Source organism: Pedobacter cryoconitis, assembly GCF_014200605.1.
GTDB classification, from domain to species: domain Bacteria; phylum Bacteroidota; class Bacteroidia; order Sphingobacteriales; family Sphingobacteriaceae; genus Pedobacter; species Pedobacter cryoconitis_B.
On the sequence record NZ_JACHCE010000002.1, the window covers coordinates 976,043 to 1,033,713 of the forward strand.

Annotated in this window: 54 protein-coding genes (2 of these 54 running past the window's edge); 24 read left to right on the forward strand and 30 right to left on the reverse strand. The window is 38.2% G+C overall.

The features are described 5' to 3' along the window. Positions 1-3,108: the 3' portion of a DNA-directed RNA polymerase subunit beta' gene (gene rpoC / locus HDE68_RS10325; RefSeq protein ID WP_183881484.1), read on the forward strand. Its footprint begins 1,185 nt before the window's first position; only the last 3,108 of its 4,293 coding nucleotides appear in the window; its start codon lies beyond the left edge, outside the window; the stop codon is at positions 3,106-3,108. Between the two features lie 158 nt (positions 3,109-3,266). Then, positions 3,267-3,581, forward strand: coding sequence for a DUF3467 domain-containing protein (locus HDE68_RS10330; protein WP_183881485.1), 315 nt, complete (start codon positions 3,267-3,269; stop codon positions 3,579-3,581). Positions 3,582-3,735: 154 nt separating this feature from the next. Here HDE68_RS10330 and miaA read toward each other — a convergent pair whose 3' ends face one another. The 6 genes from miaA to HDE68_RS10360 all read right to left on the reverse strand — a co-directional run bounded on the left by miaA (position 3,736) and on the right by HDE68_RS10360 (position 9,481). Continuing rightward, positions 3,736-4,662 carry a tRNA (adenosine(37)-N6)-dimethylallyltransferase MiaA gene (miaA, locus tag HDE68_RS10335; RefSeq protein ID WP_183881487.1) on the reverse strand — a complete coding sequence of 309 codons (927 nt, stop codon included), beginning with the start codon at positions 4,660-4,662 and terminating at the stop codon, positions 3,736-3,738. Positions 4,663-4,670: 8 nt separating this feature from the next. Continuing rightward, on the reverse strand, positions 4,671-5,321 hold the full coding sequence (locus tag HDE68_RS10340; protein WP_183881489.1) for an IS1096 element passenger TnpR family protein: 651 nt from the start codon (positions 5,319-5,321) through the stop codon (positions 4,671-4,673). A 132-nt stretch (positions 5,322-5,453) separates the two neighbouring features. After that, complete coding sequence (locus tag HDE68_RS10345) at positions 5,454-6,869, reverse strand: CCA tRNA nucleotidyltransferase (RefSeq protein ID WP_183881491.1); 1,416 nt, start codon at positions 6,867-6,869, stop codon at positions 5,454-5,456. Between the two features lie 67 nt (positions 6,870-6,936). After that, positions 6,937-7,503 (reverse strand): L-threonylcarbamoyladenylate synthase, encoded by a 567-nt coding sequence (locus HDE68_RS10350; protein ID WP_183881493.1) that lies wholly within the window; start codon positions 7,501-7,503, stop codon positions 6,937-6,939. Between the two features lie 41 nt (positions 7,504-7,544). Continuing rightward, on the reverse strand, positions 7,545-8,663 hold the full coding sequence (locus HDE68_RS10355; RefSeq protein WP_183881495.1) for a glycosyltransferase family 4 protein: 1,119 nt from the start codon (positions 8,661-8,663) through the stop codon (positions 7,545-7,547). After that, positions 8,663-9,481 (reverse strand): 2,3,4,5-tetrahydropyridine-2,6-dicarboxylate N-succinyltransferase, encoded by an 819-nt coding sequence (locus HDE68_RS10360; RefSeq protein ID WP_183881498.1) that lies wholly within the window; start codon positions 9,479-9,481, stop codon positions 8,663-8,665. Before HDE68_RS10360 ends, HDE68_RS10355 begins: the two co-directional genes overlap by 1 nt. 77 nt (positions 9,482-9,558) lie before the next feature. On the opposite strand from HDE68_RS10360, the gene HDE68_RS10365 reads away from it, so the two are divergent. Further along, positions 9,559-9,969 carry an RNA-binding S4 domain-containing protein gene (locus tag HDE68_RS10365; RefSeq protein ID WP_183881500.1) on the forward strand — a complete coding sequence of 137 codons (411 nt, stop codon included), beginning with the start codon at positions 9,559-9,561 and terminating at the stop codon, positions 9,967-9,969. Between the two features lie 78 nt (positions 9,970-10,047). Here HDE68_RS10365 and HDE68_RS10370 read toward each other — a convergent pair whose 3' ends face one another. Next, entirely contained in the window at positions 10,048-10,659 is a 612-nt protein-coding gene (locus HDE68_RS10370) for an OmpH family outer membrane protein (RefSeq protein WP_183881502.1), read from the reverse strand. Between the two features lie 230 nt (positions 10,660-10,889). Here HDE68_RS10370 and gyrB point away from each other — a divergent pair, with 230 nt between their 5' ends. Next, positions 10,890-12,848: a DNA topoisomerase (ATP-hydrolyzing) subunit B gene (gene gyrB, locus HDE68_RS10375; protein ID WP_183881504.1), complete on the forward strand. Its 1,959-nt coding sequence runs from the start codon at positions 10,890-10,892 to the stop codon at positions 12,846-12,848. Positions 12,849-12,937: 89 nt separating this feature from the next. Here gyrB and HDE68_RS10380 read toward each other — a convergent pair whose 3' ends face one another. From HDE68_RS10380 to mdh, 6 genes are all read right to left on the reverse strand, one after another. Beyond that, positions 12,938-13,867: a bestrophin family protein gene (locus tag HDE68_RS10380; protein ID WP_183881506.1), complete on the reverse strand. Its 930-nt coding sequence runs from the start codon at positions 13,865-13,867 to the stop codon at positions 12,938-12,940. A gap of 23 nt (positions 13,868-13,890) precedes the next feature. Then, on the reverse strand, positions 13,891-14,379 hold the full coding sequence (locus HDE68_RS10385) for a hypothetical protein (RefSeq protein WP_183881508.1): 489 nt from the start codon (positions 14,377-14,379) through the stop codon (positions 13,891-13,893). A gap of 143 nt (positions 14,380-14,522) precedes the next feature. Continuing rightward, positions 14,523-15,887 carry a sensor histidine kinase gene (locus HDE68_RS10390; RefSeq protein ID WP_183881510.1) on the reverse strand — a complete coding sequence of 455 codons (1,365 nt, stop codon included), beginning with the start codon at positions 15,885-15,887 and terminating at the stop codon, positions 14,523-14,525. Further along, positions 15,887-16,570: a response regulator transcription factor gene (locus HDE68_RS10395; protein WP_183881512.1), complete on the reverse strand. Its 684-nt coding sequence runs from the start codon at positions 16,568-16,570 to the stop codon at positions 15,887-15,889. Before HDE68_RS10395 ends, HDE68_RS10390 begins: the two co-directional genes overlap by 1 nt. A gap of 46 nt (positions 16,571-16,616) precedes the next feature. Then, positions 16,617-17,048 carry a retropepsin-like aspartic protease gene (locus HDE68_RS10400; protein WP_183881514.1) on the reverse strand — a complete coding sequence of 144 codons (432 nt, stop codon included), beginning with the start codon at positions 17,046-17,048 and terminating at the stop codon, positions 16,617-16,619. Then, positions 17,048-17,986 carry a malate dehydrogenase gene (gene mdh, locus HDE68_RS10405; protein WP_183881516.1) on the reverse strand — a complete coding sequence of 313 codons (939 nt, stop codon included), beginning with the start codon at positions 17,984-17,986 and terminating at the stop codon, positions 17,048-17,050. Before mdh ends, HDE68_RS10400 begins: the two co-directional genes overlap by 1 nt. Before the next feature lie 251 nt (positions 17,987-18,237). Between mdh and HDE68_RS10410 the strand changes: the two genes are divergently transcribed. The 3 genes from HDE68_RS10410 to trxA all read left to right on the forward strand — a co-directional run bounded on the left by HDE68_RS10410 (position 18,238) and on the right by trxA (position 23,666). Then, complete coding sequence (locus tag HDE68_RS10410) at positions 18,238-18,726, forward strand: lipocalin family protein (protein WP_183881518.1); 489 nt, start codon at positions 18,238-18,240, stop codon at positions 18,724-18,726. A gap of 116 nt (positions 18,727-18,842) precedes the next feature. Continuing rightward, the gene (gene dnaE, locus HDE68_RS10415) at positions 18,843-23,276 is read left to right on the forward strand and encodes a DNA polymerase III subunit alpha (RefSeq protein WP_183881520.1); all 4,434 of its coding nucleotides are present in this window, start codon (positions 18,843-18,845) and stop codon (positions 23,274-23,276) included. A gap of 72 nt (positions 23,277-23,348) precedes the next feature. Further along, positions 23,349-23,666 carry a thioredoxin gene (trxA, locus tag HDE68_RS10420; protein WP_183881522.1) on the forward strand — a complete coding sequence of 106 codons (318 nt, stop codon included), beginning with the start codon at positions 23,349-23,351 and terminating at the stop codon, positions 23,664-23,666. A gap of 81 nt (positions 23,667-23,747) precedes the next feature. Here trxA and HDE68_RS10425 read toward each other — a convergent pair whose 3' ends face one another. Next, positions 23,748-24,239, reverse strand: a complete 492-nt coding sequence (locus tag HDE68_RS10425; protein WP_183881524.1) for a hypothetical protein — start codon at positions 24,237-24,239, stop codon at positions 23,748-23,750. A gap of 48 nt (positions 24,240-24,287) precedes the next feature. Between HDE68_RS10425 and HDE68_RS10430 the strand changes: the two genes are divergently transcribed. Then, positions 24,288-25,208, forward strand: coding sequence for a DUF58 domain-containing protein (locus tag HDE68_RS10430; protein WP_183881526.1), 921 nt, complete (start codon positions 24,288-24,290; stop codon positions 25,206-25,208). A 5-nt stretch (positions 25,209-25,213) separates the two neighbouring features. Here the strand turns inward: HDE68_RS10430 and HDE68_RS10435 are convergent, their stop codons facing one another. From HDE68_RS10435 to HDE68_RS10480, 10 genes are all read right to left on the reverse strand, one after another. Next, positions 25,214-25,657 (reverse strand): hypothetical protein, encoded by a 444-nt coding sequence (locus HDE68_RS10435; RefSeq protein ID WP_183881528.1) that lies wholly within the window; start codon positions 25,655-25,657, stop codon positions 25,214-25,216. Between the two features lie 11 nt (positions 25,658-25,668). Beyond that, positions 25,669-26,367 (reverse strand): hypothetical protein, encoded by a 699-nt coding sequence (locus tag HDE68_RS10440; protein WP_183881530.1) that lies wholly within the window; start codon positions 26,365-26,367, stop codon positions 25,669-25,671. Positions 26,368-26,453: 86 nt separating this feature from the next. Then, positions 26,454-27,014 carry an RNA polymerase sigma factor gene (locus HDE68_RS10445; RefSeq protein ID WP_183881532.1) on the reverse strand — a complete coding sequence of 187 codons (561 nt, stop codon included), beginning with the start codon at positions 27,012-27,014 and terminating at the stop codon, positions 26,454-26,456. A gap of 3 nt (positions 27,015-27,017) precedes the next feature. After that, entirely contained in the window at positions 27,018-27,974 is a 957-nt protein-coding gene (locus tag HDE68_RS10450; protein ID WP_183881534.1) for a transketolase family protein, read from the reverse strand. Positions 27,975-28,032: 58 nt separating this feature from the next. After that, positions 28,033-28,878 (reverse strand): transketolase, encoded by an 846-nt coding sequence (locus HDE68_RS10455; protein ID WP_183881536.1) that lies wholly within the window; start codon positions 28,876-28,878, stop codon positions 28,033-28,035. Positions 28,879-29,085: 207 nt separating this feature from the next. After that, positions 29,086-29,550 carry a thioredoxin-dependent thiol peroxidase gene (gene bcp, locus HDE68_RS10460; RefSeq protein ID WP_183881538.1) on the reverse strand — a complete coding sequence of 155 codons (465 nt, stop codon included), beginning with the start codon at positions 29,548-29,550 and terminating at the stop codon, positions 29,086-29,088. A gap of 2 nt (positions 29,551-29,552) precedes the next feature. Beyond that, positions 29,553-31,274: a M23 family metallopeptidase gene (locus tag HDE68_RS10465; RefSeq protein ID WP_183881540.1), complete on the reverse strand. Its 1,722-nt coding sequence runs from the start codon at positions 31,272-31,274 to the stop codon at positions 29,553-29,555. A 5-nt stretch (positions 31,275-31,279) separates the two neighbouring features. Further along, complete coding sequence (locus HDE68_RS10470) at positions 31,280-31,891, reverse strand: fumarylacetoacetate hydrolase family protein (protein WP_183881542.1); 612 nt, start codon at positions 31,889-31,891, stop codon at positions 31,280-31,282. Between the two features lie 111 nt (positions 31,892-32,002). Continuing rightward, the gene (locus HDE68_RS10475; protein ID WP_221300707.1) at positions 32,003-32,521 is read right to left on the reverse strand and encodes a T9SS type A sorting domain-containing protein; all 519 of its coding nucleotides are present in this window, start codon (positions 32,519-32,521) and stop codon (positions 32,003-32,005) included. 150 nt (positions 32,522-32,671) lie between these two features. Further along, complete coding sequence (locus HDE68_RS10480) at positions 32,672-33,616, reverse strand: hypothetical protein (protein ID WP_183881544.1); 945 nt, start codon at positions 33,614-33,616, stop codon at positions 32,672-32,674. A gap of 315 nt (positions 33,617-33,931) precedes the next feature. On the opposite strand from HDE68_RS10480, the gene HDE68_RS10485 reads away from it, so the two are divergent. From HDE68_RS10485 to HDE68_RS10510, 6 genes are all read left to right on the forward strand, one after another. Then, positions 33,932-34,657 (forward strand): porin family protein, encoded by a 726-nt coding sequence (locus HDE68_RS10485; protein ID WP_183881546.1) that lies wholly within the window; start codon positions 33,932-33,934, stop codon positions 34,655-34,657. A 61-nt stretch (positions 34,658-34,718) separates the two neighbouring features. Beyond that, positions 34,719-35,933 (forward strand): S41 family peptidase, encoded by a 1,215-nt coding sequence (locus HDE68_RS10490; RefSeq protein WP_183881547.1) that lies wholly within the window; start codon positions 34,719-34,721, stop codon positions 35,931-35,933. A gap of 642 nt (positions 35,934-36,575) precedes the next feature. Beyond that, positions 36,576-38,966 carry an outer membrane beta-barrel family protein gene (locus tag HDE68_RS10495; protein WP_183881549.1) on the forward strand — a complete coding sequence of 797 codons (2,391 nt, stop codon included), beginning with the start codon at positions 36,576-36,578 and terminating at the stop codon, positions 38,964-38,966. Positions 38,967-39,058: 92 nt separating this feature from the next. After that, positions 39,059-39,199 carry a hypothetical protein gene (locus HDE68_RS10500; RefSeq protein ID WP_183881551.1) on the forward strand — a complete coding sequence of 47 codons (141 nt, stop codon included), beginning with the start codon at positions 39,059-39,061 and terminating at the stop codon, positions 39,197-39,199. A gap of 185 nt (positions 39,200-39,384) precedes the next feature. After that, positions 39,385-40,692, forward strand: coding sequence for a hypothetical protein (locus HDE68_RS10505; protein ID WP_183881553.1), 1,308 nt, complete (start codon positions 39,385-39,387; stop codon positions 40,690-40,692). A 49-nt stretch (positions 40,693-40,741) separates the two neighbouring features. Next, positions 40,742-42,952 carry a peptidase domain-containing ABC transporter gene (locus HDE68_RS10510; RefSeq protein WP_183881555.1) on the forward strand — a complete coding sequence of 737 codons (2,211 nt, stop codon included), beginning with the start codon at positions 40,742-40,744 and terminating at the stop codon, positions 42,950-42,952. A 74-nt stretch (positions 42,953-43,026) separates the two neighbouring features. Here the strand turns inward: HDE68_RS10510 and HDE68_RS10515 are convergent, their stop codons facing one another. The 6 genes from HDE68_RS10515 to yihA form a co-directional block, all read right to left on the reverse strand. Further along, positions 43,027-43,269, reverse strand: coding sequence for a hypothetical protein (locus tag HDE68_RS10515; protein ID WP_183881557.1), 243 nt, complete (start codon positions 43,267-43,269; stop codon positions 43,027-43,029). Positions 43,270-43,279: 10 nt separating this feature from the next. Then, positions 43,280-43,795, reverse strand: coding sequence for a hypothetical protein (locus tag HDE68_RS10520; protein ID WP_183881559.1), 516 nt, complete (start codon positions 43,793-43,795; stop codon positions 43,280-43,282). 221 nt (positions 43,796-44,016) lie between these two features. Continuing rightward, the gene (locus HDE68_RS10525) at positions 44,017-45,972 is read right to left on the reverse strand and encodes an amino acid permease (RefSeq protein ID WP_183881561.1); all 1,956 of its coding nucleotides are present in this window, start codon (positions 45,970-45,972) and stop codon (positions 44,017-44,019) included. Positions 45,973-46,026: 54 nt separating this feature from the next. Then, positions 46,027-47,742 (reverse strand): M3 family oligoendopeptidase, encoded by a 1,716-nt coding sequence (locus HDE68_RS10530; RefSeq protein ID WP_183881563.1) that lies wholly within the window; start codon positions 47,740-47,742, stop codon positions 46,027-46,029. A gap of 4 nt (positions 47,743-47,746) precedes the next feature. After that, positions 47,747-48,613, reverse strand: coding sequence for a UbiA-like polyprenyltransferase (locus tag HDE68_RS10535; RefSeq protein ID WP_183881565.1), 867 nt, complete (start codon positions 48,611-48,613; stop codon positions 47,747-47,749). A 15-nt stretch (positions 48,614-48,628) separates the two neighbouring features. Next, a complete protein-coding gene (yihA, locus tag HDE68_RS10540) occupies positions 48,629-49,255 on the reverse strand; it encodes a ribosome biogenesis GTP-binding protein YihA/YsxC (RefSeq protein WP_183881567.1) in 627 nt (208 codons plus the stop codon). 52 nt (positions 49,256-49,307) lie between these two features. On the opposite strand from yihA, the gene ubiE reads away from it, so the two are divergent. The 10 genes from ubiE to bamA all read left to right on the forward strand — a co-directional run. Further along, complete coding sequence (gene ubiE, locus HDE68_RS10545) at positions 49,308-50,042, forward strand: bifunctional demethylmenaquinone methyltransferase/2-methoxy-6-polyprenyl-1,4-benzoquinol methylase UbiE (RefSeq protein WP_183881569.1); 735 nt, start codon at positions 49,308-49,310, stop codon at positions 50,040-50,042. Between the two features lie 9 nt (positions 50,043-50,051). Further along, the gene (locus HDE68_RS10550) at positions 50,052-50,810 is read left to right on the forward strand and encodes an outer membrane beta-barrel protein (RefSeq protein WP_183881571.1); all 759 of its coding nucleotides are present in this window, start codon (positions 50,052-50,054) and stop codon (positions 50,808-50,810) included. Between the two features lie 52 nt (positions 50,811-50,862). After that, positions 50,863-51,618, forward strand: coding sequence for an SDR family NAD(P)-dependent oxidoreductase (locus tag HDE68_RS10555; protein ID WP_183881573.1), 756 nt, complete (start codon positions 50,863-50,865; stop codon positions 51,616-51,618). A 15-nt stretch (positions 51,619-51,633) separates the two neighbouring features. Beyond that, on the forward strand, positions 51,634-52,080 hold the full coding sequence (locus HDE68_RS10560) for a GatB/YqeY domain-containing protein (protein ID WP_183881575.1): 447 nt from the start codon (positions 51,634-51,636) through the stop codon (positions 52,078-52,080). Between the two features lie 174 nt (positions 52,081-52,254). Further along, positions 52,255-53,019, forward strand: a complete 765-nt coding sequence (locus tag HDE68_RS10565; protein ID WP_183881577.1) for an alpha/beta fold hydrolase — start codon at positions 52,255-52,257, stop codon at positions 53,017-53,019. A 2-nt stretch (positions 53,020-53,021) separates the two neighbouring features. Continuing rightward, complete coding sequence (locus HDE68_RS10570) at positions 53,022-53,684, forward strand: CBS domain-containing protein (protein WP_183881579.1); 663 nt, start codon at positions 53,022-53,024, stop codon at positions 53,682-53,684. A gap of 38 nt (positions 53,685-53,722) precedes the next feature. Further along, positions 53,723-54,604 carry an NAD kinase gene (locus HDE68_RS10575; protein ID WP_183881581.1) on the forward strand — a complete coding sequence of 294 codons (882 nt, stop codon included), beginning with the start codon at positions 53,723-53,725 and terminating at the stop codon, positions 54,602-54,604. A 1-nt stretch (position 54,605) separates the two neighbouring features. Then, complete coding sequence (locus HDE68_RS10580; protein WP_183881584.1) at positions 54,606-55,397, forward strand: DUF6089 family protein; 792 nt, start codon at positions 54,606-54,608, stop codon at positions 55,395-55,397. 154 nt (positions 55,398-55,551) lie between these two features. Then, the gene (locus tag HDE68_RS10585) at positions 55,552-56,292 is read left to right on the forward strand and encodes an isoprenyl transferase (protein WP_183881586.1); all 741 of its coding nucleotides are present in this window, start codon (positions 55,552-55,554) and stop codon (positions 56,290-56,292) included. A gap of 63 nt (positions 56,293-56,355) precedes the next feature. Further along, on the forward strand, positions 56,356-57,671 hold the 5' portion of the coding sequence (gene bamA, locus HDE68_RS10590; protein ID WP_260171742.1) for an outer membrane protein assembly factor BamA. Its footprint extends 1,246 nt past the window's final position; 1,316 of the gene's 2,562 nt are visible here — the first part of the coding sequence; the start codon lies at positions 56,356-56,358; its stop codon lies off the right edge, out of view.

Genomic DNA, 57,671 nt, shown 5'->3' on the forward strand with positions numbered 1-57,671 from the left:
ATTCGTAAGATGATCGAACGTGGAATTGTGAAAACAGTTAAATCTGCAAAGAAAATTGTTGACAGAAAAGATCCGTTAGTTTGGGATATTCTTGAAAACGTTTTAAAAGGACACCCTGTATTACTGAATCGTGCACCTACGCTGCACAGATTGGGTATCCAGTCTTTCCAGCCTAAATTGGTGGAAGGAAAAGCAATCCAGTTACACCCGTTAGTGTGTACTGCATTCAACGCCGATTTTGACGGTGACCAGATGGCTGTGCATTTACCTTTAGGTCATGCTGCGATTTTGGAAGCCCAGGTATTGATGTTAGCTGCACACAACATTCTGAATCCTGCAAACGGTACTCCGATTACTGTACCTTCTCAGGATATGGTTTTGGGTCTTTATTATATTACTAAAGGCCGTAGAACTGATGCTCAGCGTGTTGTTAACGGACAGGATTTCTCATTCTATTCTCCGGAAGAAGTTATCATTGCTTACAATGAGAAACGTATCGATCTTCACGCATTTATCAAAGTAAAGGTAAATGTTAAAGACGCTGATGGAAATATCGTTAATAAATTAACTGAAACTACAGTTGGTCGTGTACTGTTTAATCAAATGGTTCCGGCAGAAGTAGGATATATCAATGAATTGCTGACTAAAAAATCACTGAGAGATATTATCGGTGATGTAGTTAAGGTTACTGGTATGGCTCGTGCATCAAGATTCCTTGATGATATTAAAGAGTTAGGTTTCCAAATGGCATTCAGAGGTGGACTATCGTTTAACTTACAGGATGTGAACATCCCTGCAGAAAAACAAGTTCTTTTAGAACAGGCTTCTGCTGAAGTTGAAGAGGTAAGGAATAACTATAACATGGGATTCATTACCAACAACGAGCGTTACAATCAGATTATCGATATCTGGACTCGTATCAACAACCGTTTAACATCATTCGTGATGACTCAGTTATCCAGCGATAACCAAGGATTTAACTCGGTATATATGATGCTTGACTCTGGAGCACGTGGATCTAAAGAGCAGATTCGTCAGCTTTGCGGAATGCGTGGTCTGATGGCAAAACCTCAGAAATCAGGTTCAGGTGGTGAAATTATTGAGAATCCGATTCTTTCGAACTTTAAAGAAGGACTATCAGTATTAGAATACTTTATCTCTACCCACGGTGCGCGTAAAGGTTTGGCGGATACAGCGTTAAAAACTGCAGATGCTGGTTACCTGACCCGTCGTTTACATGACGTTGCTCAGGATATGATCGTGAACGCTGCTGATTGTGGTACTTTAAGAGGTATGTATACTACTGCGTTGAAAGATAACGAAGATATCGTTGAACCATTATATGACAGAATTTTAGGTCGTATTTCACTTCATGATGTATTTAATCCTCTGGATGGTGCATTATTGGTAAGTGCTGGTCAGGATATTGACGAAGATATCGCAAAAGCAATCGATGAGTCTCCTTTAGAAGGCGTGGAAATACGTTCAGTATTGACATGTGAAAATAAAAGAGGTGTTTGTGCGCTTTGTTACGGACGTAACCTTGCAACTGGTAAACGTGTTCAACGTGGTGAAGCTGTCGGCGTAATTGCTGCACAGTCTATCGGTGAGCCGGGTACACAGTTAACATTACGTACGTTTCACGTGGGTGGTACCGCATCGAACATTGCTGCTGAATCTCAGATCAATGCGAAGTTTGATGGTATCATAGAATTCGAAAACGTTCGTACTGTAGCAAATGATACAGGTGAGCAAGGTGTGAAACAAATTGTTTTAGGCCGTTCAGGTGAATTCAAAATCGTAGAAAAAGGTACTGGTAAAGTTATCATGACTAATAATATCCCTTACGGTTCATTCTTATATGTTGAAGAAGGAGCTGAAATTAAAAAAGGAGATAAGATTTGTTCATGGGATCCGTATAACGCGGTTATTATCTCAGAGTTTGCCGGTAAAATCGAATTTGACGCAATTATTGAAGGTGTTACCTTCCGTGAAGAGTCAGATGAGCAAACCGGTCACCGTGAGAAAGTAATTATCGATACACGTGATAAAACTAAAAATCCATCAGTAAGAGTATTAGATAAAAAAGGTGAATTAATCAGACAGTATAACATTCCTGTTGGTGCTCACGTTTCTATCGATGATGGAGAAGCAGTTAAAACTGGTCAGATCTTAGTTAAAATCCCTCGTGCTACAGGAAAAACAAGAGATATTACGGGTGGTTTACCACGTGTAACTGAATTGTTCGAAGCACGTAACCCTTCTAACCCGGCTGTAGTAACCGAGATTGATGGTGTTGTAACTTTAGGTGGTGTGAAACGTGGTAATCGTGAGATGACTATCGAATCAAAAGATGGTGAGATCAAGAAATATCTGGTACCATTATCTAAACACATCCTGGTTCAGGACAATGACTTCGTGAAAGCTGGTATGCCATTATCGGACGGATCGATTTCTCCTGCGGATATTTTAGCAATTAAAGGTCCTGCGGCTGTACAAGAATACTTAGTGAATGGTATCCAGGAGGTTTACCGTTTACAAGGTGTAAAAATCAATGATAAACACTTTGAGGTTATTGTACACCAGATGATGCAGAAAGTTCATATTGAAGATCCGGGAGATACTACATTCTTAGAAAATAACTCTGTAGATCGTTGGGACTTCATGATTGAAAACGATGATATCTATGACAAGAAAGTTGTTATTGATGCTGGTGATTCAAATACTGTTAAACCAGGTCAGATTCTTTCTCTGCGTAAATTAAGAGACGAAAATTCTCAGTTAAAACGTAAAGATTTGAAACAGATCGAAGTTCGTGATGCAAGATCAGCAACTGCTAGTTCTGTATTACAAGGTATTACACGTGCATCATTAGGTACGAAATCATTCATCTCTGCAGCTTCCTTCCAGGAAACTACAAAAGTATTAAACGAAGCTGCAATTGCGGGTAAACGTGATAACATGCTTGGATTGAAAGAAAACGTAATCGTTGGTCACTTGATTCCTTCAGGTACTGGTGTACGCGGATACGAACGTATTATCGTTGGTTCACAAGATGAGTATGACAAATTATTAGCTTCGAAACAAGAAGAAGAAATTGAAGCGTAATTTAAATAGTTAATTTTTTTTAATCCCTCCTGAGCAATCAGGGGGGATTTTTTTTGCTTGTTTTTTAGCTGTACAGATCTGATATTACCAGGGACCCGGTAATAAAATATATTTGATTAGGCTACCACCCTAATCATTTAAAAAAGTAGTTTTGTGTTATGGAAAACGAAAACAACGACAATCAAATTAATATTGAACTTTCTGAAGAAGTAGCAGAAGGTATATTTTCAAACCTTGCAATTATTACCCATTCCAATACGGAGTTTGTACTGGATTTTATCAGAGTAATGCCAGGAGTGCCAAAGGCGAAGGTAAAATCAAGAATTATCCTGACCCCGGAGCATGCTAAAAGATTAATGATAGCTATGCAGGATAATATAGAAAAGTTTGAAGCAATTAATGGCAGAATTAAAACTCAGGAAGAACCATCAGGGTTCCCAATGAATTTTGGCGGGCCAACAGCGCAGGCTTAATCTTTTATAACATCTATCCAAAGAATCCCCATATAAATTTTGTCCGGAGCCGGATACAATTTATATGGTCGATTCTGAATGACAAAGATCAGCCGGACTGATTAGAAGTCTTATTGGACTGATGAAGCTATCCTCCTATGCTGCCCAATTCTGTTTATTTCGATTGGTGTGCTGCTGCAACGCTCGTTTCGAGAAAATTAATGACCTCGATAGATTGATCAGGAGTGAACCAATGGATTTGTTCATCTCTTCTAAACCAGGTTAACTGACGTTTTGCAAAACGGCGTGTATTCTGTTTAATCTTTTCAACTGCTTCCTCATAAGTGATTGTACCATCCATATAGTCAAAAAGCTCTGCATAACCGACAGTTTTCAAGGCATTGAGTGCTCTGTAATCCTGCAGCGATTTTACCTCTTCTAATAAACCTTCCTGTAACATGAGGTCTACTCTGTGATTAATCCGCCCATAAAGCAGCGGTCTCTCCATGTTCAACCCAATTTTTATAATATCAAAGGGCCTTTGTTTTTTACTGTTTGTGAGGAAAGAAGAAACCTTTTTTCCTGTAGACAGGAAAAACTCCAGTCCGCGGATAAGGCGTTGTGTATTTGCCTGGTCTACTTTGGCATAATACTCCGGATCTGCAGCTTCAAGCTGCCTTTTAATTGGTTCCAGTCCTTCTGCCTCAAATAAAGCATTCAGCTGATTTCTGATCTCCATATCCGTATCAGGTAATTCATCAAGGCCTTTGGTTACAGCATCCAGGTATAAACCAGATCCGCCAACCATAATAGCCAGGTCATTCCTTGTAAATATTTCATCTAGAATCTCAAGGGCTTGTTTCTCGAAATCTCCGGTACTAAAAAAAGTATGAATAGAATGGGAATCAATAAAATGATGCTTAGCTGCAGCAAGTTCATGCGCGTGAGGCTTCGCTGTCCCGATAGACATCTCTTTGAAAAACTGTCTGGAATCGGCAGAGATGATTTCTGTTTTGAAATGCCGGGCCAGCGTAATAGCTAAAGCTGTTTTACCTATCGCCGTTGGCCCCGCAATTACAATTAATGTTTTATTTTTTGCCATTATATGGCTTAATAGTCTTCTTTGCTATCATATTCGTCTTCATGGTAATCCTCATCCTCAGAGAAATCATCTGCATCTGAGTCATCGTCATCAGCATCTTCACTTTTTTCTGATGTCGTGATACCTCTGCCATCCATAGCTTCAATTTCTTCCGTATCCTCAGGTACAAAATCCATTTCGTTCAGGAAGTCGAAATCATTTGAAATCGGGTTATTTGTTACTACTTCGGTTGGAATATTGTTTGCATCAAAAATCTTAGGTGCTTCACCAATACTTTTGAAAAGCACAGGATATTCTATATTAGGATCTGTCTGCAAAATAATCTTGATCAGCTCTACATGGAATTCATAGGGACGGTCAAAATTGTATATATAGTAGAATTTTTGGTGTGGATCTTCAATAAAAGCACTCAGTTTTGCCTTCTCCATTAAAGCTACGCCACGATCAACCTTCTTTTGAGTAGGTAAATAGGCGATTTCATCCCCTTTGATCCAGTGATCAGAGCTTACATAAAAAGAAGAAGATTTTTCAGCGTTATAACCTGTTGTGCGGTGCAGTGCTTTATGTAAATCTTCAAAAGTTTGTGTTGATTTGATATCGATCTCTCTGATTACTTCATCGTAATCGTCAAAACTAAGTCTGAATCTGTAAATTGCCATTTGAGCTTTATTTCTAATAGTATAAAATTATAAAATAAAATATAGTTTTCATTTGAATATATTTTATTTTACGAGATATGACGACACTATGAACTGTAATCCTGATAATTACAGCTATAGTGGTAACATTATTTATTTGGTTTTTTCTGTAACAGGTGTAAGTCCAAATTCTTTTCCTTTACGCAGCATAAATGCTAACGCTTCATCGGGTGAATTTGTTATTTCGCCTTCCAGAATTGCTTCACGAATTGCATTTTTTATCATGCCCACTTCTTTACCGGCAGCAAGGCCGAATACTTCCATGATGTCATTTCCTGAAACAGGAGGTTGCCAGTTTCTAATTTTGTCCCGCTCTTCAACATCTTTCAGCTTTTGTTTAACCAGCTCAAAGTTATTGCGGTATTTTTTTATTTTATATTCGTTTTTCGTAGTGACATCTGCATTGCAAAGTAACATCAGGCTTTCAATATCTTCGCCCGCATCAAACAGAACACGTCTTACCGCCGAATCTGTAACTACTTCCTGGGCAAGAACAATAGGTCGTAAATGCAGCTGAACAAGCTTCTGAACAAATTTCATCTTCTCATTCAATGGAAGTTTCAGCTGTGCAAAAATATGAGGAACCATTCTTGCCCCTTTATCCTCATGTCCATGAAAAGTCCAGCCATGATTTTCTTCAAAACGTTTGGTTGGTGGTTTCGCTATGTCATGAAGAATTGCTGCCCAGCGCAGCCAGAGATCCTCTGTAACTTCACAAATATTGTCCAGTACCTGTAAGGTATGATAAAAATTGTCTTTATGTCCTTTTCCATTGATCACCTCTACACCAAACAGATTAGCCATCTGCGGGAAGATGATATGAAGCAGACCAGTATCAAAAAGATATTTGAACCCTATAGAAGGAACAGGCGAAAGAATAATTTTATTCAGTTCATCTGTAATTCTTTCTTTAGAAACAATGCTGATTCTTTCTTTTTGTTTGGCTATTGCAGCCAATGCCTGAGCGTCAATGCTGAAATTCAGCTGAGTCGCAAAGCGGATGGCACGCATCATGCGCAAAGGGTCATCAGAAAAAGTAATTTCGGCATCCAGTGGCGTGCGGATCAATTTATTATTTAAATCTTCTACACCACCAAAAGGATCAACCAACTGACCAAAATTCTCTTTATTAAGTGAAATTGCCAAAGCGTTGATCGTAAAATCCCTTCTGAGCTGATCATCTTTAATAGTCCCGTTTTCTACGATAGGCTTGCGGGAATCGGCACGGTAAGACTCTTTTCTTGCCCCAACGAATTCAAGCTCAAGATCACGGTACTTTAACATAGCCGTACCAAAATTCTTAAAAACAGCAACTTTGCTCTTTAAATGTTTTCCGGCAAGTTCAGCAAATTCAATCCCATTCCCTAAAACGACTACATCAATATCCTTTGATGGTCTTTTCAGAAAAATATCCCGTACGTATCCACCAATCACATAGGCTTCGATATGATTTTCATCGGCAATGCCAGCCAGCACCTTAAAGACAGGATGTTCTAGATTTTTTTTCAAAATTATATATTGTTTTGAGCCTATAGGCCCAATGTTGATTTCAATGAGACTGCAAAAATAGCAAAACTTACTTTCTAATGAAGGAAAATTGACCAGATGGACTTAATTTCATGATGGTCGATGACTTCTTTTTGATTTTAAGTTCTTGCTCCCAGTCCACTACATAGTCTACTGCTGACTTAATCTCTTCGTCGATTTCGTCAAAAAAAGCAGGAGTCGGCTGTCCGGAAATGTTTGCGGAAGTAGAGACAACCGGTTTTCTGAAACGTTGTAGTAATTGCTGGACGAAATCATGTTTAATGACCCTTATGCCCACACTACCATCTGCATTGATTACATTTTTAGCCAGGTTTTTTGCTCCTGAAAAAATGATGGTTAAAGGATGCTCAGCATATTCAATCAAATCGTAAGCTACCTCAGGTACTTCATCAATATAACTTTGTATTTTCGAATCATTATCTAGCAGAATAATAAAACTTTTGTCAGATGAGCGGCCTTTGATTGCGTTAATTTTTTCGACTGCTTCTTCGTTTGTAGCGTCACAACCAATACCCCAGACTGTATCAGTAGGATAAAGAATTACACCCCCATTTTTCAAGACCGTTAAAGCCTTGTCAATTTCCGTTTTTAGCATGGTGTAAATTTATTAAATAATCTTGTTATTCAAGCAGGATCTTAAGCCGGCAGGATCATGTTCCTGTAAGAATTCATCAGTTGACTGGCTAATACCGGGGTATTGAATTTTTGCGCAAAGCTTAATCCTCCCTCTTTCATCCGTTCAGCCAGGTCGGGATCCGCTAAAATAGTATTCACTGCTTTGGCCAGTGCAGTAAAATCATGAGGATCTACATACAGGCTATAAGGGCCGCCAGCCTCTTCCAGGCAGGAACCTGTGGCAGAAACAACTGGTATTTTACCATAAAGTGCTTCAATTACCGGGATACCAAATCCTTCGTAAAAAGAAGGATAAACAAATACTGTGGCTAACTGATAAATAGAAGGGAGGTCGGAGAATGGAATATCTTTCAGAAAGATTACCCTTTCTTCGAGGCCCAGGCGCTGAATTTCGGCCATTACTTTTTGTGCATAGGGCTGCTTTTTACCTACTACAACCAGTTTATAGGCAGGATCGATAGCAGGCAGCGCCCGCACCACAGCCAACAGATTTTTTCGGGGTTCAATAGTCCCTACATTAAGCAGGTACTTCTGTGGCAAACTGTACTTTTCACGTATCTTCTCTTTAAAATCCTGTGGGATCAGCTGTTTAAATGAATCATCACAGGTCTGATAGAGCACTTCTATTTTTGAAGGGTCAATATGATAATATTTAATAATATCATTTTTTGTCTGTTCGCTGATTGCGATAATATGATCTGCATGCCGACAGGCATATTTACTTTTAAAATTGTAAATCGTACGGTCTATGAATTTATAGTACTGCGGGTAACGCAAAAAAATAAGATCATGCATAGTAACCATAGTCTGAATAGAAGAAGGCATCCCTATTGGGATTTCGTTACTCAAACCGTGATAGATAGTAATATTGTCTTGCTTTAACTGCTTTTTGATACCGAAACTTCTCCATAACAAAGAAGATTTCCGGGGAAGCATAAGATGGATATTCTCCTTTTTGAAAAAAGAAGAAATCTGCCCGTGACTTTTGACCTTCGGGCTGTAAACAAAGTATTGGTTTTGAGGAAAAAATTCTGATAACTGTAAAACAAGAGATCTGCTGTAATTACCTAAACCAGTCAGGTTATTGGCAGCCCTTTTTCCGTCAAAACCAATATTCATTAAACTGCTACGTTATTTTCTCTTAATGCATCATTAAGTGAAGTCTTTTTATCTGTAGACTCTTTACGTTTTCCGATGATCAGTGCACATGGAACCTGGTAATCACCTGCAGGGAATTTTTTAGTATAACTTCCTGGGATCACTACTGATCTTGCAGGCACGATACCCTTATATTCAACAGGAGTACTTCCCGTAACGTCAATAATTTTAGTAGAAGCAGTCAATACAACGTTTGCGCCTAAAACAGCCTCACGTTCTACGCGTACACCTTCCACAACAATAGCTCTTGAACCTAAGAAACAATTGTCTTCAATGATAACCGGAGCAGCTTGAATCGGCTCTAAAACGCCACCAATACCAACACCACCACTTAAATGTACATGTTTTCCGATTTGTGCACATGAACCTACAGTAGCCCAGGTATCCACCATTGTACCTTCATCAATATAAGCACCGATGTTCACATAAGAAGGCATTAAGATTACCCCTTTAGATAAGTATGCTCCATAACGTGCACTTGCACCAGGAACAACTCTTACACCCAGTTCTTTATAATTGGTCTTCAATTTCATTTTATCATGAAATACAAAAGGGCCAACTTCAATTTCTTTCATTTCTCTGATAGGGAAGTAAAGAATAACAGCTTTCTTTATCCACTCATTGATTCCCCAAGAATTTAGAATTGGTTCAGCAACACGGATTTCTCCTTTATCAAGCTGCATGACTACAGTCTCGATCGCTTCACAATATTCAGTATATTCTAATAAAGTTCTGTCTTCCCAGGCAGCCTCTATTAACTTTTTCAACTCTTTAATCATTATCAATTTTATTTTTTCACAAAATAAATCAATTTTATGTATTGCGCGATCTTTTACTTGTGTATTTTTGATTTTTTATGGCAGAGCAGGAAAAATTAAGGATAGATAAATACTTGTGGGCAATAAGATTGTTTAAAACAAGAACTTTAGCAACTGAAGCGTGTAAAGCCGGCCGTGTTAAATTTAACGGTCAGAATGTGAAAGCTTCTGTAGTAGTAAAACCCGGAGATGTTTACCAGGTTTCCAAAGGGATCGAGAAAAAAGTAATCGAAGTAGTTGAGCTTTTGTATACCAGGGTAGAATCTAAGATTGCGGTTACAAAATATAAAGATATTACCCCGCTGGAAGAAACCCAGGGCTATAAATCAATGTTCCATTCTCCGGTATTGATCCGGGACAGAGGAGCCGGCAGGCCTACTAAAAGAGACCGCAGGGAGATTGACGATTTAACAGGCAGTCTGTTTGATGACGATAAAAAAGAAGAATAAGCATAAAAAAGCCCCCAAATAGTGTCTAACTTTTTGGGGGCAGTGCAATTCCGGGGCTTTTTTATGAGCTGTAGCAGCTTATTTTTTGTCAGCTTTGTAACCGTCATTAAGACCGGTAATTACTTCACTTGTCACATCCAGAGAAGGATCAGCGAATAAAATTGCACTGTTACCTTTCTGGTAAGTCAATACCATTTTATAGCCTTTACCTTTAGCATAGATTTTCAGGTAGTCAGCAATTTTGTTGTACAATTTTTCTTGTTCAGCACCTTGCTCATTTTGCAATGCTGCACCAGCATTTTGCTGATAAGCCTGTAATTCCTGTTGTTTACGTGCTAATCTTTGTTCAGTAGTCGCTCTCTGGTCAGCAGGTAAAGTATTTTGAGTTTGCTGATATTGAGCAACCTCACGCTGGAAAGCTTGTTGTTTAGCAGCAAGATCAGTTTGAGCAGCTTTAGATTTAGCATCTAATTTAACCTTAAGATCTTTGAAGTACTGGTACTTGGTTAATAAAGAATCCGAATTTACATAAACGATAGGCTCGTTAGCTTTAACTGGAGTTGCAGCAGCGTCAGTTTTTACCGCAGTATCAGTCGCAGCTTTATTGTCTTTATTCTGGCAGGATGCCATTACTGAAACTAATGCTACAGCGGTAGCCAGTGTGCTTAGTTTGAAGGATGTTCTGTTCATTTATGCGCTTATTATTTTTTGTGGGTTTTAATTCTTTTTCAGTTATCGTACCCTTTTCTGCTTTAAAAGAATGGGAGAAATTTTAGCAAATATAAAATTTCCAATTTAGTATCCTAAATAACTTGTTTTTTTTGGGTCACTAATGCACTTTTTTGCTCAAATAGTTATCCACATTTGCCTTTAATTGGCCATAATTGGTTATTTTTGAATCTTATTTTTTATTAACATTTATGAGCGAAGAAAAAGATTCAAAGTCAAATTATTCGGCAGATAATATACAGGTATTAGAAGGTTTAGAAGCGGTGCGTAAGCGCCCTTCAATGTATATAGGTGATACGGGTGTTAAAGGATTACACCATTTGGTTTATGAAGTCGTGGATAACTCCATTGACGAGGCTTTAGCCGGACATGCCAATACGATTACGGTAAATATCCTTAAAGATAATTCAATCAGGGTTGAAGATAACGGTCGTGGTATTCCTACCGGGATCATGCAAAAAGAACAAAAATCGGCACTTGAGGTTGTAATGACCGTACTGCATGCCGGTGGTAAGTTCGATAAAGATACTTATAAAGTTTCCGGAGGATTGCACGGGGTAGGGGTAAGTTGCGTGAACGCACTATCTACACACCTGAAAGCAGAAGTTCACCGTGAAGGTAAAATCTGGGTACAGGAGTACCGTGAAGGTAAACCACAGTATGATGTGAAAACTGTTGGGGAAACTGAAAAAAGAGGTACTGTGATCACTTTTACCCCTGATGACAAGATCTTTACCCAGACTACAGAATATCGTTACGATACATTGGCTTCCCGTCTAAGAGAGTTATCTTTCTTAAATAAAGGAATCAGTCTGACCCTTACAGACGAACGTGAAGTAGATGATCAGGGCAATTTCCTGACTGAGCTTTTCCTTTCTGAAGGTGGTTTAAAAGAGTTTGTTCAGTTTTTAGATGGAGGTCGTCCTTCGTTAATTGCTGAGCCTATTTATGTAGAGGGAATCAAAAATGGTATTCCGGTAGAGCTTGCTTTGCAATACAATGACAGTTATGCTGAAAATGTACACTCTTATGTAAATAATATCAATACACATGAAGGTGGTACACACATTGCCGGTTTCAGAAGAGGTTTAACCCGTACTTTGAAAGCTTATGCTGATAAATCAGGTTTACTTAAAAACGTTAAATTTGAAATTACAGGTGATGACTTTCGTGAAGGTCTTACTGCAGTAATTTCAGTAAAAGTACAGGAGCCGCAATTTGAAGGGCAGACCAAAACCAAATTAGGTAATACTGAGGTTATGGGAGCTGTAGATATTGCTGTTGGTGAAGCATTAGGTATTTATCTGGAAGAATATCCAAGAGAAGCCAAAATGATTGTCAACAAGGTTATTCTTGCGGCAACAGCACGTGCAGCAGCACGTAAAGCACGTGAGATGGTTCAGCGTAAGAGTGTAATGGGCGGATCTGGCTTGCCAGGTAAATTAGCCGATTGCTCGGACAGTGATCCTGAAAAATGTGAATTATACCTTGTCGAGGGAGATTCGGCGGGTGGAACGGCAAAACAAGGCCGTGACCGTAATTTCCAGGCTATTCTTCCGCTTAAAGGTAAAATCCTGAACGTGGAAAAAGCAATGGAGCATAAAATCTACGAAAACGACGAGATCAAGAATATGTTTACTGCCCTTGGGGTAAGTATTGGTACTCCTGAAGATGATAAAGCATTAAACCTGACTAAACTTCGCTACCATAAGATTGTCATCATGACGGATGCGGATATTGACGGATCACACATTACTACGCTGATCCTTACCTTCTTCTTCAGATACATGAAAGCATTAATCGAAGCTGGTTACGTTTATATTGCAGCGCCGCCACTTTACCTGGTTAAAAAAGGAAAAGAGCAGGAATATTGCTGGAATGATATTCAGCGTGATGCAGCAGTACAGCGCTTAAAAGGACAAGGTAAAGAAGAAAGTGTTCACATTCAACGTTACAAAGGTTTGGGTGAGATGAACGCAGAACAACTTTGGGATACTACTTTAAATCCGGCTAACCGTACGTTAATGCAGGCTACAATTGAAAACGCTGCTGAGTGTGATCATACTTTCTCTATGTTAATGGGAGATGAAGTAGCACCAAGAAGAGAGTTTATAGAAAGAAACGCGAAATACGCGAAGATTGACGCTTAAGCATTAAGCTTTAATCGCATAAAAAAGGAGATGTCTGTAAAAAGACACCTCCTTTTTTCATAAAATATAAGCCAATCAATTCCCTTATACTATAAGATATAATAGGTTTTGGAATTATGCACAGGCTCCATTGCCATTTTGTCTTCCTGGTAATGTGCATCATTTAACATCTGAGATAAATCACGTTCTATTGTTCTCGAAATGGTCGTTGTAGGCGTATCAGTAGGTTTATTCTCAAAAGGGTCTTGCAGATGAATAGCCATTTTCTCAATTAACAGGAATGCAGCTGCAATAGCAATTACTACAGGCACTTCGATATAACCAAAAAACTCAATCAGTCCGAAAGGCAGCATAATAATAAACAGGTAAATCGTCATATTAATATACTTACTATAAGTCACCGGGAACACCGTATTTTTAATCCTTTCAGAACCACCCATACGGTCACACAGATTAGACAAAGTTCTATCGATTTCTACCTGCTGATAAGTATTAATCCAGCCTTCTTTAACCGCCATTTTGATATCCCTTGCATGTAATTCTAAAATAGACATCGGGATGTTTTTATAACGGCTGATAAAATCAAGTTCCTCAGGTTTCATAAACTTATCCAGTCCGAGTACCGGGCTGGTATTTCTCAGCGACTGACTTAAACCATGGGCCCAGGCAATCTGTCTTTTTACAAAACGCTCTTTAAATAACTGGATCTCTGCAGAATAATAAGGGTCATCAATAAAATACAGGATCTGTCTGGTCAGAGATCTTGAATCATTGACAATTGCACCCCATAGGATACGTGCTTCCCACCAGCGGTCATAAGCCTGGTTAGAGCGGAACGCTAATAAAAGGGAGATCACAGTTCCTAAAAGTGCAGGAACAGCAATTGGAATAGAAATTCTGGTAAAATGAAAGTTTTCATAAAGGACTACGATACCAACGGCATACACAGAAACTAAAATCAGATCTTTATAGATTTTGCCAAATATATAACTAAGCGGGACATTCTTCTTTAATAACATAATAGATGTTTTAAAATTAATAACTAGACAAGCTGGGCTGTTTCCTGCTCCAGAGCGATCTTTTTGTTGGTTTTAACCGATGGTTCATCCTGAACGACATCAATTACCGGGATACCCGATTTATTCAAAAAAACATCAGGGTTGATGCTGTATTTAGAGATTGGGCGGAAACTATAAGTAACAGGACAGTAAATGAAATCCACCTCATTCGCTTCAGCGAAATTTCTGAAGGCAGCCATTGTACTCCCATAGAAATATTCAATTCCTACAGCACTTACTTTTTCTGCATACTTTTTTTTGAAGTCGTAACATGCCTTATGAAAAGATTCTGGAATCTGTCCATACTCGGTACTTCGGCGGGAGAGCATTAATAAATCAGAGATAGAATCAGTTAGCTTATAAGCATGAAAGAAAATAATCTTAACCGGTTCGCTTTTAAAATTCTTTAAAATATCCTCTGTTAGATAGACCGATGTTTCGTTGAAATCTGTAGGAATTAAAATGGTTTTCATATTGTATCTTGATTAGTTAATGATACAATAGTACAGGCCGTACATTACAGCCACATAAGAGTGAGATTAGAGCGGGATTAGAATTGTAAGTAAGCCCGATAAATGGGGCTTAAAAGCTGAATTATTGAAAACCAGTGGCTTAATTAAAGAGCGCGGGGCAGTAGAATACTCATTTCAGTTCCTGATTCCTGAACTGTTTTAATTGCAATACTGCCTTTGTGCAGTCGGATAATATTTAAAGATAAAGGAAGACCTACCCCATAGCCATTATAGCGTGTTGTATTCGACGCACGGAAAAAAGGTTCAAACACATGCTGTAATTCATCCTCAGGAATTCCGATACCCTGATCTTTCACACTAATTACAATATTTGTTCTTGTCACTGACAAACCCAGGTCAACAACCCTGTTGTCAGAATATTTACACGCATTGTTAACAATGTTGGTTACAGCCAATTTAATCAGGTTTAAATTACCATGCAGATTAATGCTTTCCGGATTATCAGGAAGTTTAGAAAGGTCTATCCGGATCTGGTTTTCCGGGTTAACCAGGTCAATAGACTCTTTGACATCCCAGATCAGCTCATCCAGACGGATATCTTCCCAGCGCTGTTTTTCTCCGTCAAAGCCCGATTGTGCTAAACTCAGCAAACTGGTCAGAATGTTTTCAAGTCTTTCCGCCTCCGCTTGAATTGTGGCCAGTGATTTTTGAAATTCGGGGTCCAGATGTCCGGCCCTAAACACTGCCAGTTCAGCTTCCCCGCTGATAATCGTTAAAGGCGTCCTTAATTCATGCGAAGCATTACTGATAAAATTATTCTGCGTTTCAAATGCAGTCTGCAGCCTGTCCAGCATATCATTAAAAGTCTGTGTAATTTCCGCAATCTCATCACTGCCTTTAATTAGCGGCAGGCGCTGATGTAAATTTTCTGCACTGATCCCTTTCGCCTTCTTAATCAATTCCCTGATTGGTTTAAAAGTAAAATCAGAAAACTTTCTTCCCACAAAATAGGATAGGGCTACCGAAAGGAAAAAACCTGCAAACAAGATCTTCTGCAGATCCTTTAGCTCCCTGTAACCATAAGGATCTTTAGCCGAAATAATAACTATATAGCCATTTGGGCCCTGTTTTAAGTATTTACCTGCATAAAATACATTCTCATTTCTATAACGGGCCATCTGACCGGATTCTATGGTTTTATAAAAACTGGAAGGCAGGTGTACCCTTTTATCAAAAGCTATTTTGCTTGCCTTGTCGGCTAAAAAAACCTGTTCCTCCTCTTGTGGAAGACGTTCCAGATATTTTTGACGTGCCTCTCTGTATTCAACTGTGTTTGCTCCGGTAGCCAGTTTAATCTGGCTCGCTATATTTACCCTGGCTTCCAGTCTTTTGTAGAAATCTTCAAAAGCAAACTCATTGGCAAAATACCAGACAAAACCACTTAATAAAGAGATGATAACGGCTGATAGAATAGCAAATAAGAAAGTGATGCGGGTATTTAAATTCATTACATTGATTTTTCTTTTAACAGATAGCCAAGACCAACTACCGTATGGATCAGATTGGTACTAAAACCCTTGTCTATTTTCTTTCTGAGGTAATTGACATAAACATCAACCACATTGGTTCCCATATTAAAATCAATATCCCATACATTCTCAAGGATATCAATTCTGGATAAAGTCTTATTTTTATTCCTGGCAAAAAACTGAAGCAGGCGGTATTCGGTAGCTGTAAGTGTGATTTCCTGATCAGCTCTGGTTACCGTTTTACCAGAAATATTGATTTGTAAATCACCTATGGTAATAATCTCGTCAGCCTGTTGAAAACCAGCATACCTTCTTAACAGAGTACGTATGCGGGCACTAAGCTCAGCAATTTTGAAAGGTTTGACCAGGTAATCATCAGCACCATTGTCCAGTCCGGTCACTATATTTTCAGTACTTCCAAGTGCAGTAAGCATGATAATAGGTGTCTGCGGGTAATTTTTCTTGATTTGTTTACACAAGTCAAGCCCGTTAATTCCCGGAAGCATAATATCAAGAATAATCAGGGCAAAAGAATGTGCGCCAACCATTTCTAAAGCAATAAATCCGTCGGGGGCTATACTTAACTCAAATCCCTCATTGCTTAAACCTCTTTTCAAAACAGACACCACATTCGGCTCGTCCTCAACAATAAGAAGTTTCATAAGCAAATATTTTATTTGAACACAAATTTAAGCAGAATAAGCAAAATTAGCCCGGTTTGGACGAAAATAGAATCTTTAGCTTCTTATAATTGATTTTTGCATGATATTTATGGAATATATCACTCCCTAAAATAGCTACAATCCGCGGGTGCCCCATTAATACATAAGCATCATTTACTGTTTCCAGATCCAGTGCAACCGCAGGATAAGATTTAATAATCAGCTTACCGATTTTTAGTTTTGGGATTACAGCCTGTATCGTGCTCGAAGTGGTAAACAGCGTAGTCGCATTTGCATCTTCGGGAATCATGATATCGTCGCTGTTCTGCTCAATAAAAGTTTTATTAAATACAGATCTCGAAGCTCCTGTATCTACAACCGCCCAGTGTTTAGTGCCAAAAACAACGATTTCCACCAATAAGTGGAAACCGTCATCATTTAAATTTATTAAAGTAAGAGGTACTGTGATTGTCCGCATTAAATCAGCTTCATATCTTTCAGTACATTATTCATTGCCCTTACTGCATCAGCGCTCTTATTGAAAGCCGCTTGCTCCTGTTCATTCAATTTATAATCTATAATTTGTTCCCAGCCATTACGGCCTACAATTACAGGAACACCCAGGCAGATATCCGACTGGCCATATTCGCCATCAAGGGCTACACAGCAGGTAAATAATTTTTTCTCATCGCGTACAATGCTCTCCACTAAAGCGGCGCCGGCAGCACCAGGTGCATACCATGCCGAAGTACCCAGTAAACCAGTTAAGGTCGCTCCACCCACCATGGTATCAGCAGCAACTTTAGCCAGTACCTCAGCAGATAAAAGGTTCGTCACAGGTAAACTCTGGTAAGTTGCGTAACGTGTTAATGGAATCATCGTTGTATCGCCATGTCCGCCAATAACGAATCCCTGTAAATCATTTGAATTACAATTTAATGCAACGCTCAGGTAATATTTAAATCTTGCGCTGTCCAATGTACCACCCATACCAATGATTCTGTTTTTAGGCAGTCCCAGTGATTTAAGCGACAAATAAGTCATCGTATCCATTGGATTACTGATCACGATAATAATCGCATCAGGAGAGAACTTCAATATATTTTCGGCAACACCTTTAACAATACCAGCATTGATACCAATCAGCTCTTCGCGGGTCATTCCCGGTTTACGCGGAAGGCCAGAGGTAATTACAGCTACTGCAGAGCCTGCAGTCTGGCTGTAGTCATTAGTCACACCAGTAATTTTAGTATTAAAACCCAATAATGCGGCAGTCTGCATCATATCAATAGCTTTACCTTCAGCAAAACCTTCTTTAATATCTAATAAAACTAACTCTTCTGCTAATTCTTTTCTAGCAATATTATCTGCACAAGTAGCACCAACTGCTCCTGCACCAACAACTGTTATCTTCATGGATTCAATTTTTAAATTGTAATAAAATCTTCATTAGATCTTCCTGCCCAAGTTATAAAATTTAAGGCATTATTAGAAAATTTCGACATATTCTTAGCTAAAGTTTAAAATTGCTTTTTAAAACTTTATCAGACCTTCGTGGTTTTATGAGAAAGAATTTACATTTGCTTAACGTCTGCTTAGGTTTGTAAATTGACTTTGATCAATATACCTGAACAGATATTCTTACCATATTAAAATGAGGGAGCGCTATGTTAGAGAATAAACCTGTTGAAAAAGTTGATATAATGTCTTACGCAGGTAAATGGTATTCACTATATTCCATACCCACCTTTATGGACAAACACTGGGTGGAAACCACAGAAACCTATGTGATACATCCTGATGGTTATTATGCGGTTTTCACTACTTATAAATTACCTGCAGAAGAGGAGACCAAATACGTAAGATCAAAACTTATTGTGGTTCGCGGTACCAGTAATGCACAGCTTAAAGCACAGTTTGTCTGGCCCTTAAAAGTCGATTACTGGGTAATAGAGCTGGCCGAAGATTACTCTTATGTAGTAGTTGGGCATCCTAAGCATAAACATCTTTCCATTATGTCGCGCAAGCCTGTGTTACCGGAAACTCTGCTTGAAGAAATTCTGGGCCGCTGTGAAGAAAAAGGTTATGATATCTCAAAGCTTGTCTCACAGGAACATAAAGCTACAGTTCAAAAAGGAGAGATACATTCTTCCTGAAATTTATGATTTCTTAGCGGTAAGAATTTAGAAAGCTTCTTAAAAATCCGTAATTTTGTACCTCCCTTTGTCTGAGGAATTAAATTGGCAGCACAGGGCTTCATAATTACCCTTCTATGTATTTAATTTTTGATACCGAAACTACAGGTTTACCTGGCAATTACAATGCACCCGTATCCGATACGAACAATTGGCCAAGGTGTATTCAGATTGCCTGGCAGTTACATGATGCAATGGGAAATCTGGTTGAACATCAGGACTATCTGGTCAAACCGGATGGATTTAACATCCCATATGATGCAGAGCGTATACACGGTATTTCAACAGAATTAGCTACAGAGCAAGGTATTGAACTTGGGGAAGTTCTGGAGAAATTTAATATAGCCCTTTCCAAAGCAAAATTTGTAGTAGGACAGAATATTGGCTTCGACGTCAATATTATGGGATCTGAGTTTTACCGGATGGGTGTAGAAAGCCCTATGGCTCAAATGCCCGTTCTGGACACCTGTACAGAAGTCACTGCTAATTTATTAAAGATTCCGGGCGGCAGAGGGGGCAGGTTTAAATTGCCAACACTGACCGAATTACATAATTATCTGTTTGGAGTACCTTTTGCCGAAGCGCACAATGCAACGGCCGATGTTGAAGCAACCACTCGCTGTTTCCTTCAATTGGTTAAAATGGAGGTTTTTACGCCCGAGCAGCTTCAGGCCGATCAGGATTATATCCGTTCATTTATTGCCGTTCAGCCAGCCGTTATTCCAAGTGCTGGTATTCAGCATATTAACCTTAAAGCAGCTTCTGATGAAATCAGGAAAAGACAGGAAAAGGCTGAGGGGCCGGGAGTATCCAGACAAACTTTAAAAGACAACCAGCAAGAACTTAAGGACGCCACTTTTGTCCATCTGCATAACCATACGCAGTTTTCAGTCTTGCAGTCTACCATTAATATTCCGGGTTTAATTGCTGCGGCAGCGGCCGATAAAATGCCTGCGGTAGCGATGACAGACCATGCCAATATGATGGGGGCCTTTCATTTTGTGAACCAGGTACTCAACCATAACAAAGGCGTTGAAGCAAAAAATGCGGCTGCTATAGAGAAAGGCGAAGTGCCCACAGAAGTTCCGATCACCCCAATTGTAGGCTGTGAATTTTTTGTCTGTGAAAACCACCTGGATAAATCCCGTAAAGACAACGGTTATCAGATGGTACTGCTGGCCAAAAATAAAACAGGTTATCATAACCTGGCAAAAATGTCTTCAGTTGCCTATACCAAAGGATTTTATTACGTTCCAAGGATTGACCGGAATGTGATTGAGCAATACAAAGAAGATATTATTGTCCTTTCCGGAAACCTTTATGGTGAAATAGCCAGTAAGATTCTGAATATGGGTGAAAACCAGGCAGAAGAGGCGCTGATCTGGTGGAAATCATTATTCGGTTCTGATTTCTATATGGAGATTATGCGTCACAGTCAGGACGACGAAAACGTAGTCAATAAGACACTTGTTTCTTTAGCTCAAAAGCATGAAATTAAGCTGATTGCGACAAATAATACCTATTATATCAATAAAAAAGACGCCAATGCACATGATATTTTATTATGTGTAAAAGATGCTGAAAAGCAGGCGACACCAATAGGTCGTGGCCGTGGATACCGTTATGGTTTACCAAACCAGGAATACTATTTCAAATCTTCGGAAGAGATGAAAAAGCTGTTTGCGGATCTTCCTGAAGCAATTTTAAATATTCAGGAAATAGTAGATAAGATTTCCATTTACAAACTGGCCAGAGAGGTTCTCTTACCTAAATTTGATATCCCTGAGCAATTTTTAGTTCAGGAAGATGAAGAAGATGGTGGTAAAAGAGGAGAAAATAAATACCTGCGTCACCTCACTTACGTGGGCGCAGAAAAAAGATACGGGGAGCTCACTCCCGAAATTATAGAACGTCTGGATTTTGAACTCCAGACCATAGAGAAAACCGGTTATCCGGGTTATTTCCTGATTGTGCAGGATTTTATCAGAGAAGCCAGAAACCTGGATGTTTCTGTAGGCCCCGGCCGTGGTTCTGCTGCGGGTTCTGTAGTGGCTTATTGTTTATGGATTACCAATATAGATCCGATCAAATATGACCTCCTTTTTGAGCGTTTCCTGAATCCTGACCGTGTATCCATGCCCGATATAGATATCGACTTTGACGATGAGGGCAGGGGCCGTGTCATGGAATACGTAATCAATAAGTATGGTGCAAACCAGGTGGCACAGATCATCACCTATGGTACAATGGCGGCTAAATCTTCGATAAAAGATACTGCCCGTGTATTGGACCTGCCACTTTTTGAAGCAGACAAGATCGCTAAGCTGATCCCCAATCTGAAGCTCGCAAAAATCTTTAACCTGGATGAGAAGTCACTCAGAGGGGTATTGCGTGCTGATGAATATGAAAAGGTCGTTGAATTAAAAGATATAGCAGATTCAAAGAGTTTAAGTGCCGAAACCATACAACAGGCACGTATCCTCGAAGGGTCATTAAGAAATACAGGTATCCATGCCTGCGGGGTCATCATTACACCAGATGATATTACGAATTACGTACCTGTGGCTATGGCCAAAGATTCGGATCTTTACGTCACGCAGTTTGATAACTCGGTAGTAGAAAGTGCGGGACTGCTGAAAATGGACTTCCTGGGGTTAAAAACACTGACCCTGATTAAAGATACCGTTAAACTGGTGCGTTTAAGAACTGGTATCCAGCTTGATCCTGATGCGTTTCCTATTGATGATGTCAGGACTTATGAGCTGTTCCAGCGTGGAGAAACGATTGGTATTTTCCAGTACGAGTCTACCGGGATGCAGAAATACATGAAGGAATTAAAACCTACCGTATTCGGAGATTTAATTGCCATGAATGCACTTTACCGTCCGGGGCCACTGGAGTATATCCCGAGTTTTGTCCGCAGAAAAAATGGGGAAGAAGAAATAAAGTACGATTTAGATGCTTGTGAAGAATACCTGAAAGAGACCTACGGAATTACCGTATACCAGGAGCAGGTGATGCTTTTATCACAGAAACTGGCAGGTTTTACCAAAGGTGAGGCCGACGTTCTGCGTAAGGCAATGGGTAAGAAACAAAAAGACGTTTTGGACAAAATGAAACCTAAATTTGTTGCCCAGGCAGCAGAAAAGGGACATGCTCCGACTACTTTAGAAAAAATATGGAAGGATTGGGAAGCTTTCGCTTCTTATGCCTTCAACAAATCCCACTCTACCTGTTACGCGTGGATTGCTTATCAGACTGCTTATCTGAAAGCACATTATCCGGCAGAATATATGGCTGCGGTACTGACCAATAATATGAGTGATATTAAGCAGGTAGCCTTTTTCATGGAAGAGTGTAAACAGATGGGCGTGCAGGTATTGGGCCCGGATGTCAACGAATCCATTCTGAAATTTTCTGTAAACCCTCAGGGAGAGGTACGTTTTGGTCTTTCGGGAATTAAAGGAGTAGGGGAGAAAGCTGTAGAAAGTATTATCGATGAACGGAATACCAATGGGGCCTATAAAAGTATTTATGACTTTGCAAGGCGGTCTAATACCAGGACAGTGAATAAAAAAGCCTACGAAAGTTTTGTGTACAGCGGGGCTTTTGATAGTTTCGGTTCTCACCGGGCACAGTTCTTTTTTATAGGGATGAATGATAAGCTGAACGGCATTGAAAAGCTGATCAAGTATTCAAATGATTTCCAGAACAGTGAATCTTCTGCACAATCCTCTCTTTTTGGAGGTACAGTGGCAGATATGATTAACGAGCCTACTTTGCCCGTAGCTGCCGAATGGACTTTAATAGACAGGTTAAAATACGAGAAAGATGCGATCGGGATTTTCCTGAGCGGTCATCCGCTCGACAACTATAAATTAGAGCTGAAAGAGTTCTGTCAGCACAACGTTCGTCACCTGGCTGTTGTTAATAAAATACGGATGGGGGATACCAATGAAGACGTATTGGCAGAGTTTGAGCAAATAAAAAACAGAGAATTAGTGGTTGGAGGATTAGTGGTCATCTCTGCGCAGCGTATGACTAAAACCGGAAAACCATTTGGTACCATTGTTTTTGAAGATTACAATGACAGTTGTGAACTGGCCTTATTCGGAGAAGACTTTGTGAAATTCAAGCAGTTTATGACTGATGGTTATTTCCTGCAAATCCGTGGCCGTGTAGGAGAAAGGTTCCGGAAAGAAGGAGATTGGGAGTTTAAAATCACTTCTATAGCCCTATTGTCTGATTTAAGGGATAAGCTCGCTAAAACTATCACGATACAGATTCCAATTCACGGAATTAATGAACAGATCATCACCCGGATTCTGGCTATGATTGAAGAGAATAAAGAAAATACTGAGCAACAAAACTGTCAATTGAATTTTGTTGTATACGATAGAGAACAGAATGTTTCGCTCGATCTTCCTTCTAAGTCATTGAAAGTCAATCCTGATAACCAGTTTTTAGAGCAGTTGACGGCGCTGAATGTAGTAAGTTATAAGTTGAACTAATGTCATTTTGGCATTAGAAAATATGGTGGCATTACAATTGATTATATCTTTGTGTAAATAAAAATAAGAATTATGGCTATAGAAATCACAGACGCTAACTTCGAGGAAGTTGTGTTGAAATCAGATAAACCCGTTTTAGTAGACTTTTGGGCAGAATGGTGTGGTCCATGTCGCATGGTAGGTCCGGTAGTAGATGAAATCTCAAAAGAATACGAAGGAAAAGCAATCGTGGGTAAAGTAAATGTGGATAATAACCCACAGATTTCTACTCAGTTTGGTATCCGTAACATCCCTGCGTTGTTATTCTTCAAAAATGGTGAAGTAGTTGATAAACAAGTTGGTGCAGTTCCAAAATCAGTATTGGCTGGTAAACTGGACAAACAAATTTAATTAACCCGATATATATCAAAAAAAGCATCTGTATAACAGATGCTTTTTTTATATGCTGATATTTTGTGACTGGTCATTCTTTTACGGATTTTCATGAAATTGCTCCCCTTCATTTTCTTCAATAAACGTTTCTTCCCCTTTCAGCATTTGATCACTCCAATAGCAAAATACAGCTATAACGGTCAATACAACAATCTGTATATAAGAAATCTCAACAGGGTGGTTCCTGCTTAAATCAAACAATCCGGCCTTTGCAGCGATGCAGATCATAACGGCAAGGGTAAACAACCATTTGAAATTCCCGGTAGCACTGGTTAAACGGCTTAGATGCATTGGTTTCAGTGTTAAAGCACGTAATGCAGTAACCAAAAGCACTAAAAAAAGAATACTCAGCAGGATATATTTAAGAAAACCGAGCATAGGAATAGGTACCAGTTTAATCACCTCACTAAAAAAGTAACCGGAAGAAACCAGCCCGCTCAGAAATAATAACATATAAAAAATCACAATAGCCCTTAACAGCAAACGGTGAATGGCAGAATCGCGGGGGATAGGTTTTAAAGACTTATTCATTCTGTTTATGAATGTGGCAAGTTAGAGTTCTTTTGTTAAATTTACAAAATGGGCCTCTATACCGATCCGTTTGAATATCAATTTAACAGTAATCTGGAATTACTCGCTAAGCAGGTGGTTGAAGGATTTATCACCGGACTGCATAAAAGCCCGTTTCATGGATTTTCTGTTGAATTTGCAGAACACAGAGCTTATAACAGCGGGGATAACGTTAAAAATATTGATTGGAAGCTCTTTGCCAGAACTGATAAATTATATACCAAAAGATATGAAGAAGAGACTAATCTTCGCTGCCAGTTTGTAATTGATACTTCTTCTTCAATGTATTTCCCAGAGGGAGCTTATCATAAGCTGACTTTCTCTGTGCAGGCAGTAGCAGCATTGATTGAGCTGCTTAAAAAACAAAGAGATGCATTCGGATTGAGCCTGTTTACAGACCAGCTGGGTTTAAACACTCCTGCCAGATCGACAACTGTGCATCAGAAGTATCTGCTAACTCATCTCGAAGAGGTACTCAGAGCCCCTCAGATGAACGTAACAACGAAATTAGATGTCTCACTCCATCAGGTAGCAGAGTCGGTTCACAAGCGGTCTATGGTGGTGATTTTTAGTGATCTTTTAACAACAGCTCCTGCAGATCAGGATCAGGAAGCATTATTCTCCGCCCTGCAGCATTTGAAATTCAATAAACATGAAGTGATCATTTTCAATGTGAATGATAAAGCTAAGGAAGCAGATTTTAATTTCGAGAACAGGCCTTATCAATTTGTAGATATGGAGACTGGTGAATTGCTAAAGGCCAATGCCGCCACCGTAAAGGATGCCTATCTGAAATCTTACGGAGATTACCGTAAAATGCTCGAACTAAAATGCGCCCAGTACAAAATCGACCTTATTGATGCAGATATCGCCGCCGGTTTTTCGGGCATACTATCAGCCTATCTGATCAAAAGACAAAAGATGAATTAAACAGATTATTTTTTTGCTTCTTTATATCTGCTTAACAATTCTTTTTTAAAAGTCTGTTCAGCTCTGTAATATTTACCGACAACTTTAATTGGCAGGCTCTTTTTGAGCTGATTATAATATTTGCGGTCAATATTCAAATCTTTCTGTTTAAAATTGAGCTCATTATTAATCAGGCTTTCTACCTCTGTATCCGAAAGATTCTCAATCTCAGTAATTTTTCTAAAGCTGATCATATTCTTTCTGCGTTCCTGACGTAATTCATTCTGCTCATGCTGCATCGCATTATAAATAGGCCAGAATATCTTCGCTTCTTCGGGATTTAGCTCCAGTTTGTCTTTTAGGTAAGTGTTTTTATAAGCTTGAATTTCCTTACCTCTTCCTTCATTTCTTTGTGCAGAGGCAAGAAAGGGGAGAGATAAAAGGAAGGCGATAGCTATTAAATTTTTCATAGTATGTTGAATTATAATGCTGATGTCAGATCACTTTGAGAATAATTATTCAAAATATAAGTTTCCAGATCTGAGCTGGTCGTATTGTCACTTTGTACAGCGGTCGTATTTCCGTCAATATGATCAATGATATCCTGTTCATTCATATCATATAACATTTGCTCATTGGCTATTTCGGTAGCCTTGTTTTCCGCATTGAAGTTCTGCTGATTAAGGAAAAGGCCAAAAGCAGTAACCAGGATAAAACAAGCAGCTGAAGCATATTTGATCAGATCATTATGCCATAAACGGATAATTTTAGGCTCACTTTTAACGGTAGCTTTAGCCTCAATTGTCTTAGTGGCATGTGTTGTCCCGATTTCTTTATCCGAAAAACCCGCACCTGTTGTTTGAGCAAGTATACTGGATTGTAATTTCTGAAAATACAGTTCAGGTGTTTTAAAACCTTCAGACTTTGGAAGGGATTGTAAACTATGACCTGTGGTTTCAGCTAAAATACAGCCTTGCAAAATATCAAAGTATTGATCAGGTACGACAAATCCGGATACAGGAATAGCCTCCTTCAGCTCATTGACGTAAATTGCGCCATGAATCATCTCAGGTAGGGTATCAAAATACTGTTCCGGAACACTAAATGGATTTTCCTTTTGAAGGGAGGCCAGATAAGTGGCCTCTTTTTTCCACTCGTTGTCTTCTACATCGTGTTTCATTATTTGATAATTTAACTATTACAACATTATAATATCAGCTTCTACTAAAATTATATGCTATATGGATGCTATAAATCACAAAAGGTTTAAAAAGTAATGTCATCATTTAGCATAAAAACTTCAATTTTTTTTACCGCAATGTGAAATGATGCTTTTAATGCGCCTACTGACGTTCCAAGGATTTCAGAGATCTCCTCATATTTGAGTTCGTCATAGTACTTCATATTAAAAATGAGGCGCTGCTTTTCTGGAAGAGTCAGCAAAGCCTGCTGTAACTTCATCTGGATTTTATCTCCATTAAAATAAGAAGAAGCAATCAGACTTTCAGAAAGCTCGTCAGAGACATCGTCCAGAGAGATATTATTCCGTTGTTTCTTCTTATTTAAAAAGGTGATGCAATCATTTGTTGCAATCCGGTAGATCCAGGTATACAATTTAGAGTCGTTCCTGAACTTAGCCAGATTTTTCCATACTTTAATGAAAACCTCCTGTACCAGGTCATCTGCATCGTCATGGTCAATTACCAGGCGGCGGATATGCCAGTAGATCTTTTCCTGATATTTGGTAACGAGCAGGTTAAAGGCTTCATTACGCGTGCCCTCTACAGAGAACTTTGCTAAAATTTCATCATCTTCAACCTGCTTCATTGATTATTTTTTTCTTTTTATAACTTTTTGAGCTGCTTCAACAATGTTAATTGTATCCAGACCATATTTAGTCATTAGCTGATCTGGTGTTCCGCTCTCTCCAAAACTATCATTTACAGCCACAAATTCTTGTGGGGAAGGAAGTTCTGTACTTAATAAACGGGCAACACTTTCACCTAATCCACCAAATTTATTATGTTCTTCGCAAGTTACCACACAACCAGTTTTTTGAAGTGATTTTAAAATCGCTTCTTCATCTAACGGTTTAATGGTATGAATGTTTATAATTTCTGCATCAATACCCAGTTCAGCCAGTTGCTCACCTGCTTCAATAGCTTTCCAAACCATATGTCCTGTTGCAATAATAGTGACATCAGTACCTTCATTAACCATCCATGCTTTACCAATTTCAAATTTCTGATCAGGATCAGTAAATACAGGAATGCTTGGTCTGCCGAAACGAAGATAAACAGGTCCTTCATATTCTGCAATAGCTAAAGTAGCAGCTTTAGTCTGATTATAATCACAAGGATTGATCACAACCATTCCAGGTAACATTTTCATCAAACCTATATCTTCAAGGATCTGGTGTGTAGCACCATCTTCGCCTAAAGTTAAACCAGCATGAGAAGCACAGATTTTAACGTTTTTATTAGAGTAAGCCACAGATTGTCTGATCTGGTCATAAACTCTTCCTGTAGAAAAGTTTGCAAAAGTACCGGTAAAAGGAATTTTTCCTCCAATAGTCATACCTGCTGCAATACCGATCATATTTGCTTCAGCAATTCCGATCTGAATAAATCTTTCAGGAAATTCATCTGCAAAAGCATCCATTTTCAAAGAACCTTTCAGATCCGCACAAAGTGCAACGACCTCTGGGTTTTTCTGACCAGCTTCATGTAAACCAGCCCCGAAACCAGAACGGGTATCTTTTTTTTCTGAATATGTATATTTTTTCATGAGTCTCTTATTTTTTTTATTGCCTGTCCATCAGGACCGGCGCTTTTAATGTGATGAATTAATAGTCCCCTAATGTTTCTTTGTTCTGATTTAAAGCAGAAGCCAGTTGCTCATCATTAGGCGCAGTACCGTGCCATTTATGTGAACCCACCATGAAATCTACACCATAACCCATTTGAGTACTCATTAAGTTTAAGATTGGTCTGCCTTTACCAGTAAGTGATTTAGCATATTCCAGTGCTTTAACGATATCTTCCATGTTATTTCCATTAGAAGTAATTACATGCCAGCCAAAAGCTTCGAATTTTGCCTGCAGGTTCTCTAATGATAATACTTTTTCAGTAGGACCATCAATCTGCTGTCCGTTATAATCAATTGTAGCAATCAGGTTATCAACTTTATTGTGAGGAGCAAACATAATCGCTTCCCAGTTTTGACCTTCCTGTAACTCACCATCTCCATGTAAACTGAAAACCAATGAATGATCTTTGTTTAATTTCTTGGTTAAAGCTGCACCGATAGCTACAGACATACCCTGACCTAAAGATCCGGATGCAATTCTGATACCAGGTAAGCCTTCGTGTGTAGTAGGGTGACCCTGAACACGGGAGTTTAACTTTCTGAAAGTAGCCAGTTCACTCACTTCGAAATAACCAGAACGGGCAAGCACGCTATAAAATACCGGAGAAATGTGACCATTAGACAGGAAGAATAAATCTTCGCCTTTACCATCCATTTTAAAATCTGTGGAGTGGTTCATGGTTTCAAAATATAAGGCTGTTAAAAACTCGGCACAGCCAAGTGATCCGCCCGGGTGTCCAGACTGGCAGCCATGTACCATTCTTACAATATCTCTTCGTACCTGAGAAACAATGTCCTCTAATTCATTGATTGTATGTTTCATCTAATTTATTTATTGTCTTCTTTTGTCAGATGAAGGCGGTATGATTATAATTATAATCATACCGCCTTCATGTAAATTCGATTTTTATCTATTGATAGCAAATATAGTTTATTGCTATCGTTTATTATTTCATGTAAAAGCAATGAAATACCATTTAGCTTTGATATTATACGTTTACAGCGTTTGAAGTTTTAAAATAACAGCTTCTTAATTATTTAATAACTCCAGGATTTGTGCAGTTGAATTTTTAGTGTCAACCTTTTTAATGATATGTGCGATTACACCATTTTCATCAATCACAAAAGTAGTGCGGTTGGTGCCCATGTATTTCTTGCCATACATATTCTTTTCGCCCCAAACCCCGTAAGCTTCTACAATTTTTTTATCAGTATCTGCCAGTAAGGTAAAAGGAAGACTGTGTTTAGCTGCAAATTTCTGATGTGATTTTTCATCATCAACACTTACACCAAGCACAACAATATCTTTTGCTTTTAATCCCTGGTAATTGTCCCTGAAATCACAGGCTTCGGCTGTACATCCAGGGGTATCATCTTTAGGATAAAAGTATAAAACCACTTTTTTACCTGCAAACTGATCCAGAGAAACGGTATTCCCATCCTGATCCGCTGCGGTAAATTCAGGAGCTTTCTGACCTTCTTTTAATTCACTCATAACTATTTTATAAAATTAATTGAATACGTTTTAATATTTCCTTTCATGTCTTCCACTACCAGTTTGAAATGATGTTTTCCGGTGGTGGTACGCTCATCAAAAGAATGCCATAGGGTAGCAGTTTTCGTGTCAAATTCCATTAAAACCCAATTGCCATCAATATAGCCATTAAAGCTTTTAATCCCGGAAAGGTTATCATGAATTTTAAAAATCATTTTTGCTATGCCAGCCATATTTTTGCCATCGGCGATGTTCACCGGGGTAACAGAAGGGGCAACAGTATCCACGGCGATATAGAAACTGCCGAAATTCCTTGGCGTAGCCTTAACATAACCATTTTCGAAAACACCACCTTGTGAAGCACCACTGGTACTCACAATCACAGCTTTATCTTTTAATGCACCTAAACGGGCATCGGCTTTAATCCATAAATCAAAACCAATATGTAAAGGAGTAAGGTTATTGTGAATCTGATAAACAGGAGAATATGCACCTCTTGCAGGCTCGGGTTTAACTTTATAAACCAGGTTGAAATCATTGTATAAAGTTCCTTTTGGCAATACCACTTTAACACCAGCAGTCGAGAATTCATTCTCTTTATTATAAAAGAAAGGAATACCATCCGGCTGGTCGGGAGTAGAGATAACCGTCTGGCCGTCTGACTTTACTGTAAATGGCAATATGCTTTTATTCCCTTTGGCATCGGTGACAATATATTTCAGTTCATGGACCTGCTGATCTTTAAATTCAATCCTGCCATTGTTAACCAGGTTACTATAAATCTGTAAAGGATTCCCGGGATCTACAAAGCTTTTCTGGATACTTCTTCTGGAAGTCATCAATGCCGGATAATCGATATGCGAATTAATCGCCTTGCTATTTTCAAAAGCAAACTTCTCTAAAGAAGAAGTAAATACCGTTTGGCCATCTACCTCGAGTTCAATAGAATATACACCATTAATTCCAGAGGCTCCATTATGTCTGTCTGTAGCTGTAATTCCAAATCCAACCTCACCGCTTACGATAACCGGTCCGGCTTTGGCAACTGCATATTTCCCTGCGGCACCGGTAATCGGGATGGCTATTTTAGGTGTATATTCACTAAAAGGTTTTTTATTCAGCTTATAAACATATAAGGAATAAATAACCGGAGGAATATTATCCGGGATCTGTATGCCAAATAGCTGTGGGTTAATCGTGTTTTCTGTTTTAGAATCCCTGATTTCAAAATGAAGGTGAGGGCCTCCTGAGCTTCCGCGGTTTCCGGAATAGGCAATAACATCACCTTTATGTACCGGAAATAAATCTGCGGCAGGAAATTCATCCAGCTCAAATGTTTTTTTCTGATATTCCAAAGCTTTTACTGCTTCTGCGATTTTAGGGGCAAAGCGTGATAAGTGGCCATATACAGAAGTATATCCATTGGGATGTACCAGGTACAATGCCAAACCAAATCCACTATTTTGTACCCGCATTCTGGAAACATAACCATCTGCAATGGCATGAACCGGATAACCTTCGCGCTGATTGGTACGGAAATCTATTCCCGAATGGAAGTGATTTCCTCTCAGCTCGCCAAAAGAACCTGCAAGTGCCGGAGGAACAATGTCCAGCGGCGGACGGAAATCTACCAGCGGATACTTGTTATTACTAAAAATCTGCTGTGCCTGTGTACTGATTGTCAATACAGAAAGGAGAAACAGGAATATGCTTTTTTTGATCATCAAGATTATTTTATATCGAAATTCAGAAACTGTTCTTTACCTATCCATGCCTGGAGCTTATCGCCCGGATGCACCTGGCCAACCCCTTCAGGTGTGCCGGTAAAAATCAGATCTCCTTTTTTTAAGGTGATGTACTGAGAAACGAATGCAATGATTTTTTCGAAAGAGAACAGGATGTTTTTAGTATTTCCATTCTGACGGGTTTCTCCGTTTACTTTCAATTCAAACTGCAGATCGGTCAGATCAGCAATGGAAGTTTTAGGGATAAAATGGCTAACAGCAGCTGAGTTGTCAAATGCTTTGGCCAATTCCCAGGGTAATCCCTTTTCTTTTAATGCAGATTGCAGGTCACGAGCTGTGAAATCTATACCCAAACCAATTTCATCATAATAATTAGCTGCGAATTTCTCTGCAATATGTTTTCCTTCTTTATTGATTTTGATAACTACTTCCAGTTCATAGTGAACATCTGAGGAGAAATCGGGGATATAAAAAGGTTTGTTGTCTTTAAGTACAGCCGTCTCTGGCTTCATAAAGATTACAGGACTTGTTGGGAGAGGGTTATTTAATTCTTTAGCGTGTGCAGCGTAGTTACGGCCAATTGCAATTATCTTCATGATGACTGGTATATAAAAAAACGTCTTTTATCTGAACATGCAGGTTGCATGATGCGTAAAAGTAATTATATCCGTTAAAAAAAAGATTGAAAAGGGAAATTAAAAGTATTCTTATAGAATAGAAATACGTTTCACTACGGTTTCTGAACCTGCAACAAAACGAAGGAAGTAGATTCCGCTGTTCAGGCGATTGGGAATAGTAAACGTTTTAGTTTGTTCTCCTGCAGACAGGCGCTCGTTAGATAAAGTAACTACTTCATTGCCCAGCAGGTCCATGATCTTAATAGACAGGTTAGACTCGCGTTCTAAACGTAAAGTAAGATTGATCTGGTCATCAACCGGATTTGGATAAACTTTAAGTACAGAAAGGATTTTATCAGGTCTGCCACTAGCTGATCTGCCATGTGAAAGCAGGCCGTTAGCTGGTGTATAGGATGATCCTGGGATGTAACTCGGTTTATAAGATGGTACATCGCCCCTGATCTGAGGAGTCTTAACAATTCTTTTGTATTTGGAATTAATGTTAACACTGTCAGAGCGTTGTGCAAAAACTGTAGACCCACAGCATACACTGATGCAAAAAATGCAAATTATGTAGAGGGCTGAGATCGTTTTAGTTTTTGTATTCATCTATTGCAACAAAAGTAATGAATAAATCTACACAATAATTAAACTTTTTTTTCATTCGGACAATATTTAACACATTTTAACAGTTGTGAAATCATCAATTATGCCTTAGTGTCTTTTTTACGTGTATATGGCCTGGTTTTTTAATTTTTGTTAATGATTTTTTAATGTTAATTGTTTAATTATCTGCTCTAAATTATCAATACGCTCAACAGATTTCTTTAATTGGTCGTTTTCTTTTTTTAAGTCGATCAGATGTAAAGTCAGCTCTTCTATTTTTTTTAGCAGTGTAGTATTTATCTCTCCCAGATTCAATCCATTTTCAGCTATTTCTTTTGCAGAAGGGATTTCAGGAAGGTGTTTATTAGCTTTTATAAAGGTTTCCAGATTAGCCAGGGACATAGGGGTATAATCTTTTTCAAATACATAATCAGGCCATGGGTTAGTAAGAGTTACCTGGATCTCAGTTGCCCATAAATTTCCGTTGACTGATAATTTTGCAGTAGGATTAGTCGTCCCAATGCCAACATTACCATTAGCGTTTAGCCTTAATGATGCTGTATTGGCCTGCGCTCCGTGAACAGCTATTTCAATAAAGTCCTGTGTATCGTAACCTCTGGTTAATAGTCTTTTATTTGCCCATACAGATCCATTGGAAGAATACATGTTCAGACTACTTCCGTCAATCATAGAAATACTTCCATTTACGGAGAGTTTATCTGTAGCTGCTGTAGTACCTATACCTATATTACCAATTGAATTGATATAAAAACTGGGGATGCCTCCCTGGCTTTCCAAATCGAATAAATAAAAATTTTGCTGACCATTAGCATTGACATCGTTGCCCATTTCCCATTTGGCCAGTCCATTGGCAGCCCAGATAATATCACTTGAACGGTTCCCGGCAGTAATCGAATTATCAAGGATTAATGCATTTCTGGATCCGGTAAAATTATTGGATTCTCCTCTGATGTGAAATGGGGCGGCAGGGGTCAGGGTACCAACTCCGGCATTTCTGGTTCCATTGAACTGATTAGTTTGTGCAAAACATAAATTGTAAGATACTGTTAGAATGAGGAGCGCTAATGATCGTTTCATTGGGTTTTTTTCTTTTAAAGAGTGTAAATAAATCGATATGGATTAAGTATTTAATTACTGGGCTAATTTGTTAATTTAAATTTTGTATTTTTTGCCTGTGTTGTTTTTGAGATCAGCGGATATGAATTAAGGATATCTGCGATCATACCCGATAAATAACTAATAGTATCTTTTTTATACATAACAGTACGTTTAAATGACATTGTGTTGCGTTTAATACTATTGTTTTTATAATTTAAGACCCGTTAACCAGATTGATTTAAAATCACATTTTATTCTGGTTTTAAGAAAAAAAATCAAAAACTAACCTATTCTATGAAAAAAAAATGTCTACTTTTTCTCCTGTGCATCATTGCCGGGACGCTTACACTGCATGCGCAGTGGTCTGTAGGGCTCGAAGCTGGCTACAACAAAAATTACATCTTTACGAACACCGGTTTCAGAGCTTTTACGTCTTATAAACCTTTAGAGGGATTTAATATTGGTATACCCGTAAAGTATACACTTAATAACTGGTTTGGTATTCAGGCCGATCCGCAGTTTATCCGTAAAAGCTATAAAATGGAGCGGTCCGGATATTTTGAAGGTATCTATCAGAAAAATACCAATAGTTATATCCAATTGCCTTTAATGGCGCATTTTACTTTTGGAGGAGAAAAAATTAAGGGCTTTTTCAATCTGGGTGGATATGCAGGCTATTGGACGGCATCACATATTAAAGGAACACAGCTGGATGCCTTTTCACAATCCTATGATCTTCCTGATGACTTTCAGGCTAAAAGAGCTTTGGATTTTGAACCAGGGTACAATTATGACGAGAAATATGATTTTGACAAACGTAAGGACCGCCGGATTGAGTTGGGCTTGCTGGCCGGAGCAGGTGTCAGCTATCAGTTAAAGTCCCGTTATGAACTGTTTGCAGAAGGGAGATATTACCGGGCACTGACTGATCAGCAAAAAAACTATATGCTTAACCAGATTCCCCGTTACAACGACACTTTTATAGTTCAGGTGGGTTGTATGTACCGTTTAGGCAAATAAACCCCTTCTCTAATTAGTCATTAAAGGCTCCGTCTAACAAAAACTTAAAATAAATCAACAGATGAACTCGATTTACCTTTTTTTATATAAAAATATGTTCCAGCTCGTTCTGGGAATTTTCGTGATCAGCACAGTATCGTCCTGCCGAAAAGAACTGCCGCAAATCAACCAGCCCGAACGTTATATCACCGGGAATTTTAGTGAAGCTTTTGAAGCCTACTGGAATGGGATGAACAATAATTATATTTTTTGGGATATCGACCCGACTAACTGGGATGATGTTTACAAAAAATATAAGCCATTATTCGCTCAGCTGAATATCAATGATTCTACAGATGTGAGAAAATCCTATACCTATTTTAAGGAAATGACTTCAAAGCTGGTGGATTCGCATTATGCATTGCAGATTAACAGTGGCTATGTAAAAGATTCAGCAACTTATATCAGCCCATCTGATTTAAGGCATCAGAAACAACCGGGTTATCATGGCAATATTAATCCTAATTTCTTTTACAGTACTATCCCTCCAAAATATCTTGATCCGGGTTATGTGAAAGGATTCTTCAATTTTGCTGATGGAAGTCAGTTTTTTGCCATCTCAGGAAAGATTAAAAATAATATCCTATACCTGCACTTTAACAGTTTTAAACTCAATACCGTTTTTAATGCGGCGACCCCGAATAATGCACAGAAAGTATTGAAATATTATTTTGACCAGTTAAAGACCACGCCCAATCTTAAAGGATTGATTTTAGATGTCAGAAGTAACGGGGGCGGTGCATTAGCCGATCTGGATTTACTGGTTGGCAGTTTAACGGACAAGGCTTATGTCATTGGTGCCACACGCGCAAAAGGTGGAATGGGGCGTCTGGATTATACGCCCTGGATACCAGCATCTGTTCATCCGGCTAAGGACGCAAAAACATTTACTGCTCCGATTGTGGTATTGGCAGATTTAAACTCGGTAAGCATGGCCGAAATGACAACTATGGCATTAAAAGCTTTACCTGCAAATAATGCAACATTTGTTGGAGAACGTACCTGGGGTGGAAACGGCCCGTTGTATGGAAATGATGATGTGTTCAATGGCGGGCAGTTTACAACCAGCTTCTTAAAACTAGTTTATACTTCAACACTGATGATGCGTTATAAAGATGGTAAAATCTACGAAGGAATAGGTTTCCCACCTGATATAGAAGTGAAATATAACAAAGCTGCGCTCGATGCGGGAACAGATCCTCAACTGGAAAAAGCGATCAGCCTGATTCCGCAGTAAACTTTACCAGGAATAATTTTCAGGAAATACTCAATTCTTAAAAGCCGTCTTCTATTAGTTTGGAAGGCGGCTTTTTGCGTGTTTACAGGCTAGAAGATTTCGAGTCTTTTACCGGTCTTGTTGTAGACATAGCAGAGATATGTTCAATAAATGCAGGAGCTATACACTGGCTATCATTGATACGAGGTTGAAGCGGGGTTGAAACGCCTTGACCCGTATCAACCCCGCTTTAAACTTTAACGGAACATAGGAATAATATTCAGTTGTAATAGTGTTGTCATTATTTGTGTAATTGTTTGTACTGTGAACATCATGTAGTTAATACGAAACCTGTAATTATGGGAATATAGTAACGTATGTGCTTATTCAGTTAAGGATATGGTTGGGAATTGATCTGTATTCCTTGTTGACAAATGTCTTTTTTTTGTGACAGATTACTTTATTTAAAGGAAAATTGTCCGGGTGATTGACGAGCTTTTGATCTCTATAATATATAAAAACAGGCTTTTTGAAGTGTAATTGTTTATTTTAATTATTTGCTTATCCTTTTTGTAAAATATTAGTATTTAATTGTTTGTTTTATTTGCTTATTTGATTTTATTTCATTTATTTTACTAAATAGCTGTTAATCAATGTCTAGTGATGAAAAAATCTTTATTCGTAATTTTTTCCTTTTTTTCTTTTTATCGTGCGCATTCGCAGGATAAAATGATTCATGGTAAAGTTGCGAATACAAGTAAGCAGGCTTTGGAGTATACTACAGTTGCTCTTTTCAAAAATGATACTATCCGCGTAAAAGAAACTATGACGGATAGTCTGGGCGCATTTGCTATCCATGCGCCACAAGGTCTTTATAACTTACAGTTAACGCAGTTTGGTCACGAAATATTTAGAAAATCAGTTCATCTGCAGCAGGAGAATATTGATCTGGGTGAAATATTGATTGATGAATCTTTGATGCTCAGGGGAGTTACGATTGAAATACGTAAAAGACTAATTGAAAAGAAGATAGACAGACTGGTTTTTAACGTAGAGAATTCTATAGCTGCTATTGGTGGAGATGCATTAGATGCTTTAAGGGTTACGCCCCGTGTAAAAGTGAAAAATGATGGGATCTCTATGGTCGGTAAAAGCGGCATGGCTGTAATGATCGATGACCGGATTGTGCAGCTTTCAGGCGAAGATTTGTTGAATTATCTGAAAACAATCAAATCTGAAGAGATAAAAAGCATAGAGGTGATTACCAACCCATCTGCAAAATATAGTGCTGAGGGAAATAGTGGGATTCTGAATTTAAGATTAAAAAAAGCAAAGAAAGATTCCTGGAATTCTTCTATAAGAACCATTTATAAACAGTCCACTTATGCTACCGGCTCAGTAGCAGGAACTTTTAATTATCAAAAAGATAAATTTACACTTACCTCAGGCCTAAATTATCTCGATGGTAAGTTCGCACCAGTAGAAAGCAATACTATTTATTATACTGAAAAAACCTGGAATGAAGTAAATAATCGTATTGATTATGAAAAATCATTTGGGGCAAGAATAGGAATAGAGTATGCGATCTCAAAAAAAATATCAACTGGATTTTCTTATAATTATATCAACAGTAAGCCCCACTCTGATAATAATAATATCAGCAGTATTTATAGCAAAGCAACTAACGGGTTAGATTCTACCGTGTCAACTATTGGTAATGAAAACCGGACAAAGAAAACAAACAGGTTAAATTACCATCTGATCTATCAGCTGGATGACCTTAAAAGAAAATTGACTTTTGATTTTGACTTACTTGATTATTCATTGGGCTCCAGGCGGCAATTTGTGTCAAATCGTTATTTGCCTGACCTGACCATACTGCCAGACGGTTATGAAGCTGCTTTAAGTCATGGTATTCAAAAAATAAAGAACTATTCTTTCAATTTGGATATGGAGCATCCTATAGGTTTTGCAAATCTTAATTATGGGGCCAGGATCTCTAATATTAAAACGAAAAATAACTTTGAGTATTTTGATATTATAGAAAATGATTATAAATATAATCCGGAAATCAGTAATGCCTTCCATTTTCAGGAAAACACGCAATCTTTCTATTTATCTGCTCAAAAGGAGTTTTCGGAAACCTGGCAGGCAAAAATTGGGTTAAGAGTTGAAAACACACAAACAGAAGGGAATTCTGAAACCCTGAGTCAAACCAATAGGTTCAATTATACAAAACTGTTCCCTACAGCCTATGTATCCTATGTTTTAAATCCGAATAATACATTTACATTAAATTATGGGAGACGAATAAAAAGGCCGGGTTACAGTCTTTTGAACCCTTTTCATGTAGTCAACTCTCCTTTTTCCTATTCAAATGGAAATCCATACTTACAGCCTTCTTACACGCATAACGTAGAATTTGAATATGGCTACAAAGACATCCTGATCAGTAAAGTATATTTTTCCTATTTGCAAAATGGATTTGATCAGATCACTATTATACATCCTTCTACCAATATTCAGCAGATCACACCAAAGAATTTTATGACCAGCAAAACCTATGGCTTTAATGAGACTTTAATGTTAAAAGGGTTTAATTGGTTGAATTTCAATTTGTCAGCAGATGTTTATTATGCTTCGACAAGGACGAGTATACCTGAAACACTGAATTTTAATGATGGCTGGAGTGGTGAGTTTTCAGTGAGTAATGATGTGATCCTCAATAAGAGTAAAACCTGTTTAATGAATGTTACCTATCAGTATGTCACTAGTGGAGTTGCCAATGTTTATACAAATAATTCGTCATCTAAGCTGGATGCTTCTTTCAAAATGCTGTTTCTGGATAAAAGGATGACTGTGGCTTTGAATTTTAATGATATTCTGAAATCTAACAAACCGGTCTACACTACTTATAATAACAATATAAAGAATTCATTTCAAAACTATTACGATGAGAGGGCTTTAAGATTATCCCTGATTTACAATTTTGGAAAGTCATTCAAAACCAAGCCTGATCAATCAAAAAATTCGGAGGAAATAAACAGGCTATAGGTCCTTAAGATAAAACCTTGCAAGGGAAGACCGATAAGAATATATGTCTTTAAACTACTATTCATCATCATAAATCTATAAAAAAAAGAACCATGAAAACTAAAAAAATTGATGCAAAAAGCTTCTTAAACGTAAAGACACTTTCTCCACTTGAAGAAAACCAAATTAAAGGTGGTATTGGCGTAAAAATTACCGTTAAAGAAAAAGAAAAAGAAACAGTTACTGAAGCTTAGTAACCTTTCGATGTATTTAGTGGCAATAGGAAATATTCCTATTGCCATTTTTATTCGTCAAAAAGAATTCACTTGTGGAAACCATCATGTGCTGCAGCGCAAAGCCGAAATCAACAAGGGGCTTAGCTGGGGGCTTGAACAACACATGATCGCTTCATCACCGATAACAAAATAATTATTTACTTATGAAAAATACTGTATTTAACGAGCAATGGTGGGATAACTTTTCTAATGAAAATAAAGACTTTACTGAAACATGTGTTGTAAAAAATGTCTTGTCAAAAGATTTGATTGATCTTTTGAATAAGGAGATCGCCGACTCATTAGTCAACCGCTTTGAAAAGAAAGACAGAGCCGGATTCAGAGTGTTTTTTCCGAAAGAAGGAAAAGGGATGGTGAACAGAGAATTTATAAATTTTCTATATGAAAACCCACCGCTCGAAGATGAAAATATTGTTGAATACTGCGAGAGAAGTTTTACTGATAAATTTGGTCTGATTGTTAATTCTGTTGAAAAATACTCAGACAATATTGCCGTAAGACTGAGAGATATTGTTGCGCCTCTTCTTGAAAAAAATGGTATACCTGTCTGTGGAATGCACGTTACAGTATTCATCGGAAACTATGGATGGACACCACTTGGTATTCATCAGGATGATAAGGGTGCAAATGTTATTCATTTTCATCTCGGTCCTGGAAATAAAACAATGTATACCTGGGATCAGGAAAAATATAAAGAGCTTACTGGCTTAAAACATAACAACCATGATATTGCGCCTCTTCTTCCTCATGCAGACAAACATGAATTTGGAGCAGGTGATCTCTTCTACATGCCATGGAATAAATTTCATATAGGATTTAGTGATGAGTTATCTGTTGGATTGACATTCTGGTTTGTAAATCCATCTAAAACTATATTCCTTGATAAAGTAATCAATACGTTTTTTAATAAGTGTCTGGATGCCGGGAAAGATGATGTCATCGTTGCTCAGAAAGATTTTCTTAACAACGAAGAATCATTTAATGATTTATTATCAGGTTTAAAGATCGATGAGACGACCTTACAAGGGTCTTTACAGGGATTTTTGAAAAAGATATATGACGAATATAAATACTCAATTTATAGTAATGGCGGTTGGGAATCACCAACAATTACCAAAGAAATAAACAGTGGTTATGATATAGATGAATATGAACACCTTATAGGTAAAAGTATTAAAATTATCAATCATTTTAGTATTGTACATGAGTATGACGGCAAGAGTGAAGAGTTTAGTATTTATGTCAGAGGGATAAAGATGGAAATGAGGTATCATCCGGAGCTTATCAGGATCATAGAAAAGTTAAACACATTCGAAAGCCAGAATGTAAAGGATTTACTGGCTGGATTAAGCAAGGAGTGGCCAGAAGAGATAGGCCTTTACTTTTTGTCACTCATATATGATAAAAACGGTTTTGAAATAGGTGAGCAGCAGCATCTCGTTATGGATTGAATAGTTAAATAAATTAATAGGCCTGAATTAACTTTATAGCGATCAGATAATGAGTTTGAAATTTATACCCCAGCATGATCAAATGGATTGTGGTCCGGCCTGCCTGGCAATGATTGCAAAAAAATATGGCAAAAATTATCCTTTGCAATATTTAAGGGGAAATTCATTTCTTACAAAAGAAGGAGTATCCATCGCAGGAATAAAAGAAGCTGCAAAAAAAATTGGTTTTGATTCTTTTACCTATCAGTTAGGCATTAATGAATTAAGACAACAGGGTGATGAATTCCCTTGTATTATACATTGGAACCAAAATCATTTTATTGTTTTAGATAGAATTAGTACTGGAATATTTTCCAGGAAAACTCAATATCATGTGGCAGATCCTTCTTATGGTTTACTTAAGGTTCCAGAAGAAAGATTCAAACAGTCTTGGTGCAGCAGAGACAATGAAGGGATTGCGCTATTTTTGAAGCCTACGGAGAAATTTTATAATCAGGTTCCACCGGTTGAAGAGCAGATATCTATCAAACGGACCCTTTCTTATTTGAAACCTCATAAAAGGAAGGTCATTATCCTGACAATTATGTTGTTGACCGGAAGTTTGATTTCACTCGTTTTTCCGTTTTTAACACAGAATCTGATTGATAAAGGGGTAACAGCAAAAGATCTGAATGTAATTACGATTATCCTTTTGGCACAATTGGCTTTATATATAGGAAGTATTACTATTGAGGTTATCAGAAACTGGTTTACGCTATACATAGGGACTAAAATAAGTATCACTATAATTTCAGATTATTTAATGCGGATTTTGAGCTTGCCGTTAAAGTTTTTTGATACTAAAATGATGGGTGACTTTAATCAGCGTATACAGGATAATGAGCGCATTGAACAATTTTTAACTTCTCAAAGTCTGACTACTTTCTTTTCTCTAATTACGTTTGCTGTGTTTTTTGGTGTGCTATGGTTCTATAATACCATCATTATGGTTACCTATCTGGCACTCACAACTATATCCTTAATCTGGTCTTTATACTGGCTAAAGAAAAGAAAAACGCTGGATTATTTTCGGTTCCTTTATCGCGGGGAGAGTCAGGAGGGGATATATGAGATTGTCAACGGAGTTACTGAGTTAAAACTTAACCAGTTTGAGGATTTTAAAAGAAAAGAATGGGAAAATATCCAGGATAAGTTATTTAAGGTCAATATCCGGCTTCTAAAGGTAAACCAGCTCCAGCTTTCCGGTTTTGAGTTTGTAAACCAGATTAAAAATATTCTGGTTACTTTTCTGGCAGCAAGCCTTGTGGTAAAAGGAGAAATAACTTTAGGTGCATTGTTATCTATTTCTTACATCATTGGACAATTGAATGCACCGGTAAATTATTTAGTTGCATTTATCAGGTCGTTTCAGGATGCTAAACTAAGCTTAGAACGTTTGAATGAAGTTCATGTACAGCAAAGGGAGGAGAATGAAAATCAAAGGGAGATGTCTGTTTCTGGTGAACCGGAAGCTGCTACTGACAATGGGATTGATGTTAAAAATTTATTTTTTCAATATGCCGGACCGATTTCTCCATTGGTATTAAAAGACCTGAGTTTCAAAATACCTGAAGGAAAAGTAACGGCAATTGTAGGTGCCAGCGGGAGCGGTAAGACAACCTTAATGAAACTGTTGCTAAGGTTTTATGCACCTACAGATGGCCATATTCTATACAATAATGATGACCTGAATGATTTGTCTCCAAAAAGTGTTCGCAGCAATTGTGGCGTGGTGATGCAGGACGGCTTTATTTTTTCTGATACAATTGAAAGAAATATCGTTGCCGGTGATCAGAATATTGACAGGCAGAGGCTCAGCAATGCTGTGAAAACGGCAAACATTGAGGATTTTATTAATAATCTCCCCTTAGGTTATGAGACCAAGATCGGGGCTTCGGGTAATGGAATATCGGGAGGACAAAAACAGCGCATATTAATTGCAAGGGCTGTGTATAAAAACCCGCATTATATCTTTTTTGATGAAGCTACATCAGCCCTGGACGCAGATAACGAGATGATTATTCACAATAACCTGCAGTCATTTTTTAAGGGCAAAACTGTAGTTATCATTGCGCACCGCTTATCGACTGTAAAAAAAGCTGACCAGATCATTGTTTTAAAAGAAGGCAGAATTGTAGAAAGTGGAAGCCACCAGGAACTTGTATACTCCAAAAGTGATTATTACAAGCTGGTGAAAAATCAATTGGAACTCGGTAATTAAATCAGGATCTCATGTTTGAGGTCAGAATCGGAGCTAACATTAAAATGTGTATGTTTTTAATGTTAGCTCTTAGGTTAAAATATTTTACCAATCCCAAATGGAAAATGGCCTATAGCTTCAGACGCCGTAATAATTGCAAGCTGTTTAGCTTTCTCCAATTTAATCTGGTCAAGTATAGATGGTAGGTTTAACAATTCATTGTTCATCGCATCGTAGAAATTCCTGGGATCTAATCCCCTTAAATTCATATTTGCGATAATTCTTTCTACATTTTCAATCCGGGGATTATAGAAATTTTCAACTTCTTGTCTGGTCATTGCTGAAAATTTACAGATGAATACCTAAGCCGCTAAAGAAGTCCTTAACTGCATCAACAGGAGTATCCAGTAGCTTTCGTAAATCATTATTTTCGCCCATCCCCATACTGCTATAGAGCTTATTTTTAACTTCATTTACAAAGCTGTTTTCGCCTCCAGCAATATTTCCCTTTAGTATCTCGGCCATATCAATATGGGTCATATGCTTTGGTAAAATAAGGGTTATACCGTCGGTATAATATCCGATTGCACTATCCAGGGCAAATTGCAAAATATCAACTATTTTGCCGCATTTTTCATCAACCTCAGCCCTAAGGTCATTTATCTGGGCTGTAATTTTTGATTGAATGTCTGTTTGGAAAGCAACCAAGTTAATAATCTGGTCGTTTTTTGCGTCGTAATATTGCTTAGGGTCCAGCCCTTTTGCAGACATATTGTTTATTATTCTGTTGTTTTCGTCTAAAATTGGTTTGTAATATTCACCAACCTTTTTAGCCCCTTCCTGATATGCTTTATCGCAGTCCATAATGATATATTTAATTTTAGCTAGGTCTTAAATATAAGTAACATTCTTGATTTATTTCATGATATTGTTTTGTTAATCATCAATAAATCAGTTGTTTATGTTTTTTATGACTTACTGCCGATGGTATATCGATTTATCAAAATTTCATAAAAAATGGGAGCTGAGTTTTTACCTCAGATCCCATTTTTATATAATTAGCTAATATTTTAAATAATTAGCCTTTAAGCCAGATTATTCTTCACGTTTAACTTACTATGGTGAACACCATATAAGAAATAAACAACCAATCCTATAACTAACCAGATACCAAATCCTATCCAGTTAGATATACCCAGTTCGCACATCATATATAAACAGCTCAGTAAACCCAATACCGGGATCAGAGATAAGTTATGGGTGATACAGAAATAAGTAATCACGATACAGATCACAAAGAATATCCACATCGGGATTTTGTGTTTAAATAATGCCCAGCCGCTTTCAAATTTCTTATCGGCACTTACGGAACTTTTTTCTATAAAACTTTGATATTGTTCTTTCGTCAGGCTATTCAGATAAGCCTCAGAATCTATGTTTTTCTCTATAACGTTTAAAGTCTTTTGCTCTGTTTTAATTTCCTCCTTAATCGTGTTCAATTCATTTTTATCCAGTGAAGTAATGAAACTTATCGGATCATGCACTTTGGTCTCATTGGTAATGAAAGCAGTGGTTTCCGCCTTAAAGAAGATGAAACCAGAAATGATTGCACCAATAAAAACAACCGGGATAATATACTTTGAATTTACATAAGGAGTTTTGAATTTCCCTCTTGGAATATCCTTCTTGTTCTGTAAAACCAGTACCCCCGCACATACCAGTACGAAAGCAAACAGCGTACCTATGGAACATAAATCTGTAACGATAGTCAGGTTCATAAACAGAGATGGTACAGCTACTACAAAACCGACAACGATAGTTGCAAATGAAGGTGTTTTATAGACAGGGTGGATCTTAGAAAATCTTTTAGGTAATAAACCATCACGGCTCATGCTCATCCAGATTCTTGGCTGTCCCATTTGAAAAACAAGCAATACACTCGCCATTGCAAATACAGCACTGACCGCAATAATTCCACTCATCAGTTTCAGGTTGATCTGATCAAATACAAAAGCCAGCGGATCACCTACAGCCAGTAAGTCATATCTTACAATTCCTGTCAATACCAATGCAATTGCGACATAAAGAACGGTACAAATAATGATTGCCCACATCATACCTCTTGGTAAATCACGCTGCGGGTTTTTACATTCTTCGGCAGTCGTAGAGATGGCATCGAAACCAATATAAGCAAAGAATACAGCTGACACACCCTTAAGGATACCAGAAACACCATTTGGTGCAAAAGGGTTCCAGTTTTCTGTATCTATATAAAATACACCTACAGAAAGAACCAGTAAAATCACAGCCAATTTCACAATTACCATGGCATTACTCGCATTTTTAGACTCTTTCATCCCTCTATAAACCAGCCAGGTAATCAGAATAATGATCCCTAAAGCAGGTAAATCGGCTACAATGTGGAAACCGCCAATTGTAGGGGCTGTATTCCAGGCATTGTTCGCTATACGGGTAGCATCATCAAGATTTGCAAAACTCTTACCTGCATTTAACAAGGCCTCGGCATGTTTATGACCATTGAATGCAGTCAGGTAGTCCATAGTCGTCCAGTCGGGAAGATTAATTCCATTGATACCTAATGCCGGTATCCGGATAGAAGAGAGTAACCCGGTAAAATAATCGGACCAGGATATGGCGACAGTAATATTTCCGATGGCATACTCCATAATGAGGGACCAGCCGATAATCCAGGCCACCAGTTCTCCAAAAGCAACATATGAATAAGTATAGGCACTGCCCGAAACGGGAACCATAGAAGCAAATTCTGCATAAGCAAAAGCTGCAAAACTGCAGGCCACGGCTGTGAAAATGAAAAGGAAAATTACGGCAGGGCCACCATCGGCACTTGCTTTCCCAATCGTACTGAAAATCCCGGCGCCAATAATTGCGGCAATTCCGAAAGCAGTAAGGTCTCTTACTCCCAGAGTTTTATTTAAAGATGAGCCATGATCGCCATAGCCCTTTTCGGCATCTTCAAGTATTTTAGTAATAGACTTTTTTCTGAAAAGATTTTCAAACATAATGGGCAATTTGGTTAGATTGTTTCGCTGAAAGTATAAAAAAATATTAGCATACTAACCTAGTTTGTCTAATTCGTCTTTTACAAATGAAGCCAGTTCTTTAATATAACTGCTGCTGAAGTCAAATTTAATACCTGCAGTTTCATAGATCTCGTTCATTGGTTTGGTATAACCTAATGCCAATGCTTCAAGATATTGCTGTAAAGCTTTTTCAGGATTCTCTTTATAGTTTTTCCAGATCGCAATAGCACCAAGCTGTGCAATTGCATATTCTATATAGTAGAACGGAAGCTCGAAAATATGCAGCTGTTTTTGCCATACATTGCCAAACTCCTGCTCCAATCCTTCCCAATTGGCAAAACCTGCACCAAATCTTTCATAGATCTGCTTAAAAGCAACCTCTCTGTCGGCCGCGTTATGTGAAGGGTTGGTATAAATCCAGTGCTGGAACTGATCAATTACAGCTACCCATGGCAAAGTTTTTAATACATCCTGCAATTGCTCTTTTTTAGCACGGACTAAATCGGCAGGGTTCTCAAAATAGACATCCCACTGATCCATAGAAATAAGCTCCATACTCATGGATGCTAACTCTGCAACTTCCGAAGGACAATGTTTAAAGTCATTCAGTTCCAGGTTTGCAGTCAGGAAAGTGTGGATCGCATGTCCGCCTTCATGAACCATTGTAGTCAGGTCTCTCAGGGAGCCCGCAGAATTCATAAAAATAAACGGTGCCCCTGTTTCTGCCAGGGGATAGTTATAGCCGCCTGGTGCTTTACCTTTTCTGCTTTCTACATCAAACAGGTTATTTGCTTTCATGACCGAAAGCATGTGGCCCAGTTTAGGATCAATTGCAGTAAAGGCAACAATAGTTTTATCAATCAGCTCTTCGCCATTTTTGAATGGTTTCAAGGCTGCCTGTCCGGAAGTACTGACTTCCATATCCCATGGCTTTAATGCTTCAAGACCCAGTAATTCTGCTCTTTTCTCTGCCTGTTCTTTTAAAATAGGGACAATTTCTTTTTCTATCGCTTCATGGAAAGCATAACAGTCTTTAGGACCGTAATCAAATCTTCCTAAAGCCTGGAACATATAATCTCTGTAATTTTCGAACCCTGCATTCAACGCTACCTCATGACGCATGGCTATCAGTTCATCGAACACGATATTTAAAGCATCTTTATCTATCAGTCTACGCTGCTGAATGGTTTCCCAGGCCTGCTGACGCACCGCTCTTTCAATGTCTTTAGTCAGCACGGCTGCCTGTTCAAGCGTATATTCTTTATCGTTAATCACCACACTCATTGCACCTGTAGCTGACTGGTATTTTTGCTGCGTGATTTGCAATTTAGTAAACAACTCTACATTCTCTTCTCTGTAAATCTCCAGTGCTTTTTTAATCGCCCTTAAATAAACAAAGTATTTAGCCTGGTCAAGCTGATCTATAAAAGGGCTGTCAACCAATTTCTGATTCAATAGATTCGCAACAGGAGAGATCTTTGGTTCAATCTCAGTTGCAAAATATTGAAAGCTGTTTAATAATTCTTCGTTCGCTGTATCACAGCTCATTTTGATATATCTCCAGGCGAAATCTTCTTCAAGTGCAGCTTCAAATTCACTTTTGTCTTTCAGCCACTTTTCCAGTCCTGCAACATCAGTAATTTTTCTGTCCAGCAGTTCATCCAGTACAGGAGAAAGATTCTCCCATTTAATTTCAAGATGCTGAGGAATATAGGTCCTGGTTTTTTTCGGTATAATAAGATTGCTCATCGTTCTAGAATTTGAAAATTGTTCTTAAAAAAGCATCCAGCAAAAAGCAGGCTGCAAAAATCACTGAGGCTAATCCGTTAGTAGTGGCAAATGCCTTGTTCACTTTACTGATGTCATTGGGTTTAACCAGCAGATGCTGATAAATCAACATCGAGCAAAAGAAAGTTACACCCAGATAGTAAGCCCAGCTAAAGGTAGAAAATACTATAGGTAAGATCACACAAATAGCAGACAGCACATGTAAAAACTCAGATAACCGGAGCGCTCTTTTACGGCCGATAGCCGAAGGGATTGAATGTAGTTTCTCTCCTTTATCAAACTCTTCATCCTGCAAGGCATAAATGATATCAAAACCACTTACCCAGAATAATACAGCCAGCGAATAAAATACAGGCACGAGTGCAAATTCACCGGTTACGGCAATATAGGCACCAATAGGGGCGAGCGATAAACCCAGTCCGAGTACCATATGGCAAAGCGCTGTAAATCTTTTGGTATAACTGTAAAACAGGACAACAAACAAGGCTACAGGAGAAAGGTATAAACACAACCTGTTGATGAATGCCGTAGTGATAATGAAAAGTACACAGTTGACAATGACAAAGATCAGTGCTTCATTGGCCGAGACTTTTCCGGCAGGGATATCACGCATATTGGTACGTGGATTTTTAGCATCGATATCTCTGTCAAGATACCTGTTAAAGGCCATCGCCGAGTTTCTGGCGAATACCATACAAAGGAGTACTAACAACAAAATCACCCAGTTGAAAGGGTGATCAGTAGTGGTAACTCCTAAAAAGAAACCGATCATCGCAAAAGGTAGTGCGAAAACCGAATGTGCAAAAAGCACGAGTGAAAAATACTTCTTCATTTAATAGTGCTGTTATTAATCTTCGTCAGGCGTCAGGATGGGCATTGCAAAATCAAGATTGGTCTGATCAACAAAGTTCAGAATCTCATCTCTTCCAACTAACTTCTCTGCGGAGGTTGTAAATATCGGTGGAATTTCTTCAAACCATCCTGAAAGTTCTTTTTTGAACAGCGCTATATTCTGATGTGTTTTCGACGTAGACTGTTTATCGGTCTTGGTAAAGGCAAGAACAAACGGGATTTGTATCTCTCCCATCCAGCAGCAAAATTCAATATCGATCTTTTGTGGTGGGATGCGACTGTCAATTAAAACGAATACACACTGTAAACTTTCTCTCTTAGTGATGTAATTACGGATAAATTTTTCCCAGCTTTCACGGCTGTTTTTAGAAACTTTAGCATAACCGTAACCTGGCAAATCGACTATATACCACTTTTCGTTGACTAAAAAATGGTTAATTAGCTGTGTTTTTCCTGGTTTTTGGGACGTTTTAGCCAATCCATGCTGGTTAACCAGCATATTAATAAGGGATGACTTTCCTACGTTAGAGCGGCCAATAAAAGCATATTCGGGCATGTTGGCTACTGGCAGTGCCGATATCTTGGTATTACTGCAAATAAATGTTGCTGATTTTATAATCATTTGACAAAGGTAGAAAATTAGTTTTCAACAATACTTATCTTTGCTCCACACCATGAACGAAAAAATAACTCCATATCAATCTGCTACAATTACGAAAAAGGAACAGGTGACTACAATGTTTGATAACATTGCCGGAACTTATGACTTCCTGAATCACTTCCTTTCTATAGGAATAGACATTCTATGGCGTAAAAAGGCCATTCGTGAGTTGTCAGCTTTAAAGCCACAGCATATTCTGGATGTGGCTACAGGAACGGGTGACCTTGCTTTTGAAGCGATCAAAATACTTCATCCTAAAAAGGTAACAGGCGTAGATATTTCTGCAGGAATGCTTGAAGTAGCCCGTAAAAAAATTGCAGAACGCAATTTACAGGATGTTTTTAGTGTAGAAATCGGAGATTCTGAAGGTCTTAAATTCGAAGATAATCATTTTGATGCAATCACTGTTGCCTTCGGAGTGCGCAATTATCAGAACCTGGAACAAGGTTTATCAGACATGCTGCGGGTATTAAAACCAGGTGGAAAGGTCGTGATCCTTGAGTTCTCTAAACCTGTAGCATTCCCGGTTAAGCAACTCTATAATTTTTATTTTAAGTATGTACTGCCTGTTTTTGGAAAAATATTTTCTAAAGATGCCAGGGCATATACTTATTTAAATGAGTCTGCTGTTGCATTTCCGGATGGAAAGTCTTTTATTGCAGTAATGGATAAAGTTGGTTATAAAACTACTAAATACAGACCCCTTACTTTTGGGATCAGTACAATATATACTGGAATAAAAGGTTAATAGAACTAGATGAGATTAAAAATAAGCCTGTTAGTCGTTCTTCTTTTTTCATTTGCTGCCGCCAGGGCCCAAAACTGGGGCGGTGGTGTGGATGATGAATTAGTACACTTCGGCTTTACTTTTCAGTATACGTCTTCTTCTTATAAAATCAAGAAGAAACCAGACTGGAGAGAACCATTTAAATCACGTCTTGATCCGTCAAGAGGTAATATCACAGATTCATTGAATGCGATCTATAGCAAGGCTTCTCCGGGTTTTGGAATTGGCTTTGTGGTGAATGGCAGAATCAGTAACAATGTCGATGTGAGGTTAACACCGACACTGGTTTTTACAGACAGGCTGATGGAATATGATTATTCTACCATTAACCAGATACCTAAGTCTCCATTCAGTCAGCAGGAAAAAAAAGTGGTCGCAACTATGGTTGAATTCCCTTTGGGTATTAAGATCAAGTCTAACCGGAGGAACAATTTCAGGGCCTATATGTTATACGGTGCAAAATATTCTATGGATATCGCTTCGAAGAAGAAAACAGATGACTCTCAGCTGGATGAAGAATATAAACTGCTTAAAAATCAGAAGAGTTATTTTTCTGCGGAGGCTGCATTTGGGATGGATCTGTATTTTGAGTATTTCAAAATGTCCCCTGAGATCAAACTGTCTTATTCATTAAATGATATTTTAGACAGGAAAGAAGTGAATCCTTTTAACAATCCAATTGATAAATTGATGTTGCGTCATGTAACATTCAGTTTATTCTTTGAATGATGCTGACAGGATGAAATTTAATAGCTTTACCGCTAACGATAAATAAAAAGAGATGAAAACTGCATTAATTACAGGCGCGACTTCAGGAATAGGAAAAGCATGTGCACATTTATTTGCACAGCAGGGATATCAATTGGTATTGGTAGCCAGAAGAGAAGAGAAGCTGAATGAAGTTGCTAAACATTTAGCAGATAAATATGCAATTGAGGTTAAAACGCTGATTGCAGATGTAAGAAATAAAGAAGTCTTAACAACGGTATTGGAAGGGCTGCCGGCGCAGTGGAAACAAATAGATGTGCTGATTAACAACGCAGGTCTTAGCCAGGGACTTGAGCCAATTGATAAAGGGGATACCAGTGACTGGGATACCATGATCGATACTAACGTAAAGGGTTTACTTTATGTCACTAAAATTGTTTCCAACTGGATGATTCCGGCCAAAAAGGGACATATCATTAATATAGGGTCGATTGCTGGTAAAGAGGTTTATCCGAATGGAAATGTGTATTGTGCAACAAAACATGCAGTGGATGCCCTAAATAAAGGAATGCGTCTTGACCTGGTGCCGCATGGTATCAAAGTGACCGCAATCAACCCTGGAATGGTCGAAACAGAGTTTTCTGTAGTCCGTTTTAAGGGAGATGAAGATAAAGCGAAAAAAGTTTATGAAGGATTGGAGCCTTTATTAGCGCAGGATATTGCAGATGCAATCTGGTTTGCAGTGAGCAGACCTGCACATGTGAATATTAATGATATGCTGATTATGCCAACCGCGCAGGCTTCAGCAACAGTAGTCAATAGAAATTAGAATAGAATTTATTATATGGTATCATCAATTATAGATCAGGAAATAAAAAAAGCAATGTTAGCCAAAGATCAGGCTTCATTGAGAGGTTTACGTGCTATTAAAGCTGCTTTATTAGTAGCAAGAACAGAAAAAGGTTCTGCAGAAGAAATCACTGAAGATGCAGAAATGAAGATTCTTCAGCGTTTGATTAAACAAAGAAAAGAATCTTCTGATATTTACAAACAACAAGGCAGAGAAGATCTGGCTGTGATTGAAGATGAAGAGATTACAGTGATCAACCAGTTTATGCCACAGCAATTAAGTAAAGAAGAAGTAGAAGCTTTGATTGCTAAACTCATACAGGATTCTGGTGCGAGCACAGTGAAAGATATGGGCCGTATTATGGGATTGGCAAATAAAGAACTGGCTGGAAAGGCAGATGGCAAATTGATAGCTGAAATTGTTAAAAATCAATTGGCATAAATTGTGTTAGAAGCTATCTGAAAATATTATTTTTAAAATTAACAGTTTTTTTTGTTTAAAATTAAAATAGGCGACTAACTTAGTAGCGTATCTTAAGAAGCAATGATGGACCGGACAACATTGTGGTAATAACTATTCCGGGAAATATTTACAGAAAATATATAATATATATACATGAAATACGAAGTAATAGAAGAGGATGGGTTTAAGTATATAGAGGCTGGAAAAGGCGAGACCCTGGTATTACTTCATGGTTTAATGGGCGAATTGAGTAACTGGGAGCCGGTTATCGATCATTTTAAAGAAAATTATCGCATACTGGTACCGATTTTGCCAATTTACGATTTACCTATTCTTACACTGGGCGTTAAAAGTTTAGCTAAGTATATTCATAAATTTATTAAATTTAAAAAGCTTGGTCAGGTTGTTCTTATCGGTAATTCATTAGGCGGACATCTTGGGCTTGTCGTTACAGCGGCACACCAGGAAAGCGTTAAAGCATTGGTACTGACCGGAAGCTCTGGTTTATATGAAAATGCATTTGGCGGTACTTTCCCAAGAAGAGAGAGCTATGATTATATCCGTGAAAAAGTAGAATTTACTTTTTATGATCCTTCTATCGCCACTAAAGAGATGGTGGATGAGATTTATAAAACAGTAAATGAGCGTTCAAGAGTTATCCGTATTCTGGCTCTGGCAAAATCTGCCATCCGTCACAATATGTCTAAGGAACTGAGCAAAATTACGATCCCTGTTTCTTTGATCTGGGGTAAAAATGACCAGGTAACTCCACCTGACGTAGCAGAAGAATTTCATCAGCTGTTGCCTAATTCAGAGTTAAACTGGGTTGATAAATGCGGGCATGTACCTATGATGGAGCATCCTGAAATTTTTAACGACTATCTGAGCAAATTCCTGGATAGAATTTTATTGAAATAACAATGTTTGCATCTGAACTCATATCTAATTCAATCCCGCCGTTACAGACTACTGAAACGGTGCATACTGCATTGGACAGAATGGCTGAGTTCAAATTAAATCATTTGCCGGTTTTAAATAATGGTACTTTTCTGGGCATTGTTGCAGAAGATCATCTGCTGGAGATAAGAAATGTAGAGGAGCCTATCGGGGCACTTTCTTTAACTATTCTGAATCCTTTTGTCTATCAGGATGTACATGTTTATGATGTCATCAGGATATTTGATCAGCTTAAACTTTCTTTAGTACCGGTACTTGATTATAAAAAAAATTACCTTGGGGTTATTTCTATACATGACTTATTAAAGTATACCTCAGATATTTTTGCGGTGAAAGAACCAGGAGGGATCATCGTTCTGGAGATTAATAACCGCAACAATTCTTTATCGCATATGGCTCAGATTGTGGAAGCTGATAATGCACAAATCTTATCCTCTTATGTGCAGAACTTTCCGGATTCTACGCGCCTGGAGGTCACACTGAAAATCAATAAAACTGAATTATCTGGAATCATATCTGCTTTTGAAAGGTATGATTACCAGGTTAAAGCAGTCTTTAACAGTACTACTCAGGACAATGGAACAGAAGACAGATATAATTTGTTAATGAGTTATCTAAATGTTTAATTCATTCCTGTAACCATTCAACATACAATATTTATCTAATGAAGATTGCAATTTACGGCAGAGAGTTCAATAATAGCGTTTTACCCTTTGTACAAGAAGTTTTTAATGCCATGGAACATTATGGGATTGAAACAATTGTCCATAAGGAATACCACGATTTTATTGAGGATAAAGTAAAACTTCCTGCTCATGTCCCGACTTTTTCCAATCATCCTGAATTGCGTGACCATGCAGATATACTGATCAGTTTAGGCGGGGACGGTACCTTGCTGGATACGCTGGCTTTAATCAGGGATTCTGGAATCCCTGTGATTGGGATTAACTTCGGCAGGCTTGGTTTTCTGGCCAGTATTAATAAAAATGAGATCAGGAATGCGATCGAAGCATTGGTCAATCATGAATATTCTCTGGATAAACGTACTTTACTGAATGTTGAATCTAAACATCACCTTTTTGGAGATGAGAATTTTGCGCTGAATGATATCACCATACACAGGCGTGATAACACGGCAATGATGATTATACATGCCTATATGAATGATGAATTTATCAATTCATACTGGGCAGATGGTTTAATTATTGCCACGCCTACAGGTTCTACAGCTTATTCTTTAAGCTGCGGAGGCCCGATTATTTTTCCTAGTGCGCAAAACTTTGTAATTACCCCGATTGCACCGCATAACCTGAATGTAAGACCTGTTATTATTCCCGATGATGTGACGCTGCGTTTTGAGGTGGAAGCAAGAAGTACCAAGTTTTTGGTGTCATGCGATTCCAGGACTGCAACAGTGGACAGGTCCGTTAAAATCACCGTGAACAAGGCTGCTTTTCATGTAAACCTTGTTCGTTTGAATAATGAAAGTTATCTTACTACCTTGAGGAACAAATTGCTTTGGGGAATTGATACACGTAATTATTAAGATGGGATTTAAAAAGATTGTATTTTCTGCTGTTTTATGCTGTGTTTTTTCTGGTGCTGCATTGGCTCAGACGACAGAACTGGGGATCAATGCCGGTGCTGCCGGGTATATCGGCGATATCAATCCTTCCAATCTTTTTAAACCAAGCGGAGTAGCTTTCGGCGCTTATGTAAAGCGTAATCTTGATCCTTACTGGGCTATCGGAATCCATTATAACTATGGTAAAATCAAGGGTTATGATGCAAATTCTGATGACGCAAGCTTAAGAACCCGTAACCTTAATTTTTCTACTTCACTAAATGAGCTGAGTGTACAGGTGGATTTCAATTTCCTGGAATACTTTTCTGGTGGAGGGATAAAGAATTTTACGCCTTATATGTTTGCCGGAATTGGTGGTGTACTGTTCAATCCGAAAGCTAAATATAATGGAGAAACATTTGAATTAAGATACTATGAAACTGAGGGTAAAAAGTATAAAAATTATGCATTCAGTATCCCTTATGGGGTAGGTATGAAGTACCGGATAGGGGAGCGTTTGGGGCTGTTCACGCAGCTGGGCTACAGAACTGCGAAAACAGATTACCTGGATGATGTAGGGGACAGATATCCGGCAGTTCCGGTAATCAGTGACCCTAGCAGGCAGAACCCTAATGGGGTAAACCTTTCTGATCCATCCGGAAAGAATTTTCCTGGCGGTGTGCAGCGGGGTAATTTTGTGAAAAATGATACTTACTTCTTTGTACATATAGGCCTTTCCTACACTTTTACTTCCGATAAATGTTATTCTTTTTAGGCCCTTTTATTTACATTTTCTTTCATAAAATCAATATATCCTTCTTTCAGGCTGACGATTATGATAGAAATAAACAAAATATCTTATAACTTTGAAGCTTTCTAACCTGCCATTCTTCTGTATGTTAGACATTTTAGCCATATTTGCACCATAAATGGGATTTAAAGAACAAATCGATACTAGCCGCTTACCAGAACACATCGCTATTATTATGGATGGGAATGGAAGATGGGCTAAAAACCAGGGTAAATTCAGATCTTTCGGTCATGAAAGCGGAGTGATATCTGTAAAGGATATTGTAGAGGGATGTGCAGACATTGGTGTGAGATATCTTACAATTTATGCCTTTTCTACCGAGAACTGGAACAGACCAATTGATGAAGTCAATGCGCTTATGGAGTTGTTGATTGCTACAATCAACAATGAAACTGATACGCTGAATAAGAATAATATCCGGTTAAATGCCATTGGCGATATCGCCTCTTTACCTCAGAAATGTATTGATGATTTAAAGAGCGCAATGGAAAAAACGGCGGGAAATACCACTTGTACTTTAACACTGGCTTTGAGTTATAGTGCCAAATGGGAGATTTTAGAGGCTGCGAAAAAAATTGCATTGCTGGTACAGGAAGGCAAAATTAAAGTGGATGAAATCGATGAGGCGAAATTTTCGTCTCAATTAACTACTGTAAATATTCCTGATCCTGAATTGATGATCCGTACCAGCGGAGAGCACAGGGTGAGTAATTTTCTGCTTTGGCAGATGGCTTACAGTGAGCTGTATTTTACGGAAACTTTATGGCCGGACTTTAGAAGAGAAGACCTTTTTGAAGCTATTGTGGACTACCAAAAGCGCGAACGTCGCTTCGGTAAAATTAGTGAACAGTTGAACTAATTTTACTTTTAACACTTTTTAACATGTGTTTAAATTAACTTAGCAACGTTTTTTAGATTGTAAATGAAAAGAATATACCAACTCATATTATTGCTATTGATCGGGTCACCGGCAATGGCACAGATTACCCGTCCAAAGTCCAATCCAAATACCCCCAGCTTAAAAGTCAGCGGTACCGATATGGACTATTTTCAACCTAAAGAATATATTATAGGAGGAACAACTTTAAGCGGCGCAAAGTTTATTGATAAGGAAGTTATTATCACACTTTCGAAGTTAATTAAAGGTGAAAAAATCTTGCTTCCAGGTGAAGCTACCTCCAATGCAATCAAAACATTGTGGTCACAGGGTTTATTTGATGATATCGAACTTGATATCTCTAAAATGGTGCTGGATACTGTTTATTTCGACATTAAAGTGGTTGAAAGACCTCGTTTAAGCTCTTTTGAACTGAACGGACTGACCAAATCCCAGAAGACGGATATTACCGAAAAATTGAATTCTAAATCAGGAAAGACAATTATTAACGAAAATACTTATAACAGTACAACGGGGATAATTAATAAATATCTTGCTGAAAAAGGTTATTTCTTTACGAAAGTTGACTACAAAACCAAGCCTGATCCGAACATGGAAAATGGGGTGGTTCTGCAGGTTTTTGTCGATAGGGGAAATAAGGTAAAAGTGCATAAAATCGAATTTACAGGTAATAAAGATTTTAAGGCTTCAACTTTACGCAAGTATTTGAAAAAGACTAAACAGCAGGCTTTCTATAAAGTATTCGGTTCTGGTAAATTCAGTAAGGAGAAATATAAAGAGGATAAAGATAAGCTGATCGCTAAAATGCAGGATAAAGGTTACCGTGATGCGGTAATTATCAAGGATACCACTTATCAGTACAATAAAAAATCTGTTGGTATTAAAATTGATCTGTACGAAGGTCCAAAATATTATGTTGGAAATATTACCTGGGCTGGAAATGCAAAATATGCAACTAAAGATCTGGGTAAAGTATTGGGTATTGAGAAAGGTGAAGTTTTCAGTGAAGAAAAACTGAATACTAAACTTCATGGTAACGGTGCTGAAAGTGATGATGTGTCGAGTATCTATCTGAATGATGGTTACCTGACTTTTAACGTGGAGCCTGTTCAGACAAAAATATACAATGATACGGTTGACCTTGAAATCAGAATTTATGAAGGTCCTCAGTATACCAATAACAGGATTACTGTTAAAGGAAATACAATCACCAATGACAGGGTAGTTTTACGTGAGGTACGTACAAGACCAGGTGATAAGTTCTCTAAAGATTTATTGGTTCGTACAGTACGTGACCTTGGTCAGCTGGGTAACTTTGATGAGTCTAAAACTGTACCAAC

Coding starts and splice junctions, on each gene's coding strand:
- HDE68_RS10570 (WP_183881579.1), top strand. CDS start 53,022: ATGTTTGCATCTGAACTCATATCTAATTCAATCCCGCCGTTACAGACT.
- HDE68_RS10510 (WP_183881555.1), top strand. CDS start 40,742: ATGAGTTTGAAATTTATACCCCAGCATGATCAAATGGATTGTGGTCCG.
- ubiE (WP_183881569.1), top strand. CDS start 49,308: ATGAACGAAAAAATAACTCCATATCAATCTGCTACAATTACGAAAAAG.
- HDE68_RS10525 (WP_183881561.1), bottom strand. CDS start 45,972: ATGTTTGAAAATCTTTTCAGAAAAAAGTCTATTACTAAAATACTTGAA.
- HDE68_RS10495 (WP_183881549.1), top strand. CDS start 36,576: ATGAAAAAATCTTTATTCGTAATTTTTTCCTTTTTTTCTTTTTATCGT.
- HDE68_RS10560 (WP_183881575.1), top strand. CDS start 51,634: ATGGTATCATCAATTATAGATCAGGAAATAAAAAAAGCAATGTTAGCC.
- gyrB (WP_183881504.1), top strand. CDS start 10,890: ATGAGCGAAGAAAAAGATTCAAAGTCAAATTATTCGGCAGATAATATA.
- HDE68_RS10385 (WP_183881508.1), bottom strand. CDS start 14,379: ATGAAAACCATTTTAATTCCTACAGATTTCAACGAAACATCGGTCTAT.
- trxA (WP_183881522.1), top strand. CDS start 23,349: ATGGCTATAGAAATCACAGACGCTAACTTCGAGGAAGTTGTGTTGAAA.
- HDE68_RS10355 (WP_183881495.1), bottom strand. CDS start 8,663: ATGAATATTGGTTTTGACGGAAAAAGGGCTGCCAATAACCTGACTGGT.
- HDE68_RS10565 (WP_183881577.1), top strand. CDS start 52,255: ATGAAATACGAAGTAATAGAAGAGGATGGGTTTAAGTATATAGAGGCT.
- HDE68_RS10435 (WP_183881528.1), bottom strand. CDS start 25,657: ATGAAAAATTTAATAGCTATCGCCTTCCTTTTATCTCTCCCCTTTCTT.
- HDE68_RS10485 (WP_183881546.1), top strand. CDS start 33,932: ATGAAAAAAAAATGTCTACTTTTTCTCCTGTGCATCATTGCCGGGACG.
- HDE68_RS10455 (WP_183881536.1), bottom strand. CDS start 28,878: ATGAAACATACAATCAATGAATTAGAGGACATTGTTTCTCAGGTACGA.
- HDE68_RS10515 (WP_183881557.1), bottom strand. CDS start 43,269: ATGACCAGACAAGAAGTTGAAAATTTCTATAATCCCCGGATTGAAAAT.
- HDE68_RS10470 (WP_183881542.1), bottom strand. CDS start 31,891: ATGAAGATAATTGCAATTGGCCGTAACTACGCTGCACACGCTAAAGAA.
- yihA (WP_183881567.1), bottom strand. CDS start 49,255: ATGATTATAAAATCAGCAACATTTATTTGCAGTAATACCAAGATATCG.
- HDE68_RS10360 (WP_183881498.1), bottom strand. CDS start 9,481: ATGATTAAAGAGTTGAAAAAGTTAATAGAGGCTGCCTGGGAAGACAGA.
- HDE68_RS10330 (WP_183881485.1), top strand. CDS start 3,267: ATGGAAAACGAAAACAACGACAATCAAATTAATATTGAACTTTCTGAA.
- HDE68_RS10400 (WP_183881514.1), bottom strand. CDS start 17,048: ATGCGGACAATCACAGTACCTCTTACTTTAATAAATTTAAATGATGAC.
- HDE68_RS10350 (WP_183881493.1), bottom strand. CDS start 7,503: ATGCTAAAAACGGAAATTGACAAGGCTTTAACGGTCTTGAAAAATGGG.
- HDE68_RS10505 (WP_183881553.1), top strand. CDS start 39,385: ATGAAAAATACTGTATTTAACGAGCAATGGTGGGATAACTTTTCTAAT.
- HDE68_RS10440 (WP_183881530.1), bottom strand. CDS start 26,367: ATGAAACACGATGTAGAAGACAACGAGTGGAAAAAAGAGGCCACTTAT.
- HDE68_RS10550 (WP_183881571.1), top strand. CDS start 50,052: ATGAGATTAAAAATAAGCCTGTTAGTCGTTCTTCTTTTTTCATTTGCT.
- HDE68_RS10370 (WP_183881502.1), bottom strand. CDS start 10,659: ATGAACAGAACATCCTTCAAACTAAGCACACTGGCTACCGCTGTAGCA.
- HDE68_RS10530 (WP_183881563.1), bottom strand. CDS start 47,742: ATGAGCAATCTTATTATACCGAAAAAAACCAGGACCTATATTCCTCAG.
- HDE68_RS10520 (WP_183881559.1), bottom strand. CDS start 43,795: ATGGACTGCGATAAAGCATATCAGGAAGGGGCTAAAAAGGTTGGTGAA.
- HDE68_RS10380 (WP_183881506.1), bottom strand. CDS start 13,867: ATGTTATTAAAGAAGAATGTCCCGCTTAGTTATATATTTGGCAAAATC.
- HDE68_RS10535 (WP_183881565.1), bottom strand. CDS start 48,613: ATGAAGAAGTATTTTTCACTCGTGCTTTTTGCACATTCGGTTTTCGCA.
- miaA (WP_183881487.1), bottom strand. CDS start 4,662: ATGGCAAAAAATAAAACATTAATTGTAATTGCGGGGCCAACGGCGATA.
- HDE68_RS10500 (WP_183881551.1), top strand. CDS start 39,059: ATGAAAACTAAAAAAATTGATGCAAAAAGCTTCTTAAACGTAAAGACA.
- HDE68_RS10365 (WP_183881500.1), top strand. CDS start 9,559: ATGGCAGAGCAGGAAAAATTAAGGATAGATAAATACTTGTGGGCAATA.
- HDE68_RS10585 (WP_183881586.1), top strand. CDS start 55,552: ATGGGATTTAAAGAACAAATCGATACTAGCCGCTTACCAGAACACATC.
- HDE68_RS10580 (WP_183881584.1), top strand. CDS start 54,606: ATGGGATTTAAAAAGATTGTATTTTCTGCTGTTTTATGCTGTGTTTTT.
- mdh (WP_183881516.1), bottom strand. CDS start 17,986: ATGAAGATAACAGTTGTTGGTGCAGGAGCAGTTGGTGCTACTTGTGCA.
- HDE68_RS10555 (WP_183881573.1), top strand. CDS start 50,863: ATGAAAACTGCATTAATTACAGGCGCGACTTCAGGAATAGGAAAAGCA.
- HDE68_RS10390 (WP_183881510.1), bottom strand. CDS start 15,887: ATGAATTTAAATACCCGCATCACTTTCTTATTTGCTATTCTATCAGCC.
- HDE68_RS10445 (WP_183881532.1), bottom strand. CDS start 27,014: ATGAAGCAGGTTGAAGATGATGAAATTTTAGCAAAGTTCTCTGTAGAG.
- HDE68_RS10450 (WP_183881534.1), bottom strand. CDS start 27,974: ATGAAAAAATATACATATTCAGAAAAAAAAGATACCCGTTCTGGTTTC.
- HDE68_RS10395 (WP_183881512.1), bottom strand. CDS start 16,570: ATGAAACTTCTTATTGTTGAGGACGAGCCGAATGTGGTGTCTGTTTTG.
- HDE68_RS10465 (WP_183881540.1), bottom strand. CDS start 31,274: ATGATCAAAAAAAGCATATTCCTGTTTCTCCTTTCTGTATTGACAATC.
- HDE68_RS10575 (WP_183881581.1), top strand. CDS start 53,723: ATGAAGATTGCAATTTACGGCAGAGAGTTCAATAATAGCGTTTTACCC.
- HDE68_RS10410 (WP_183881518.1), top strand. CDS start 18,238: ATGTTAGAGAATAAACCTGTTGAAAAAGTTGATATAATGTCTTACGCA.
- HDE68_RS10490 (WP_183881547.1), top strand. CDS start 34,719: ATGAACTCGATTTACCTTTTTTTATATAAAAATATGTTCCAGCTCGTT.
- HDE68_RS10480 (WP_183881544.1), bottom strand. CDS start 33,616: ATGAAACGATCATTAGCGCTCCTCATTCTAACAGTATCTTACAATTTA.
- HDE68_RS10475 (WP_221300707.1), bottom strand. CDS start 32,521: ATGAATACAAAAACTAAAACGATCTCAGCCCTCTACATAATTTGCATT.
- HDE68_RS10340 (WP_183881489.1), bottom strand. CDS start 5,321: ATGGCAATTTACAGATTCAGACTTAGTTTTGACGATTACGATGAAGTA.
- HDE68_RS10425 (WP_183881524.1), bottom strand. CDS start 24,239: ATGAATAAGTCTTTAAAACCTATCCCCCGCGATTCTGCCATTCACCGT.
- bcp (WP_183881538.1), bottom strand. CDS start 29,550: ATGAGTGAATTAAAAGAAGGTCAGAAAGCTCCTGAATTTACCGCAGCG.
- HDE68_RS10430 (WP_183881526.1), top strand. CDS start 24,288: ATGGGCCTCTATACCGATCCGTTTGAATATCAATTTAACAGTAATCTG.
- dnaE (WP_183881520.1), top strand. CDS start 18,843: ATGTATTTAATTTTTGATACCGAAACTACAGGTTTACCTGGCAATTAC.